Source organism: uncultured Paraglaciecola sp. (genome assembly GCF_937123705.1).
Lineage (GTDB): Bacteria > Pseudomonadota > Gammaproteobacteria > Enterobacterales > Alteromonadaceae > Paraglaciecola.
This window is the reverse complement of sequence record NZ_CAKZKO010000037.1, coordinates 1-57,671: the sequence shown is the minus strand read 5'-3', so window position 1 is coordinate 57,671 and position 57,671 is coordinate 1. Positions and strand designations below refer to the sequence as shown.

The 57,671-nt window shown below is 42.7% G+C and carries 52 protein-coding genes and 1 tRNA gene (1 of these 53 running past the window's edge); 48 read left to right on the top strand and 5 right to left on the bottom strand.

Going from position 1 to position 57,671, the window contains the following annotated elements:
• A protein-coding gene (locus Q0688_RS05320; protein ID WP_299073918.1) for an insulinase family protein crosses the window boundary here: on the top strand, positions 1–1,323 show its final stretch. 1,560 nt of this gene lie to the left of the window's left edge; the window shows 1,323 of its 2,883 coding nt (coding positions 1,561–2,883); its start codon lies off the left edge, out of view; it ends in the stop codon at positions 1,321–1,323.
• Between the two features lie 85 nt (positions 1,324–1,408).
• Here the strand turns inward: Q0688_RS05320 and suhB are convergent, their stop codons facing one another.
• Positions 1,409–2,182, bottom strand: coding sequence for an inositol-1-monophosphatase (gene suhB, locus Q0688_RS05315; RefSeq protein WP_299073916.1), 774 nt, complete (start codon positions 2,180–2,182; stop codon positions 1,409–1,411).
• Positions 2,183–2,371: 189 nt separating this feature from the next.
• On the opposite strand from suhB, the gene trmJ reads away from it, so the two are divergent.
• The 10 genes from trmJ to Q0688_RS05265 all read left to right on the top strand — a co-directional run bounded on the left by trmJ (position 2,372) and on the right by Q0688_RS05265 (position 9,941).
• The gene (gene trmJ / locus Q0688_RS05310; RefSeq protein ID WP_299073914.1) at positions 2,372–3,112 is read left to right on the top strand and encodes a tRNA (cytosine(32)/uridine(32)-2'-O)-methyltransferase TrmJ; all 741 of its coding nucleotides are present in this window, start codon (positions 2,372–2,374) and stop codon (positions 3,110–3,112) included.
• A gap of 28 nt (positions 3,113–3,140) precedes the next feature.
• Positions 3,141–3,950: a serine O-acetyltransferase gene (gene cysE, locus Q0688_RS05305; RefSeq protein WP_299073913.1), complete on the top strand. Its 810-nt coding sequence runs from the start codon at positions 3,141–3,143 to the stop codon at positions 3,948–3,950.
• Between the two features lie 100 nt (positions 3,951–4,050).
• Positions 4,051–4,539 (top strand): Fe-S cluster assembly transcriptional regulator IscR, encoded by a 489-nt coding sequence (gene iscR / locus Q0688_RS05300; protein ID WP_299073911.1) that lies wholly within the window; start codon positions 4,051–4,053, stop codon positions 4,537–4,539.
• Between the two features lie 12 nt (positions 4,540–4,551).
• Complete coding sequence (locus Q0688_RS05295; RefSeq protein WP_299073909.1) at positions 4,552–5,775, top strand: IscS subfamily cysteine desulfurase; 1,224 nt, start codon at positions 4,552–4,554, stop codon at positions 5,773–5,775.
• Positions 5,776–5,843: 68 nt separating this feature from the next.
• Positions 5,844–6,224 carry a Fe-S cluster assembly scaffold IscU gene (iscU, locus tag Q0688_RS05290; protein WP_299073907.1) on the top strand — a complete coding sequence of 127 codons (381 nt, stop codon included), beginning with the start codon at positions 5,844–5,846 and terminating at the stop codon, positions 6,222–6,224.
• 26 nt (positions 6,225–6,250) lie between these two features.
• The gene (gene iscA, locus Q0688_RS05285) at positions 6,251–6,574 is read left to right on the top strand and encodes an iron-sulfur cluster assembly protein IscA (RefSeq protein ID WP_299073905.1); all 324 of its coding nucleotides are present in this window, start codon (positions 6,251–6,253) and stop codon (positions 6,572–6,574) included.
• 57 nt (positions 6,575–6,631) lie between these two features.
• On the top strand, positions 6,632–7,159 hold the full coding sequence (hscB, locus tag Q0688_RS05280) for a co-chaperone HscB (protein ID WP_299073903.1): 528 nt from the start codon (positions 6,632–6,634) through the stop codon (positions 7,157–7,159).
• 37 nt (positions 7,160–7,196) lie between these two features.
• Positions 7,197–9,059 carry a Fe-S protein assembly chaperone HscA gene (hscA, locus tag Q0688_RS05275; protein ID WP_299073901.1) on the top strand — a complete coding sequence of 621 codons (1,863 nt, stop codon included), beginning with the start codon at positions 7,197–7,199 and terminating at the stop codon, positions 9,057–9,059.
• A 34-nt stretch (positions 9,060–9,093) separates the two neighbouring features.
• The gene (gene fdx / locus Q0688_RS05270; RefSeq protein ID WP_299073899.1) at positions 9,094–9,432 is read left to right on the top strand and encodes an ISC system 2Fe-2S type ferredoxin; all 339 of its coding nucleotides are present in this window, start codon (positions 9,094–9,096) and stop codon (positions 9,430–9,432) included.
• Positions 9,433–9,641: 209 nt separating this feature from the next.
• A complete protein-coding gene (locus Q0688_RS05265; RefSeq protein ID WP_299073897.1) occupies positions 9,642–9,941 on the top strand; it encodes a YebG family protein in 300 nt (99 codons plus the stop codon).
• A gap of 93 nt (positions 9,942–10,034) precedes the next feature.
• Here the strand turns inward: Q0688_RS05265 and glnD are convergent, their stop codons facing one another.
• Entirely contained in the window at positions 10,035–12,650 is a 2,616-nt protein-coding gene (glnD, locus tag Q0688_RS05260; protein ID WP_299074213.1) for a [protein-PII] uridylyltransferase, read from the bottom strand.
• A 137-nt stretch (positions 12,651–12,787) separates the two neighbouring features.
• A complete protein-coding gene (map, locus tag Q0688_RS05255; RefSeq protein ID WP_299073895.1) occupies positions 12,788–13,579 on the bottom strand; it encodes a type I methionyl aminopeptidase in 792 nt (263 codons plus the stop codon).
• 378 nt (positions 13,580–13,957) lie between these two features.
• On the opposite strand from map, the gene rpsB reads away from it, so the two are divergent.
• The 18 genes from rpsB to tilS all read left to right on the top strand — a co-directional run bounded on the left by rpsB (position 13,958) and on the right by tilS (position 34,916).
• Positions 13,958–14,689 (top strand): 30S ribosomal protein S2, encoded by a 732-nt coding sequence (rpsB, locus tag Q0688_RS05250; RefSeq protein ID WP_299073893.1) that lies wholly within the window; start codon positions 13,958–13,960, stop codon positions 14,687–14,689.
• Positions 14,690–14,831: 142 nt separating this feature from the next.
• The gene (gene tsf, locus Q0688_RS05245) at positions 14,832–15,704 is read left to right on the top strand and encodes a translation elongation factor Ts (protein ID WP_299073891.1); all 873 of its coding nucleotides are present in this window, start codon (positions 14,832–14,834) and stop codon (positions 15,702–15,704) included.
• Between the two features lie 209 nt (positions 15,705–15,913).
• Positions 15,914–16,654 carry a UMP kinase gene (gene pyrH / locus Q0688_RS05240; protein WP_299073889.1) on the top strand — a complete coding sequence of 247 codons (741 nt, stop codon included), beginning with the start codon at positions 15,914–15,916 and terminating at the stop codon, positions 16,652–16,654.
• 26 nt (positions 16,655–16,680) lie between these two features.
• Positions 16,681–17,238 carry a ribosome recycling factor gene (frr, locus tag Q0688_RS05235; RefSeq protein ID WP_299073887.1) on the top strand — a complete coding sequence of 186 codons (558 nt, stop codon included), beginning with the start codon at positions 16,681–16,683 and terminating at the stop codon, positions 17,236–17,238.
• Between the two features lie 18 nt (positions 17,239–17,256).
• Complete coding sequence (uppS, locus tag Q0688_RS05230) at positions 17,257–17,997, top strand: polyprenyl diphosphate synthase (protein WP_299073885.1); 741 nt, start codon at positions 17,257–17,259, stop codon at positions 17,995–17,997.
• A gap of 40 nt (positions 17,998–18,037) precedes the next feature.
• A complete protein-coding gene (locus Q0688_RS05225) occupies positions 18,038–18,901 on the top strand; it encodes a phosphatidate cytidylyltransferase (RefSeq protein WP_299073883.1) in 864 nt (287 codons plus the stop codon).
• Entirely contained in the window at positions 18,901–20,109 is a 1,209-nt protein-coding gene (gene ispC, locus Q0688_RS05220; protein WP_299073881.1) for a 1-deoxy-D-xylulose-5-phosphate reductoisomerase, read from the top strand. Before Q0688_RS05225 ends, ispC begins: the two co-directional genes overlap by 1 nt.
• Complete coding sequence (rseP, locus tag Q0688_RS05215) at positions 20,103–21,455, top strand: sigma E protease regulator RseP (RefSeq protein ID WP_299074211.1); 1,353 nt, start codon at positions 20,103–20,105, stop codon at positions 21,453–21,455. Before ispC ends, rseP begins: the two co-directional genes overlap by 7 nt.
• A gap of 63 nt (positions 21,456–21,518) precedes the next feature.
• A complete protein-coding gene (gene bamA / locus Q0688_RS05210; RefSeq protein ID WP_299073880.1) occupies positions 21,519–23,996 on the top strand; it encodes an outer membrane protein assembly factor BamA in 2,478 nt (825 codons plus the stop codon).
• 49 nt (positions 23,997–24,045) lie between these two features.
• A complete protein-coding gene (locus Q0688_RS05205) occupies positions 24,046–24,561 on the top strand; it encodes an OmpH family outer membrane protein (protein ID WP_299073879.1) in 516 nt (171 codons plus the stop codon).
• A gap of 27 nt (positions 24,562–24,588) precedes the next feature.
• The gene (lpxD, locus tag Q0688_RS05200; protein ID WP_299073877.1) at positions 24,589–25,617 is read left to right on the top strand and encodes a UDP-3-O-(3-hydroxymyristoyl)glucosamine N-acyltransferase; all 1,029 of its coding nucleotides are present in this window, start codon (positions 24,589–24,591) and stop codon (positions 25,615–25,617) included.
• A 38-nt stretch (positions 25,618–25,655) separates the two neighbouring features.
• Positions 25,656–26,102, top strand: a complete 447-nt coding sequence (fabZ, locus tag Q0688_RS05195; RefSeq protein WP_299073875.1) for a 3-hydroxyacyl-ACP dehydratase FabZ — start codon at positions 25,656–25,658, stop codon at positions 26,100–26,102.
• Positions 26,103–26,105: 3 nt separating this feature from the next.
• On the top strand, positions 26,106–26,873 hold the full coding sequence (gene lpxA / locus Q0688_RS05190) for an acyl-ACP--UDP-N-acetylglucosamine O-acyltransferase (protein ID WP_299073873.1): 768 nt from the start codon (positions 26,106–26,108) through the stop codon (positions 26,871–26,873).
• 3 nt (positions 26,874–26,876) lie between these two features.
• Complete coding sequence (gene lpxB / locus Q0688_RS05185; RefSeq protein WP_299073872.1) at positions 26,877–28,037, top strand: lipid-A-disaccharide synthase; 1,161 nt, start codon at positions 26,877–26,879, stop codon at positions 28,035–28,037.
• Entirely contained in the window at positions 28,034–28,627 is a 594-nt protein-coding gene (gene rnhB / locus Q0688_RS05180) for a ribonuclease HII (protein ID WP_299073870.1), read from the top strand. The genes lpxB and rnhB overlap by 4 nt, the downstream gene beginning before the upstream one ends.
• Entirely contained in the window at positions 28,628–32,113 is a 3,486-nt protein-coding gene (gene dnaE / locus Q0688_RS05175; protein ID WP_299073868.1) for a DNA polymerase III subunit alpha, read from the top strand.
• Between the two features lie 56 nt (positions 32,114–32,169).
• Entirely contained in the window at positions 32,170–33,126 is a 957-nt protein-coding gene (gene accA, locus Q0688_RS05170; RefSeq protein WP_299073866.1) for an acetyl-CoA carboxylase carboxyl transferase subunit alpha, read from the top strand.
• A gap of 413 nt (positions 33,127–33,539) precedes the next feature.
• Complete coding sequence (gene tilS, locus Q0688_RS05165) at positions 33,540–34,916, top strand: tRNA lysidine(34) synthetase TilS (RefSeq protein ID WP_299073864.1); 1,377 nt, start codon at positions 33,540–33,542, stop codon at positions 34,914–34,916.
• Here tilS and Q0688_RS05160 read toward each other — a convergent pair.
• Entirely contained in the window at positions 34,894–35,427 is a 534-nt protein-coding gene (locus Q0688_RS05160; protein ID WP_299073863.1) for a DUF6265 family protein, read from the bottom strand. The genes tilS and Q0688_RS05160 overlap by 23 nt on opposite strands.
• Before the next feature lie 186 nt (positions 35,428–35,613).
• Here Q0688_RS05160 and Q0688_RS05155 point away from each other — a divergent pair, with 186 nt between their 5' ends.
• The 6 genes from Q0688_RS05155 (at position 35,614) to Q0688_RS05130 (ending at position 45,399) form a co-directional block, all read left to right on the top strand.
• Positions 35,614–38,850, top strand: coding sequence for an Ig-like domain-containing protein (locus Q0688_RS05155; protein ID WP_299073862.1), 3,237 nt, complete (start codon positions 35,614–35,616; stop codon positions 38,848–38,850).
• Positions 38,851–39,198: 348 nt separating this feature from the next.
• On the top strand, positions 39,199–40,635 hold the full coding sequence (gene eat / locus Q0688_RS05150) for an ethanolamine permease (RefSeq protein WP_299073861.1): 1,437 nt from the start codon (positions 39,199–39,201) through the stop codon (positions 40,633–40,635).
• Between the two features lie 65 nt (positions 40,636–40,700).
• Entirely contained in the window at positions 40,701–42,071 is a 1,371-nt protein-coding gene (locus Q0688_RS05145; protein ID WP_299073859.1) for a glutamine synthetase, read from the top strand.
• 13 nt (positions 42,072–42,084) lie between these two features.
• Entirely contained in the window at positions 42,085–43,476 is a 1,392-nt protein-coding gene (locus Q0688_RS05140; RefSeq protein ID WP_299073857.1) for an aldehyde dehydrogenase family protein, read from the top strand.
• A 42-nt stretch (positions 43,477–43,518) separates the two neighbouring features.
• Entirely contained in the window at positions 43,519–44,688 is a 1,170-nt protein-coding gene (locus Q0688_RS05135; protein WP_299073855.1) for an iron-containing alcohol dehydrogenase, read from the top strand.
• A 3-nt stretch (positions 44,689–44,691) separates the two neighbouring features.
• A complete protein-coding gene (locus Q0688_RS05130) occupies positions 44,692–45,399 on the top strand; it encodes a GMP synthase (RefSeq protein ID WP_299073853.1) in 708 nt (235 codons plus the stop codon).
• Positions 45,400–45,797: 398 nt separating this feature from the next.
• Here Q0688_RS05130 and Q0688_RS05125 read toward each other — a convergent pair whose 3' ends face one another.
• The gene (locus Q0688_RS05125; RefSeq protein ID WP_299073851.1) at positions 45,798–47,021 is read right to left on the bottom strand and encodes a CaiB/BaiF CoA-transferase family protein; all 1,224 of its coding nucleotides are present in this window, start codon (positions 47,019–47,021) and stop codon (positions 45,798–45,800) included.
• 153 nt (positions 47,022–47,174) lie between these two features.
• Between Q0688_RS05125 and aspS the strand changes: the two genes are divergently transcribed.
• From aspS to Q0688_RS05060, 13 genes are all read left to right on the top strand, one after another.
• Entirely contained in the window at positions 47,175–48,941 is a 1,767-nt protein-coding gene (gene aspS, locus Q0688_RS05120; RefSeq protein WP_299073849.1) for an aspartate--tRNA ligase, read from the top strand.
• Between the two features lie 12 nt (positions 48,942–48,953).
• On the top strand, positions 48,954–49,403 hold the full coding sequence (gene nudB, locus Q0688_RS05115) for a dihydroneopterin triphosphate diphosphatase (RefSeq protein ID WP_299073847.1): 450 nt from the start codon (positions 48,954–48,956) through the stop codon (positions 49,401–49,403).
• Between the two features lie 51 nt (positions 49,404–49,454).
• Positions 49,455–49,976 (top strand): crossover junction endodeoxyribonuclease RuvC, encoded by a 522-nt coding sequence (gene ruvC / locus Q0688_RS05110; RefSeq protein WP_299073845.1) that lies wholly within the window; start codon positions 49,455–49,457, stop codon positions 49,974–49,976.
• A gap of 31 nt (positions 49,977–50,007) precedes the next feature.
• Positions 50,008–50,631, top strand: coding sequence for a Holliday junction branch migration protein RuvA (gene ruvA, locus Q0688_RS05105; protein WP_299073843.1), 624 nt, complete (start codon positions 50,008–50,010; stop codon positions 50,629–50,631).
• Positions 50,632–50,738: 107 nt separating this feature from the next.
• A complete protein-coding gene (gene ruvB / locus Q0688_RS05100; protein WP_299073841.1) occupies positions 50,739–51,746 on the top strand; it encodes a Holliday junction branch migration DNA helicase RuvB in 1,008 nt (335 codons plus the stop codon).
• Positions 51,747–52,338: 592 nt separating this feature from the next.
• The gene (ybgC, locus tag Q0688_RS05095) at positions 52,339–52,743 is read left to right on the top strand and encodes a tol-pal system-associated acyl-CoA thioesterase (protein WP_299073839.1); all 405 of its coding nucleotides are present in this window, start codon (positions 52,339–52,341) and stop codon (positions 52,741–52,743) included.
• On the top strand, positions 52,733–53,443 hold the full coding sequence (gene tolQ / locus Q0688_RS05090) for a protein TolQ (protein WP_299073837.1): 711 nt from the start codon (positions 52,733–52,735) through the stop codon (positions 53,441–53,443). The genes ybgC and tolQ overlap by 11 nt, the downstream gene beginning before the upstream one ends.
• An 11-nt stretch (positions 53,444–53,454) precedes the next feature.
• Positions 53,455–53,877, top strand: a complete 423-nt coding sequence (tolR, locus tag Q0688_RS05085) for a protein TolR (protein WP_299073835.1) — start codon at positions 53,455–53,457, stop codon at positions 53,875–53,877.
• Positions 53,878–53,885: 8 nt separating this feature from the next.
• Positions 53,886–54,728, top strand: a complete 843-nt coding sequence (tolA, locus tag Q0688_RS05080) for a cell envelope integrity protein TolA (RefSeq protein ID WP_299073833.1) — start codon at positions 53,886–53,888, stop codon at positions 54,726–54,728.
• Positions 54,728–56,098 carry a Tol-Pal system beta propeller repeat protein TolB gene (gene tolB, locus Q0688_RS05075; protein WP_299073831.1) on the top strand — a complete coding sequence of 457 codons (1,371 nt, stop codon included), beginning with the start codon at positions 54,728–54,730 and terminating at the stop codon, positions 56,096–56,098. The genes tolA and tolB overlap by 1 nt, the downstream gene beginning before the upstream one ends.
• A 41-nt stretch (positions 56,099–56,139) precedes the next feature.
• Positions 56,140–56,703, top strand: a complete 564-nt coding sequence (gene pal, locus Q0688_RS05070) for a peptidoglycan-associated lipoprotein Pal (protein WP_299073829.1) — start codon at positions 56,140–56,142, stop codon at positions 56,701–56,703.
• A 12-nt stretch (positions 56,704–56,715) separates the two neighbouring features.
• Complete coding sequence (ybgF, locus tag Q0688_RS05065) at positions 56,716–57,462, top strand: tol-pal system protein YbgF (protein ID WP_299073827.1); 747 nt, start codon at positions 56,716–56,718, stop codon at positions 57,460–57,462.
• A 134-nt stretch (positions 57,463–57,596) separates the two neighbouring features.
• Positions 57,597–57,669, top strand: a tRNA-Lys gene (locus Q0688_RS05060).
• Positions 57,670–57,671 lie beyond the last annotated feature (2 nt).

Below are 57,671 nucleotides of genomic sequence, written 5' to 3'. Positions count from 1 at the left end.
CGCTTTAACATAATTGAGCCTGTTTATACCCAAAAACCCGAACTGCTCGTCAACGAGAAAGGCTTTAACGTGCACCTGGGGCATTCTGCGTTATTTAAACAACCTAAAGGCATCATTATTCTCGAGCTAAACAGTAAATTGCCCAAAGCCAGCGCCAAACATCAAATTATAGCTGAGCTGTTAGGCCGCGCTATCGGTCAACAATTCATTGAACTACAAACAGAAGCCAATGTGGCTGGAATGAGCCTTAATCTCAGCATATCGAATGGCTTAGTGTTAACCATAAGTGGCTTTACAGACAAACAACAAGAGTTATTAGCAGCTGCCTATAAACTAATCGAAAACTTTACCATTGATGACAATGAGCTCAACAGTCTAAAACTAAGCTTACGCTCGTCAATCAAAGACAGAGCTCGCCAAGATTTATCGTCGCAATTGTGGCAGAAACTAAATCAAGTGATCTACTTAGATGAATATAGCGCGCCAGCATTGTTGGAAGAGATTGCCTCAACTACAGCCGAACAAGTAATGCAATTTCGTCAGCAATTACTAGAACAAAATAATCTAAGAGTTTTGGCATTTGGCAATTATTCCGCCGAACAAGCAAAAGATTTGGCCGGCTTAGTCAAAGGGAGCGCTTCTAATGCGTATCCTGCTGCTGATCTATATCACTCCGCCATAATCCCCGCCGCGCCACAGCAATTTTATATCTGGCAACAAGACAGCAAAATGCATGATGTAGGTCTGATTGATGCTTACCTAGTGCCGTCGACTTGGGAAGATCTTGGCACAGCTCGGTTATTATCCAAACTTATTCATCCGGCATTATTGACTCAAATTAGAACCGATGAACAACTGGCATACAATGTTAGCTTTGGAGGCGAAACATTAGAACATCATATGTTGCTGGCCTTCGAAATTCAGTCTCCCGCTAAGGATTTGTCTGAAATACATAAGCGTATTGCGTTGTTTCGAAAAGAGTTTGCTCAAAAATTAACGCTGATCACCGCGAAAGAATTTGCCAGTTTAAAGCAGGGCATATTGGTTTCTTTGATGCAAAAACCTAGCAACTTATCAGAAGAAGTAGTTAATTTTATTGAAGATTGGGGTTATCAAAGGTGGAGTTTTACCAGTAAACAGGAGTTGATTGCGGCAATTGAAAAAAGCACATTGCAAGATGTGATTAACCTGTACCAGCGCCTACAAAGTAATGGGCACTTCACTAGAGTGTTAATCCAAATGCGCGGTACAAAATTTGCTGATAAGGCATTTATCGAACCAAAAGGCGCAATAAAGATTACCGATGTTGACAACTTTCATTAGAAATCTAGCCTATAGGATGAATTGGTATTAATCGCTAGATACAAAAAAGGCGAGCCGATGCTCGCCTTAAAAAGTGCAAGTCAATTTATTTTAAATGCTTCACTAATGCCTGAACCACTTTAGCACTACCGGCAACAATCTCACCTTTATGCATAGGGTCGTTACCGCCAGAAAAGTCTGTGACCAGTCCACCTGATTCTCTTACAAGTAATTCACCCGCTGCGATATCCCAAGGTTTAATACCACGCTCCCAATAACCGTCATAACGGCCTGCGGCAACGTATGCTAAATCTAATGCAGCAGAACCGCTACGACGAATGTCGCCAGCTTGCATAAAGACTTTATTAAAACTTTGTTGATACTGAGACAAGTTATCTTTGTTTTTAAACGGGAAAGAGGTAGCTAGGATAGTTTGGCCGAGTTCTTTGGCTTTACTGGCGCGGATCCGAAAACCATTAAGTTGTGCGCCGGCACCTTTGCTGGCAGTGAACAACTCACCACGAATAGGGTCGAAAACAACGCCTTGATCTAAACGGCCTTTGTGCATAAGGGCAATAGATACGGCAAAGTGGGGGATGCCTTTGATAAAATTGGTGGTGCCATCAAGCGGGTCGATTATCCATTTAAAATCGTTGTCGCCTTCAACTATACCGCCTTCTTCACCTACAAAACTGTGTTCAGGGTAAGACTGTTTTATCTTGTAAATTATCGCCTGTTCGGCTTCCTTATCGACACTTGTGACGTAATCGTTGTCGCCTTTTGCTTCAATTTGCATGTCGGTTTGATTTTCAAACCCTTTAGCAATGATGTTGCCGGCCGAGCGCGCAGCACGGATCGCTATATTCAGCATAGGATGCATAGTTAACCACCAATTTTAAAAGAACATTAAAGATAGCCCAGAAAATTCATATTGTATTTTGCTGAACAAAAAATCGCCGCGCAGTTTACCAAAGCAGTGGAATTAAGCAATCAGAATATTTCAAGCAACGGATTGTATGCTATTATCCGCGCCCTAAAATTACTCAGCTAAATAAAAGATACCGCTAACATGTTAGAAAATATTCGCGTTGTATTGGTTAATACCTCTCACACAGGCAATATCGGCTCTGCCGCAAGAGCAATGAAAACCATGGGCTTGAGCCAGTTGGTTTTGGTTGATCCGGTTTCAGCACCCGATGGTAAATCCAGCGCCTTAGCAGCCGGGGCAGGGGATGTATTAGCCAATGCCAAAACCGTGAGTACTCTGGCAGAAGCAGTAGCAGATTGTGGTTTAGTGATTGGCACCAGCGCCCGTTCCCGTACCTTATCTTGGCCAATGTTAGAGCCCAGAGGATGCGGTGAAAAGTTGATTAGTGAAGTGCCTAATTATCCTGTTGCTTTGGTATTTGGCCGCGAGAATAATGGCTTGAGCAATGATGAATTACAGCAATGCCATTTTCATGTATGTATTCCAGCCAATCCAGATTATAGCTCTTTAAACCTTGCCGCTGCGGTGCAAACCTTATGTTATGAAGTGCGGATGGCCTATCTAAACTTAACTCGCGGTCAGTTTCCAGAAAACCAACCTGAAGATACTGAGTACCCTTTATCCGAAGATCTCGAAGGTTTTTATCGTCATTTGGAACAAACCCTTCTAAAAACGAATTTCATCATTGCTAAACATCCCGGTATGGTAATGACTAAATTACGCCGTTTATTTAATCGCGCGCGCCCTGAAGCCGCAGAGCTAAATATATTGCGGGGTATTTTAGGCTCCATTGAAAAAGTTATTAAAAATAAACAGTCATAAACTAAACAACCTCAGTTTGAGATAAATCATGTTCAGCAGAATGAAAGAAGATATCCAAAGCGTATTTCATCGTGACCCCGCCGCACGTAATACCTTTGAAGTACTGACTAATTATCCTGGTTTACACGCTATTTGGTGCCATAGGTTGAGCCATAGATTATGGAACGCCAATTGGAAATGGTTGGCGCGCTCTATATCCACGTTTTCTCGTTGGCTCACGGGTATAGAAATTCACCCTGGAGCAAAACTAGGCCGCCGCTTTTTTATCGATCACGGCATGGGCGTGGTGATTGGCGAAACCGCAGAAATTGGCAATGATGTGACCTTGTATCACGGTGTGACGTTAGGCGGTACCAGTTGGAATGCCGGTAAACGTCACCCCACTTTGGCAGATGATGTAGTAGTAGGGGCGGGCGCCAAAGTGTTAGGACCCATTACTATGCACAAAGGTGCCAAGATTGGCTCTAACTCTGTGGTGGTACGTGATGTACCCGAAAATGCCACGGTAATTGGTATTCCTGGGCGTATTGTTACTTCGCAAAACAAGCCTGCGGCACCCACTAACGGCGAACGTGAAAAAATCGCTAAAAAATATGGTTTTGATGCCTATGCTGTGGCCACAGATAACCCAGATCCAATCGCCCACGCTATAGGCGTGATGGTGGATCATGTGCATCTTGTAGATACCAAAGTGGAAGAAATGTGCCAAGCCATTAATAAAATGGGCGGCGATGTGTGCGGTAAATCTCTCCCCACTTTGGACTTAGAAGATTTTGCAGATGATGAGCTAGTTAAAGACATTAAAAATGCCACTGATACCTTTGATCCTCAAATTTAAAAAGCACCATTAATACTTGAGTAAAACACTAGGTTAAATACTTGACTAAAATAGTCGGGTATGGGAAAATTTGCCTAAGTTTGGTGTTGGATTAATTACTATGAAATTGACTTCTAAAGGTCGTTACGCAGTGACCGCTATGTTGGATGTGTCGTTACACTCGCAACGTGGACCTGTGTCTTTAGCCGATATATCCGAACGCCAAGAAATTTCTTTGTCTTACCTTGAACAATTATTCTCGCGGTTACGCAGAGAAAAGTTAGTAGAAAGTGTTCGAGGCCCAGGTGGTGGATATAAACTAGGGCGCAAAGCCGGTGAGATTTCTATCGGTGAAGTGATTCGAGCAGTTAATGAATCCGTTGACGCCACTAAGTGTCAAGGTCAAGGCGGTTGCCAAGGTGGTGAGCGTTGCCTTACTCATAATTTATGGGAAGGGTTAAGTGACAGAATTAGTGTCTTTTTAAATGGCATTACTTTAGGTGAGCTTATGCAGCAACAGGATGTGCAACAAGTGGCCGAAAGACAAGATAAACATAAACAACATAATCACATAGCGGCAAACGATATCGCTATCAGTTTGCAGTTATAAGCGGAGTAAAAAATGAGCGAATTACAGCTTCCGATCTATCTGGATTATTCAGCAACTACACCAGTAGATCCTCGTGTCGCCGCCAAAATGGCCGACTGCTTAACCACAGAAGGGGTATTCGGTAATCCGGCATCTCGTTCACATAAATTTGGTTGGGTAGCAGAAGAAGCAGTGGATATTGCTCGTAATCAAATTGCCGATTTGATTAATGCCGACCCAAGAGAAATTGTGTTTACCTCTGGTGCAACCGAATCTGATAACCTTGCCATTAAAGGCGCGGCTAATTTTTATGGTAAAAAAGGCAAGCACCTTATTACCTTAAAAACAGAGCATAAAGCGGTACTAGATACTATGCGCCAGCTTGAGCGTGAAGGCTTTGAAGTCACCTATCTCGATCCAGAGTCGAATGGTTTACTTGATTTAGATAAGCTTGTTGCCGCTATTCGTCCTGACACAATTTTAGTCAGCATCATGCATGTGAATAACGAGATTGGTGTCATTCAAGATATTGCCGCTATTGGTGAAATTTGCCGCGAACGTAAAATTTTGTTCCATGTAGATGCCGCCCAAAGTACCGGTAAGGTACCTATCGATTTACAAAGCCTGAAAGTCGATTTGATGTCGTTTTCGGCTCATAAAACCTATGGCCCTAAAGGCATAGGTGCCTTGTATGTACGTCGTAAACCTCGTATTCGCCTAGAAGCACAAATGCATGGCGGTGGACACGAACGTGGCATGCGTTCTGGCACTATGGCGACCCACCAAATTGTAGGTATGGGCGAAGCATTCCGGATAGCCAAACAAGAAATGGCCGCCGAAAACGAACGCTTAATGATGCTTAGAAACAAACTGTGGGACGGCATTAAAGATATGGAAGCCGTGTATTTAAACGGTGATATGGACAGCCGCATAGCCGGTAATCTCAATGTAAGTTTTGCTTATGTTGAAGGTGAGTCTTTGATTATGGCGTTAAAAGACATGGCGGTATCCTCGGGTTCTGCCTGTACTTCTGCCAGTCTTGAACCTTCTTATGTATTGCGTGCTTTAGGCTTGAACGACGAACTAGCTCATAGCTCAATTCGTTTTACTATGGGGCGCTTTACCACAGAAGCAGAAATTGATTATGTCATTGGCGTTATCCGTAACGCCATTGAAAAACTGCGTGATATGTCGCCACTTTGGGATATGTACAAAGAAGGCATAGATTTAAGCACAGTAGAGTGGGCTCACCACTAAAACACTAGTTAAATAAAAATGTGTTGCCGAAATAATAACGGCGACACATAACCTAAAGGTAAAAGATCATGGCTTATAGCGAAAAAGTAATCGACCACTACGAAAACCCACGTAATGTAGGTGGGTTTGATAAAAACGACCCTAGTATTGCAACAGGTATGGTTGGCGCACCCGCTTGTGGTGACGTGATGAAGTTGCAACTAAAAATAGACGACAACGGCATAATCGAAGACGCAAAGTTTAAAACTTATGGTTGTGGCTCTGCTATTGCTTCAAGCTCATTGGTAACAGAATGGGTAAAAGGCAAATCTATTGATGAAGCGACGGCTATCAGCAATATGGATATCGCCGAAGAGTTGGCTTTACCACCGGTTAAAATTCACTGCTCTATTTTGGCTGAAGACGCCATTAAAGCCGCAGTGGATGATTATAAAAGCCGTCAAGCTTAAATTAATATTTGAAGTAGGAGTAACCAGTGGCTATTACCGTATCTGACACCGCAGCATTACGCGCTAAAACCTTTCTCGAAAATAGAGGATCAGGCTTAGGGTTGCGTTTAGGTGTTAAAACCACTGGCTGCTCGGGACTCGCCTATGTGCTTGAGTTTGTTGATGATGTGAATGCTGACGATCAGTTATTCGAAGACAAAGGTGTAAAAATCATTATCGACGGTAAAAGTTTGGTGTATTTAGATGGTACTCATTTGGATTTCGTTAAAGACGGTCTAAATGAAGGCTTTGAATTTACCAATCCTAATGCCAACGGTGAGTGTGGTTGTGGCGAAAGTTTCAACGTATAAAGTTAACTTTTGTTAAACTATACCACCCATATTTTTCAGTAAGCTTTGTAAAACCTGATGAATTATTTCGAACTATTTAATATTCCCGTGTCATTCGACGTCGATTTATCTGTGTTGCCGCACACATATCAGCAATTACAGCGCCTAACGCACCCAGACAAATTTGCCAGTGGCAGCGAGCAACAAAAGCTGCTGGCGATGCAAAAAAACACCCAAGTCAACGATGCTTATATCACTCTCAAGTCGCCTTTATCCAGAGCTGAATATTTATTGAGTTTGCGGGGAGTTGAATTACAACACGAACAACAAACCATTAAAGATACCGCCTTTTTGATGCAACAAATGCAATGGCGTGAAGAACTCGAAGAAGTCACCGAGCAAGCCGACCCACTAAGTGCCTTAGGATCTTTAGAAGACGACATTAAACAAACCATTAAAACCGATTTATCAGCCCTTAGAAGCTTACTCGAAATGGCAGACTCGGATGCTGAAAAACAAGCCGCCGATATGATCCGTCAGCTTAAGTTTTTATATAAAATGATATCTGAAATTGAGCAAAAAGAAGAACAATTAAGTGATTTCTAATCCCACTCACTGCAACTTAAAAGAAACGAACTAGACCATGGCATTATTGCAAATATCCGAACCGGGCCAAAGCGCGGCGCCTCATCAACGTAAATTGGCTGTAGGTATCGACTTAGGTACCACTAACTCGCTAGTGGCATCGGTAAGAAGTGGCGAAGCCTTGACTTTACCCGATGCCCAAGGTGAACATTTATTGCCTTCTGTGGTGAGGTATTTGCCAGATTCACATGTAGTAGGTCAAGCAGCAAAACAACAGGCGAGTAGCGATCCTATCAACACTATTGTGTCTGTTAAGCGATTTTTAGGGCGTTCGGTGCAAGATATTCAGACTGCATATCCAAATCTTCCTTATGACTTCACTGACTCTGCATCACCCGTGATGCAAGTAGCATCTGGCGAGGTGAATCCGGTACAAGTTTCAGCGCATATATTAAAGCAACTTAAAGTGCGCGCCGAACAAACATTAGGTGATGAATTACAAGGGGCAGTAGTGACTGTTCCAGCCTATTTTGATGATGCACAGCGTCAAGGTACAAAAGATGCAGCAGCATTAGCGGGATTAAAGATTTTACGCTTACTTAACGAACCCACAGCGGCGGCGGTGGCCTATGGTTTGGACTCAGGTCAGGAAGGCATTATTGCCGTGTATGACTTAGGTGGCGGCACTTTTGATATTTCGATTTTGCGCCTAAGCAAAGGGGTATTTGAAGTGCTGGCAACGGGCGGCGATTCAGCCCTAGGCGGGGATGATTTTGACGCTTTGTTAGTCGAGTATATTCGTGAGCAATCTGGACTTACCGGGCAACTATCAAAAAGCCTACACCGCGAGTTACTCGACAAAGCCAAACAAGCTAAAGAATCTTTAAGTAGTGATTCAGTGCACAGTGTGCAATTTGAGGACGATACCAGCAAATCCCATGAGGTGATGCTAAGTATCGATGTCTTTGAAACTTTGATTGCCCCTTTGGTTAAAACCACATTAAGAGCCTGCCGCAGGGCGATAAAAGACGCTGAACTTGAAAAACAACAGGTTATCGAAGTGGTAATGGTAGGGGGTTCCACTCGCGTGCCTTTGGTTTGCCAGCAAGTAGGTGAGTTTTTTGGACGCACCCCATTAACCTCAATCGACCCAGATAAAGTGGTATCCCTTGGTGCGGCTATTCAAGCGGATATTTTAGTAGGCAATAAACCCGATAGCGATATGTTGTTACTAGACGTATTACCTCTATCCTTAGGCATAGAAACCATGGGCGGCCTGACTGAAAAAGTGATTAATCGTAACACCACTATTCCCGCGGCAAAAGCCCAAGAATTTACCACCTTCAAAGACGGGCAAACCGCGATGATGGTGCATGTGGTGCAAGGCGAGCGTGAGTTGGTTAAAGATTGTCGTTCCCTGGCCAAGTTTACCCTAAAAGGTATTCCACCCATGGCGGCAGGTGCGGCGCATATACGCGTGACTTTTCAGGTAGATGCCGATGGTTTGCTAAACGTAACGGCTATGGAAAAATCCACAGGAGTGCAAGCCGAAATTCAAGTAAAGCCTTCTTATGGATTAGAAGATAACCAAATTGCCGAAATGCTCAAAGCCTCGATGGACAATGCCCAGCAAGACATGCAATCGCGTATGCTCAAAGAGCAACAAGTTGAAGCCGCCAGAGTGCAAGAAAACTTAACCGCAGCCTTGCAAGCAGACGGTGCAGCGTTACTGAGTTTACAAGAAATACAAATCATTGAAGCTGGATTGACACAACTAGAGTCTTTAGCTAAAGGCACCGACAAAGATGCCATTAAAGACGCCATCAAACAGGTTGATAAGTTAAGTGAAGTGTTTGCCCAAAAACGCATGGATCAATCAATCAAAAGCGCGTTTTCTGGTCAATCAGTCGACAAAATATAAATTAAATAATTTTACTGAATATTAGGATCTCACTATGCCACAAGTCATTTTTTTACCCCACGAAGAGTTATGCCCAGATGGTGCAGTATTAGAAGGTGAAAAAGGCACTTCAGTGCTAAACCTTGCATTAAAAAACGGCATCGGTATCGAACATGCCTGTGAAAAGGTATGCGCCTGCACCACTTGCCATATTATTGTACGCGAAGGCTTTGATTCGTTAGAAGAAGGTGATGAGCTAGAAGAAGATATGCTCGACAAAGCATGGGGCCTAGAGCCAGAGTCCCGCCTTGGCTGCCAAGCGATAATTAAAGATGAAGACCTAGTGGTAGAAATCCCTAAATACACTGTGAATATGGTGAGTGAAGGGCACTAGCGCTGAATTACCCGTAGTGTTTTGTTTTAAAAAACCAGCCAAGTGCTGGTTTTTTCATGTCTAATAGCAATTATTAGGATGAATTGGTATTACAACCAATACTTACCTAGAATGGTAAAAGCTTTTTATTACAAAACACAATTTAACTGTTTTTACATACAGTGTTTGTGTTAATCTAACGCTTAAGGTTAAACACAAGAGAGTAAATTATGGCCGTCATTACACGTTATGTAGTTGAACATAAAGGGGTGGAAAAGTTTGTGAGTGCAGATAAAAAAGCAGCTGATCAATACGATAAAATGCTCGATGTAGCGGATAACCTTAGCGAATACATTGAAGGTAAGGGCTTTAAACTTGATGTGTCTGTGTTGGAAGAGTTGTCGATTATGCTGTCCAAAAATAAGGACTCGTTAGCTAAATTATTGAAGGGTGTTACTGCGGATAGTCTCTTAACGGAAGAAAAAGCGGATGTTGTGGATATTGAAGCGAAGAAGGCTAAAAAGGTTTAGTGTATTCCCACATCTTTCTAGTGGTTACCCCCGAAGTGTTTTAATCCGGGGGAGCCATCGTTTTTGTGGCTGTATCGAATAGAGTCTATTTCCCTAATCTAGCGCTTCGCTTAATAGTTTCTTTAATTGCACTTGTTCGGCTTGGGTAAGGGGCTGATCAAATTTGTTGTTTATAATAAATAAATCTTCCGCTCGCTCCCCAATAGTAGATATTTTAGCTTGGTGCAATTTAAAATTAAGAGCGATAAATTGCTCACTGATATTCGCCAGTAACCCTGGGGCGTCTAAAGCTTCAAGTTCAACCAAGGTAACATTGGTTTGGGTGGGATAAAATCTTACCTTAGTTTTTACATCCAATTGCTTCATTTGCCTAGACATTTTACGCCTGTTGACGTGTTTTTCGCCGGGCTTATTTAGCTGAGTTTCAACGGCCTCGCGTAAACTGTTTAAGCGGGATTCTGAGGTGATCCTATCGCCGTTAGGTTCCAAAATAATAAAGCTTTCAAACATATAGTCATCATGGGTTCGCATGATTTGGGCGTCATGAATTGAACAATTTCTGCTATCGAGCACTGATGCGATTTGGGCAAACATCATATTTTGGTCTTTGCCATATACTATCAGTTCAGCACCTGCTCTAGACGTATCAGCGCTAGTCCCTACTAGTAAAAAATCATCCGTCATGGGATGCGCAGCCAAAATCAAATTAGCATGCCAGGCAATTTGTTTTGGTTTGAATCTAGCAAAATAATCATCCGTTAAACGCTTCCAAAACTGTGACACTTGAGTTTGGTTCATACCATTTTCAACTAAGAAGGCCATGGCTTTGTCTTGGTGCTCGCTTACTCGGTCTTGCAAGGCAACTTTGCATTCTAGGCCATTATCTAAGGCTTTTTGAGTTAATAAATATAACTCTCTGAGTAAAGTGGCTTTCCAGTCGTTCCACAGGTTGTCATTTGTTGCCCTGATATCAGCGAGCGTTAAAACATACAAATGGTTTAGATTATTATGGGTACGTACTGCTTGAGCAAATTCATTGATAACCATTGGATCATAAATGTCTCGTCTTTGTGCAACGACCGACATAAGCAAGTGACTTTCAACCAGCCATCTAATCAACTCTGTATCTATGGCGTTGATCCCGTGCCGATGGCAAAACTCTTCAACATCAACAGCACCTAGTTTTGAGTGATCGCCTTTACGGCCTTTGCCTATGTCGTGATATATAGCCGCGATAAATAGTAGTTCAGGTTTATCAAGATTCTTGACTATGTTTCCACTACGAGGAAATTTTTTGTTATCTGGCTGCGAATACTGATGAAGATTTTTAACCAGTCGGTGAGTGTGTTCGTCGACGGTATAGGCATGGAATAGATCAAACTGCATCATGCCAACTATATGATCCCATTGGGGAATGTAAGCCTGCAAGATTCCGTGTTTATGCATAATATCCCAGCTTAATGCAAAGAAGTTACTGTGCTGTGTGAGCTGAATAAATAGCGTTCGACATTCCTCTCGCTCAACATAGTATTGCTTGCGGAACGCTCGTCTAGCAACACGTAGTTGACGTAAACAACTTGAGTGTAGATCTATTACTTCGGGGGTGTCTGCAATTAACAATAAAAATCGTAAAATAGCCTCGGGAGAATTAAATACATGATCATTTGTAGGTGCTAGAAACCCATCGAGTAACTCAAAGTCTTGATTAATTTGTAGCTGTTGTTTGACCTTTAAACTTAGTATGTCTTGACTAAAGCGCTGCAATAACATTTTGTTGAGTTCGCTAATGCGTCGCACTGTTCTGAAGAAAAATTTCATCATTTTTTCTACAGAAGCTTTACCATCATCGCCATAACCAAGTCGCGCAGCCACATCGGGCTGATAGTCAAATAGCAAACGATTTTCACTGCGACCAGCGACTAAATGCAATGCAAACCTTATCCCCCAAAGTTTCTCTCGACATTCAATCAACTCGTTAAATTCCTGTTGATTGAAGTATCCATGCTCCAGTAAATCTATGCCGTCTGCGGTATTAAAGTGCTTTTTTGCTACCCACCCAATAGATTGAATATCTCGCAAGCAACCTGGGCTTTCTTTGACGTTGGGTTCTAGGTTATAGGAAGTATCTTTGAACTTACGATGACGTTGAATTTGCTCTTGGTACTTGGCGAGGAAAAAGTCTTTACTGCTCCAGTATCCCCTTGAACTAAGTTTATCTTGCAGTTCATCGAAGGTCGCCTGACAACCGTCTAGTAATCGTGCTTCTACTAAGTTTGTGGCAATAGTGACGTCTTGCTTCGCCAATTGAAAGGTTTCTTTGACAGTACGTACTGACTGGCCTACATCCAGACCTATATCCCACAATAAGGTAATAAATTGGCTAATGGGCTCTTGTTGTTTTTTGGTGAGAGGTTTTTTACTAAGTAGCAATAAGTCAATATCTGAGTGAGGTTGGAGTTGTCCTCGTCCATAGCCTCCTACTGCTACAAGTGCTAAATTCGGCTCTTGATGCAAACTTAATAGTTGCCAAATATGCCGAAGCAAAGCATCCACAAAGGTGGCTCTACTCAGTACCAATTCAGTGACTTCTTCGGTGCCGAATTCACTATCTAACCATTCGTAGCTGTTCGCCACTATCGTTTTGTAGGCGCCAATATTGTTAGTACTGGTGATCCGTTTTATTTGGTTAAGAAGACTTTGTAAGGACAATGAAATAACCTCTATTAACGGAATGTTTGAACCACTGAGAGCCATAATCTGGCGTACATTACCAATGTTTCTGGCAAGCTAAGATTATCTAAGTTTCTAACCTTAGATAAGTCGACAATAGCTTGCCTTAAATTTACTTAGTGACTAATAATGCGGTCGATCTCTTCGTCATCTCGTAAGGTTAATATTTCAACCCCATTAGCCGTTACCAATAAAGTGTGTTCCCATTGGGCGCTGAGACTTCTGTCTTTAGTGACTACAGTCCATTTATCCGGCAATACTTTTGAGTAACGTTTACCTGCATTTACCATAGGCTCTATGGTAAAACACATGCCTTCCTCTAGCGTTTCACCTGTATTAGGCTTGCCATAGTGCACCACTTGAGGCTCTTCATGGAAACTAGCACCTATGCCATGCCCACAATACTCTCGTACAATGGAATAATTGTGGCTCTCAGCATATTGTTGAATAACATAACCAATATCTCCTAAGCGGGCGCCCGGCTTTACCATTTTTATGGCTTTATACAAGGACTGTTGTGTCACTTTAATCAGTCGTTCAGTTAAAATAGAGGGTTTGCCAACGACAAACATTTTTGAGGTGTCCCCGTGATAACCATCTTTAATAACAGTTACATCAATATTGACAGAGTCACCCTCTTTAAGTTTTTTATCAGCAGGGATCCCATGGCAAATAACGTGATTAACCGAGGTGCAAATAGACTTCGGAAAAGGTGGGTGACCATAATTTAGAGGAGCAGGGATGCATTTTTGCTCGTTAACAATATAATCGTGACAAATTTGATTAAGGTGATTGGTCGTCACCCCTTTTTTCACATGTTTACCTATCATCTGTAATACATCTGCTGCAAGGCGTCCAGCGATGCGCATTTTTTCGATTTCGGCGGGAGTTTTTATGATGGCAGACAATGCTTTATTCCTATTTAGATTTTTAAAGGGCAGTGACCCTAAACATGACATATATATTAACTTTTCACATTTATATTGTATAGCGTAGAAAGCACTAACCTATTCTTAGAATCAATTAACCCGAGTTCGCGTTAATTGATTCAAGGGGCAATTTTTAAGAGGTTAAACTTGTATATTTGGATACCTCATGCTATAAAGCGCACCGTTGAAATTAATGGGGGTGAAAACCCAAGTTAATTATCGCGAAGTAGCTAAGAAATTAGCATTAATATCACACATACATCGACACATTTTTCGGGGTGTCTGCAAAGAGCTAATCTGAGCGGATCGAGAACTGGGATGTATGGAGGCCTAACCCCATATTGAGGAATCTTTATAATGGCAAATGTATCTATGCGCGACATGCTTCAGGCAGGCGTACACTTTGGACACCAAACTCGTTACTGGAACCCAAAAATGAAGCCTTTCATTTTCGGCGCACGTAACAAAGTTCATATCATCAATCTTGAAAAAACTGTGCCTATGTTCAACGAAGCACTTAACTTTGTTGGCAGTGTAGCTTCTAAAAAAGGTAAAATCCTTTTTGTTGGTACTAAACGTGCAGCAAGTGATGCAGTGAAAGAAGCCGCAGACAAATGTGACCAATTTTATGTTAACAAACGCTGGTTAGGCGGGATGTTAACTAACTGGAAAACAGTTCGTCAGTCAATCAAACGTTTAAAAGAGCTTGAGCAACAAAGCCAAGACGGTACGTTCGAAAAATTAACCAAAAAAGAAGTGTTAATGCTTACCCGTGAAATGACTAAGCTAGAAACTAGCCTAGGTGGTATCAAAAACATGGGTGGTTTACCAGACGTATTGTTTGTTGTTGATGCTGACCACGAGCACATTGCAATCACTGAAGCACGCAACTTGGGTATCCCAGTTGTTTCAGTAGTTGATACTAACTCAAACCCAGATGGCGTTGATTACATCGTACCTGGAAATGATGATGCTATCCGTGCCGTTCAACTATATTTGAACGCTGCAGCTGATGCCGTGATTAATGGACGTGATCAAAACCTAGAAGCGCAAGCTGAAAAAGGTGAGTTTGTAGAAGCGGCTGAGTAATCAGATAAGCAGCAACAAGCACTAAACAGGTAACGAGATCCTTGTTATCTATGATGAATAAATCAAACAGGGGCTTTCGCCCCTGTTTTTAAATGTTTAATTTCAAATAGTTTGATCAAATTATTTTGATGAGGAAACGAAAATGGCAGTGACTGCAGCCCTAGTTAAAGAATTGCGCGAGCGTACAGCCGCCGGCATGCTTGATTGTAAAAAAGCCTTGGTAGAAACCGATGGTGATATCGAGCTAGCAATTGAGAATATGCGTAAAAATGGTCAAGCGAAAGCAGCCAAAAAAGCTGGCCGTATCGCCGCTGAAGGTGTGATTTTGACTAAAGTTGCTAATGGTGTAGCAACTATGATGGAAGTAAACAGTGAAACTGATTTCGTTGCACGTGACGATGGATTCATTAAATTTGGCCAGCAGTTAATCGAAGTAGCCTCTGCTAACAAGATTAATGATATGGATACACTGAATAACACTGAAATCGATGGCGTTAAAATCAGCGATTTACGTGATACCTTAGTGGCCAAAATTGGTGAGAACATCAGCCCCCGTCGTGTAATCAGCATCGAAGGTGATAACCTTGGCGCATATGTACACAGCGCTCGTATCGGCGTTGTTGCTATTTTACAAGGCGGCGATGAAGAGTTGGCGAAAGACATTGCTATGCATGTTGCTGCGTCTAGCCCACAATATGTGAAGCCTGAAGATGTACCTGCAGAAGTTGTTGCCAAAGAAAAAGAAATTCAGTTGGATATCGCTATTCAATCTGGTAAGCCTGCTGAAATCGCTGAGAAAATGGTTTCTGGTCGTATGAAGAAATTCACGGGCGAAGTAAGCTTAACAGGTCAACCTTTTGTAAAAGACCCTTCAATGCTAGTTGCTGATTTACTTAAATCAAAAGGTGCCGATGTTATTAACTTCGTGCGTTTTGAAGTAGGTGAAGGCATCGAGAAGAAAGAAGAAGATTTTGCTGCTGAAGTAGCTGCTCAAATGGCAGCAGCTAAAAAGTAAGCAAGTTACAGATTTTGATATCTGCCAACAATTTTAATTGCAGTGGAAACATGCATTTTGACGTTGTTTGGGTATAATACTGGCACCTCAAATTGAGGTGCTTTTTTATATATGCTTCTGCTGTTTTTAATTAGTGAGTTTGAGATGGCAGAAGCATATATAAACGTAAATCACCAGTAGCCTTTATCACCTTAAGGAAATATCAATCTATGAGTATTGCACCAAAGTCCGCTTATCGAAGAATATTGTTAAAGCTAAGTGGTGAAGCCCTAATGGGAGACGAGGGATTTGGAATTGATCCGAAAGTGTTAGAACGCATGGCCCAAGAGATTAAAGAAATTGTCGAATTGGGTGTTGAAGTCGGATTGGTGATAGGTGGTGGTAATCTGTTTCGTGGGGAAGGCTTGGCAAAGGCAGGTATGAACCGCGTGGTGGGCGATCACATGGGCATGTTAGCCACAGTGATGAATGGTCTTGCGATGCGCGATGCCTTACATCGAGCGTTTGTAAACGCTCGTTTAATGTCAGCTATTCCACTAAATGGTGTGTGTGACGCCTACAACTGGGCTGAAGCCATTAGTTTATTAAAGTCTGGGCGGGTGGTGATTTTTTCTGCCGGTACAGGTAACCCATTTTTTACAACCGACTCCGCCGCATGTTTAAGAGGCATTGAAATCGAGGCTGATGCCGTATTAAAAGGCACTAAGGTCGACGGTGTGTATGATGAAGACCCAGTTAAGAATCCAGAAGCAAGACTGTACAAAGAATTGTCATATTCAGAAGTGTTAGAGAAAGAGCTAAAAGTCATGGATTTAGCCGCCTTTACCCTTGCTCGTGATCATAATGTGCCTATTCGTGTTTTTAATATGAACAAACCTGGCAGTATGAAAGCGGTAGTCATGGGTGAAGATGAAGGTACCTTAATCTGTCATACCCAAGAAATAAAATAAATAAAATAGAAATAGGAAACTATTACATGATTGACGAAATTAACGATGATGCGCGTCAGCGTATGGAAAAAAGCATTACATCATTAAAAGGGCAACTTTCCAAAATTCGCACCGGTCGCGCCCATCCAAGCCTTTTGGATAGTATTGTGGTGCCTTATTACGGTACAGATACACCGCTAAAACAATTAGCTAATATTATCGCCGAAGATGCCCGTACTTTAGCACTAACTGTGTTTGATAAAAGCTCTGCCAAAGCTGTTGAAAAAGCCATAATGCAATCGGATTTAGGGCTTAACCCTATGAGCGCAGGGGCTGTGATGCGTATACCTATGCCAGCATTGACCGAAGAACGACGTAAAGATCTAATCCGTGTGGTACGCGCCGAAGCTGAGCAAGGCAAGGTGGCGATTCGAAATATTCGACGTGATGCGAATAGTGATATTAAAGAGCTATTGAAAGAAAAAGAAATCAGCGAAGATGATAGCCGCCGTGGTGAAGACGATATACAGAAATTAACCGATACTTTTGTTAAAGAAGTAGATGAGATCTTAGTTGCGAAAGAAAAAGACTTAATGGAAGTGTAATTGAGTTAGATTTGATTAATGAATTTATCTGAACAGCTAGTTGCAACAAGCATGCCTCAACATGTGGCCATTATTATGGATGGTAATGGTCGCTGGGCCAAGAAGAAAGGCAAAATCCGCACTTTTGGCCATAGAGCGGGGGTTAAAGCAGTCAAAGCCTCGGTGTCCTTTGCGCTAAAAAATGGGGTGAAAGCCCTAACACTATTTGCGTTTAGCAGTGAGAATTGGAATCGACCCGCTGAAGAAGTGGGCGTTCTAATGGAGCTTTTTAACATGGTGCTTGGCAGCGAAGTTAAAAAACTGCATAAGAATAACGTCAGACTCAAGATCATTGGTGATACCAGTCGATTTGATAAAAAATTGGTGAACAGAATTCGTGAAGCCGAAGCCCTGACTGCAACTAACGATAGTTTAGTGTTAAATATTGCTGCTAACTACGGTGGACGCTGGGACATTGTTAACGCAACCAAAAGCCTTATTGCCCAAGTACAAAGTGGGCAACTGGATATGGCAGATATTGATGAAGAAGTCTTTACTCAGAATACCTGTACTGCGGATTTTCCTGCGGTAGATTTATTGATACGCACAGGTGGGGAGTATCGCATCAGTAACTTCTTATTGTGGCAAATAGCTTATGCTGAATTATATTTTATCGAAGAGTTTTGGCCTGATTTTGATGAGGCTTGTTTTCAACTGGCTGTAAGTGCTTTTAATGAACGTCAAAGGCGTTTTGGCAAAACCTCAGAGCAGGTAAGTTAATCATGCTATACATCATCAATAATAAACATCAGAGGCGAACGTGTTAAAACAACGTATTATCACCGCGCTTATTCTTGCTCCTTTGGCACTCTTTGCCATTTTGTATTTGCCACTAATGAGTTTTCAAATTGTCATTGCTTTAGTGGTTGGACTGGGAGCGTGGGAATGGTCCAGCATGTCTGGTATGACGCGAACCTTTAGCAAAATTTCTTATGCTGTGCTTGTTACCGCAAGTTGCGTGATTTTATCCATTGTGTTGCCCGCTGACTTAATTTGGTATCAAGGGCAACTAAACAGTCATTATACTAATATTCTCAGTGTTGCATCTATTTGGTGGGTGATATCGCTAGGAATGATTATTGCCTACCCTAAATACAGCTCAATTTGGTACACCAGTAAAATACTTAGGGGAATTTTCGGTTTCTTAACCCTTATTCCCACATGGGTGGCCGTGGTTTCATTGCGTACCAGCTTGTATGACGTTGATCCCTATTATGGAGCGTCCCTTATTTTTTACGTGTTAGGTATTGTTTGGGCGGCAGACGTAGGCGCATTTTTTGTTGGTGTTAAGTTTGGTAAACATAAGTTACGTCCCGAGGTATCTCCTGGCAAAACGTTAGAAGGGCTTATGGGAGGCGTGATGGCATCGTCTGCAATCATTGCTTTTGCTGCATTGCATTATCAAGTAGATCCTTCGCGTATTTGGTTGCACATTCTTGTGGGTGCCATTACCGTCGGTGTATCAGCTTTAGGTGATTTAAATGAAAGTATGTTTAAACGCTGTGCTGGTATCAAAGATAGTGGCAAGCTATTGCCTGGGCACGGTGGTGTAATGGATAGAATCGATAGCCTAACGGCCGCCTTTCCGGTTTTTGCATTTTGCTACGTGACATGGATGGCCTAATGCAAAAAATTAGTATTTTGGGCGCCACAGGTTCAATAGGTAAAAACACAATAGAAGTGCTGAGCCTGCATCCTGATCTGTATAGTGTTTATGCGATAACGGCGCACAGTAATATTGAGTTGTTATTGCGTCAAGCCAAGACATGCTCTCCTGAATATGTGGTTATTTCCGATCCACAGCTATTTTCTCAAGCCAAAAAGTTATTCTCGGAACATGGACTAAAATGTGAAGTTTTAGCCGGCCCCGATGCGCTAGAACAAGTGGCCAGCGCCACTGAGGTTGATGTGGTAATGGCGGCTATTGTTGGTGCCGCTGGATTATTGCCCACCTTAGCAGCGGTAACAGCAGGTAAAAAAGTATTATTAGCTAATAAAGAATCTCTGGTTATGTCTGGCGATTTATTTATTCAAGCCGCAAACCAGCATAATGCCCAAGTATTGCCCATCGACAGTGAGCACAACGCTATTTTTCAGTGCCTCCCTAGCGACTTTAAGTACGGCGATTTACCCGCTTCTGGGATCAGTAAGATTTTGTTAACGGGGTCCGGTGGGCCGTTTTTGAGCTCTACACTAAGTGAGTTGCACCAAGTCACGCCACAACAAGCATGCGCTCATCCTAATTGGGATATGGGCCGTAAAATATCTATTGATTCTGCAACTATGATGAACAAAGGTTTAGAGTTTATAGAGGCAAAGTGGTTATTTGGATTAAACACCTCAGATATTCAAGTTGTGTTGCACCCACAAAGTATTATTCACTCTATGGTGCAATATCGTGATGGCTCTGTGCTGGCGCAAATGGGCAATCCTGATATGCGTACACCAATCGCCCACGCGTTGGCTTTCCCAAAACGTCTTGAGTCGGGTGTGGCACCTTTAGATTTTAAGCAATTGGCCAACTTTACCTTTTCTGAGCCTGAGCCCCAGCGTTATCCTAATTTATATCTTGCCATCCAAGCAAGTGACGCCGGGCAATATGCGACCACAACGCTTAACGCTGCTAACGAAGTGGCAGTCGAGGCATTTTTACAAGGTCACATTGGCTTTACACAAATTGCAGAAGTAAACCAAGAGTGCTTACAGCAAACATCATCTCACACCTTAGTTTCAGTTGAAGAGGTACTTCAAAGTGATCAGTCTGCTCGTAAACTTGCGTCGCATATTATTGCTGAGTTGAATCTAAATGCAATGAAGAAGGTAGGATCGTGAGTTTTCTCATTAGTGTGGTTTCCTTTATTGTTGCTTTGGGAATTTTAGTGGCAGTACATGAGTGGGGACATTTTTGGGTCGCCCGTAGATGCGGCGTGAAAGTCGAACGGTTCTCAGTCGGTTTTGGTAAAGCGCTTTGGCGAAAAACAGACAAACTCGGTACAGAATACGTCATCTCAGCGATCCCTCTTGGTGGTTATGTCCGCATGCTTGATGAGCGAGTCGATGAAGTCGCCGAGCAAGACTTACCTTATGCTTTCAATCGTCAGCATGTATTAAAACGAATAGCGATTATTGCTGCGGGGCCAATTGTCAATTTTTTGTTTGCTATTTTTGCGTTGTTTATTATGTACCTAATAGGTTTACAAACCGTAAAACCTGTTGTGGGCAGTATTGAGCCAGACAGTATCTTAAGCCAAAGTAACATCCCCGCTAATGCCGTTTTAACACAAATTGGTGATCGTAAAGTTGTGGATTGGGAAGATGTTGCCTACGAATTGATGTCGTTTATTGGCCATGATGAGATGCTTGTTAAGTGGACAGACAATGACAACCATTTTGAAAAATCGGCCACAGTTGATTTGAGGGAGTGGTCATTCGATCCAGATAAAACCACGGTTCTTGCTAGTTTAGGGCTGAGTCCATTTCGCCCTAAAGTGCTAAATGTGTTGGGCCATGTTGAAAATGGATCGGCAGCGCAGCGTATAGGTTTTCAGGCGAATGACAAAATTGTCAGTCTTGATGGAACTAGTATGGAAAATTGGGAACAAATAGTGGGTTATGTTTCCTCTAGGCCCAACCAAGCGGTGGAAGTTGAGGTTCTTAGAAATGACCAAGTTGTGACGTTAAACGGCACTATCGGTAGTAAAACTGAAGCACAAACCACTAAGGGATATATGGGCTTTACACCCACACTTGAACCTTGGCCCGAGGGAATGATGTTTGTGCATCAATATGGTTTAGGCGCTGCCTTTTCTAAGGGAATAGACAAAACATGGCGCTTAATGACACTAAGCATTGAGATGTTAGGAAAACTGATAACAGGTGATGTTTCGGTTAAAAATTTGAGTGGACCTATCGCCATTGCTCAAGGAGCGGGTACAAGTGCCAGCATGGGATTAGTGTATTTTTTAGGCTTTTTGGCGCTAATTAGCGTTAATTTGGGAATAATTAACCTTTTACCTCTACCAGTGCTTGATGGTGGGCACTTACTCTATTATTTTATAGAGCTTTTTAGCGGTAAGCCTGTCCCAGAGTCAGTACAAGAAGTTGGTTTTAAGATTGGTGGCGTGTTGCTGCTGTTATTAATGAGCATCGCAATTGTTAATGATATTGCGCGTTTATAATTTTTATCGGCCATATGGTCAGGCACAGCAATTAGATTGTGCGTTTAGGAAGAATATTAATAAATGAAGTTTAAACAGTTAGTTGTTGCCGGATTAATATTATCCATTGCTAGCTTCGCCAAAGCAGCCCCGAGTTCTGAGTTTGTTGTTAAAGATATTAGAATTGAAGGTTTGCAGCGTGTTGCCTTAGGTGCGGCGTTGACCTATTTGCCTGTTACTGTGGGCGATGAAATGAATGCTTTTCGGATCTCTCAACTTATTAGATCTATGTATTCATCTACCCATTTCGAAAACATTCAAATATTGCGTGATGGTAATACCTTATTGGTACGTGTGACGGAAAGACCCACTATTAGCAATATTGAATTTGAAGACAATGACGATATCAAAGATGAGCAACTGCAAGACAGTCTAAATGACGCAAACTTGATAGTCGGCGAACCACTAGATAAAACTGTTCTAACGTCCATAGAAAATGGTTTAAAGGACTTTTTCTACAGTATCGGTAAATACAACGCCGATGTAACCGCGATTATTACTCCTCTTCCGCGAAATCGAGTTGACCTAAAACTGCTTTTTGAAGAGGGCGATTCAGCTAAGATCCAACAAATTAACGTAGTGGGCAACGACACCTTCAGTGATCCTGAACTGCTTGACCTTGTAGAGTTAAAGTTCAACACCCCATGGTGGGACTTTTTGTCAGAGACCCGCTATCAGAAGCAAACCTTAACCGGTGATATGGAAACTATTACTAGCTATTACAAAGACCGTGGATACTTGCGTTTTAATATTGATTCCACACAAGTCACTATGACACCAGATAAAACCGGTATTTATGTCACATTAAATGTCGATGAAGGAGAGAAGTACAGCATTTCCGAGGTTGAACTTATTGGTGATTTATTAGGGTTTGAAGATTACATTAAATTGGTTCTTCCATTACGAGCCGGTGAGTTGTACAACCAAGCTCAAGTAACCTATACCGAAGAATTTATCAGTAATTATCTAGGCCGCTCTGGCTATGCCTACCCAACGGTTACAACTATTCCCGATATTAATGAAGAAGACAAAACCGTTAAGCTAGTGTTGTCAGTTGACCCTGGTAAACGTATTTATGTGCGCCGCATTAACTTTAAGGGCAATATTGGCACCGCAGATGAAGTGCTACGTCAATCAGTATCGCAAATGGAAGGTTCTTGGTTGTCTAACGCTACCTTAGAGTCATCAAAAAATAGTTTGTCGCGCTTAACTTATATGGAAAATGTTGACTTTGAAACGGTGCGATTGCCTGGCGAAGAAGATAAAGTTGATGTGAACTTTACCGTTAAAGAACAGCCATCTGGAGCGTTTAATGCCGGTATAGGTTACGGAGATCGTACTAAATTAAGCCTCAACGCGGGCATTCAGCAAGATAATTTCTTAGGTACGGGCAAGCGTATAGCATTTAATGTCAGCACGGTTTCTTATCAAAAGAGTGTCCAGTTGTCTTACACCGATCCCTACTTTACTATTGATGGTATTAGCTTAGGGGGTTCAATCTCTTACAGTGAATTTGACGGTAGTTCCGCTAACCTTATTCAATACGACAGTAAACAGTTTTCAGTGGGAGCTAATGTTGGTTACCCCATTAATCAATTTAACCGCATTAATTTTGGTCTAACTTTTAGTTCGGTTGAGCTATATCAGCGCCAACCTTATGTGCAAACCACCCGCTTTAACAATCAGTTTGTGGATCCAAATGATCCCGATGCGGCTATTAATTATGATAGCTTTTTGGCATCAGTAGCTTGGTCACGTAGCACCTTAAATCGCGGGGTATTTCCTACCGCTGGATCGTCTCAACGGGCATCATTTAGTGTGACTACCCCTAACTCCGATGTGAATTATTTTAAAACTGAGATTGATGGAAAATGGTATTTCCCAATATCGCGCAATCAACGTTGGTCCTTCTTAGCAAGGTTGAAAATGGGATATGGTAATGGTTATGGTGACGTAGACGGTATCGACCAAATATTACCCTTTACCCAACATTTCACAGCAGGTGGATCAGATTCACTTAGGGGCTTTGAAAATAATACGGTCGGACCTCGTGGCGTGCAAGTGACGCCAGCAAGAGTGGTAACTGATCCTAATGGTCATGTGATTTTGGGTGACAATTCCAACGATACCATTTCTATTTCCACTCGTTCGCTTGGTGGTAATGCCATGATTTTGGGTGGCGTTGAGTTAATCGTGCCTACCCCTTTTGTTGAAGCAGATTTTGATAGTTCAGTACGTACCAGCTTATTTATTGATGTGGGTAATGTGTGGGACACTGAGTTTGATTACGATCGCTATAATTCTTTAGAAGTGAATAATATCTATAACAATGATGGATTAATTGATTATAGTGACCCCACACTCTATAGAGCATCAGGTGGAGTTTCTGTACAATGGCTATCGCCTATGGGGCCGATGGTGTTTAGTTTCTCGAAGCCAATACAAAAAAGAGAAGGTGATGATTCTAAATTCTTCACCTTTAATATTGGTCAAACATTTTAATTTTTTGGTTGCTAATCCAACCACGGACAATAAGAAGTAGGAGTTCCTTTTGAAAAAGTTTACAAAAAGTTTAATTGCAGGTGCATTGTTAACAACAGCTATGGCAAGTTCAGCTGTGTTTGCAGAACAGAAAATTGGTGCTGTAAATGTGCAAGGCATTTTTCAGGCTATGCCTCAGGCTGCTAGTATTCAGGAAACAGTCGCGGCAGAATTTAAAGATAAGACTGAAGAAGTCAGTCGTTTAGAAAAAGACATCAAGTATTACCTTGAAAAAAATCAGCGTGATGCGGCAACGATGAGTGCAAAGCAAAAAACAGAGCTAGAAGGCAAAATTATTGCATTACGTGAAGAATACACTAGCAAAGCTCAGCCTCTGCAAAAAGAGATTCAACAGCGCTTACAATTAGAGCAAAATAAATTGTTAGGTTTGATCAAGCAAGGCATCGACGCTGTAGCGGCAAAAGAAAAGTACGACGTGATATTGAATGCTAACGCCGTTGCTTATATCGCGCCTGATAGCGACATATCTAAACTTGTTTTAGAACAAGTTGAAAAAATTAAGTAGATCACCTAGTTCCTTAAGGAAGGTATTTTGAGTCACGCCATTAGCCTTATACAATTGGCCCAAAGCATAGGTGCAACCCTGCACCTAGCCGAGGGTGATACTCAAGATACGCCTATTTGTGGCTTGTCTACTTTAGTGAAAGCTGGCGAAGGTCAGGTTTCATTTTTATCTAATAGTAAATATCGTAACCAACTACAAGATTCACAGGCGCAAGCTGTAATATTGCATCCAGATGAATTATCCCATTGTAAAGGTACCGCTTTAGTTATGGCCAATCCTTATGTTGGGTTTGCGAAAGCGGCACAGTTACTAGACACCACTCCCGAACCAGCTCATGAAATTTCGCCTCATGCGGTGATTGATAATAGCGTTTCTCTCGGAGAAAACGTAAAAGTTGGCGCTCATGCTGTGATTGAAGCAGGTGCAAAACTTGCCGACAATGTGGTGGTGGGAGCGGGCTGTTTTATCGGCAAAAATGCGCAACTTGGTGCTAATACTAGGTTGTGGGCTAATGTGACAATTTATCATGAAGTGATAATTGGCAGCGATTGTTTAATCCAAGCGAATACTGTGATCGGCAGCGATGGCTTTGGTTACGCAAATGAAAACGGCCAATGGATAAAAATTCCTCAGCTTGGCAGCGTAGTTATTGGCAATAGAGTTGAAATAGGCGCGAGCACCACAATTGATCGTGGCGCACTCGACAACACTATTTTGGCCGATGGCGTGATTATCGATAATCAATGCCAAATTGCTCACAACGTTGAAATGGGCGAGAATACCGCTATGGCCGCGTGTTCTGTTATTGCTGGCAGCACTGTTATTGGTAAGAATTGCAGTATGGCCGGATTAGTCGGTATTAACGGCCACATAAATGTTTGTGATAATGTTGTTTTTACCGGTATGAGTATGGTGACTAAAAGTATTTCAGAGCCAGGAGTGTATTCATCTGGTATACCTGCTTCAGCCAATAAAGAATGGCGTAAGAATATGGTTGCATTGCGAAATATTACAAGCCTTAATCAGCGTGTTAAAACATTAGAAAAAGGCCAGTAACAGTTCTACTGTAGTCTGGTTACTTTAGGAGAACAGCTTTGGCGAATCAATTAAACACGCTAGAAATAGAAGATATCATGGAGTTGCTTCCGCATCGTTATCCATTCTTACTGGTGGATAGAGTGACCGATTATACGCTTAATGAGTCTATATCAGCGTATAAAAATATCACCTTTAATGAGCCATGTTTTACGGGCCATTTCCCCGGTAAGCCTATTTTTCCTGGCGTGATGATCCTTGAAGCCCTGGCACAGGTAGCTGGTGTCTTAGGTTTTAAAACAGCAGGCAATTCAGACGATTTGTATCTGTACGCTGGCATCGACAAGGCGCGCTTTAAATTGCCAGTAGTGCCAGGTGATCGTATGGATATGCAAGTCAAATTGATCAAAGAAAAAAGAGGGATTTGGAAGTTTCATGGTATTGCCAGTGTTGACGGTAAAGAAGCCTGTGAAGCAGAATTTATGTGCGCTATGAGGAAACTGTAACAGGTGATCCATTCTACAGCCATTATCCACCCCTCTGCCAAACTGGGTAACAATGTTTCAGTCGGTGCATTTTGCCTGATTGGCGCTGATGTTAGCATTGGTGATAACACCGTGCTTGAGTCTCATGTGGTCGTTAAAGGCAAAACTACCATAGGCAAAAGCAATCATTTCTATCAGTTTGCTTCTGTAGGTGAAGATTGTCAGGACAAAAAATATGCCGGTGAGCCAACTGAACTCATTATTGGCGACCACAATATCATTCGTGAGTCTGTCACTATTCATCGCGGCACAGTGCAAGATCAAAGTGTCACTAGAATTGGCTCTAATAATTTATTGATGTGCTATGTGCATGTTGCTCACGACTGTGTCATTGGCGACAACAGTATATTGGCAACAGGTGCAACCTTAGCGGGGCACGTGCATATTGGCGATTGGGTCATTATGGGAGGCGTGACCGCGGCTCATCAATTTTGTCATATTGGCGATCACAGTTTCATTGGAGGTGGGGCAATAATTCTTGCCGATGTACCGCCATTTGTGATGTTAGGAAATGACAATAAACCACGGGGTATTAACGCCGAGGGTTTAAAGCGTAGAGGTTTTGATAGCGATACTATTTTACAAATTAAGCGCGCCTACAAAATTTTATATCGTCAAGGACACAGAGCGGAAGAAGCCGTGACTCGAATGCTAGCCATGCCAGAGAATTTACAGGAAATCAAAGGTTTAGCCGATTTTGTAGCCAACTCTTCACGAGGCATAGTTCGCTAAATCATGAGCGAAAAAGCACTTAGGATAGGCATAGTTGCCGGTGAAGCCTCTGGTGATATTCTCGCTGCTGGCCTTATTAAACAACTTAAACATCACTTCCCCCATGCCATCTTTGAGGGCATAGCTGGGCCAAAAATGCAGGCTCAAGGCTGCCAAAGTCTATTCGATATGGAAGAATTGTCGGTTATGGGCTTGGTTGAAGTCCTATCCCGCATTCGCAGATTGATCTTCGTACGTAAGTCGATGTTTCAACATTTTATGGCTAATCCCCCTGATGTATTTATTGGTGTTGACGCACCAGACTTTAATTTAGGCTTAGCGTTAAAGCTTAAAAAACAAGGCATTAAAACCGTGCAGTATGTTAGCCCTACCGTATGGGCTTGGCGCGAAAAGCGCATCTTTAAAATAGCCAAAGCCACCGATTTGGTATTAAGTATTTTTCCTTTTGAGAAACGGGTGTACGACAAACATCAGATTCCTTGTGAATTTGTTGGGCATACCATGGCCGATGATATTGCGATTAAGCCTGACCAACAAAAAGCGCGCGACGGCCTTAAGCTGAGAAACAGCGAAACGGTATTGGCGGTATTACCAGGTAGCAGAAAACGCGAAGTTGATACCTTGCTCGACGTGTTTATACAGGCTTGTCTGTTGTTGAAACCTTTTGTACCCGAGCTGAAAATACTCATCCCAGTGGTTAACCGCGAGCGTAAAAGGCAAGTTGATGAGTATTTGCAAACCCACTCGCCCGAACTATCTATTCAGGTAGTGATTGGCCATGCTAGAGAGGCAATGATCGCCTCAGATGCGGTGTTACTCGCATCTGGCACCGCCACCTTAGAAGCCATGTTATGTAAGAAAAATATGGTGACTGCTTATCAGTTAAGTGGCATAACCTATCAAATGATGAAATGGTTATATAAAGCTAAGTATTTCGCTTTGCCAAATGTCCTCGCAAACCAAAAATTAATTCCTGAGTTATTGCAAAATGATGTTACAGCCCAGAGTATCAGCGAGTTATTATTACCTATGCTAAAAGAGCCAAACAGCGATGAACAGCAGCAACTCATTGCCAAATTTACAGAACTTCACTTATCCCTTAAGAAAGACGCCGACCTACAATCCGCTTTGGCTGTGGAAAAATTGATTGAGTCGCAACAATGACACATTTAATTGCTGGCGTGGATGAAGTAGGGCGCGGACCTTTGGTCGGGGATGTGGTCACCGCTGCCGTCATCCTCAATCCGCAACATAATATTGCTGGGCTAGCCGACTCTAAAAAGTTGTCCGAAAAAAAGCGTCATCTCTTGGCCGCCGATATCAAACAATATGCCTTAGCATGGTCAATAGGCCGCGCCAGCCCACAAGAAATTGATGAACTGAATATATTACATGCCACCATGCTGGCTATGAAACGAGCAGTGCAAGGGCTATCGATACAGCCTACTTATGTGAAGGTGGACGGTAATCGCTGCCCAAATTGGGACTATTCAAGCGAAGCTATTGTGAAAGGCGACGGACTGATTGCCGAGATATCCGCCGCGTCCATTATTGCCAAAGTGACCCGAGATCAAGAAATGATAGCTTTAGATCAGCAATATCCTGAATACGGTTTTGCGAAACATAAAGGTTATCCCACTGCCTTGCATCTTGCTAAACTTGCCGAACTTGGGCCGCTTCCACAATATCGCATGAGTTTTAAACCAGTGCAGCAATCTCTTGCAATGCGCGATGGCCAATTAGCAGGCGCTTAAATGACTGAACAATTATCACAATCTCCCAGTAACTTTGTGCATTTGCGGGTGCATAGCGACTACTCTATGCTGGATGGCTTAAATAAGGTCAAACCGCTTATTGCTCATGTTAAAGCGTTGAATATGCCAGCGGTTGCCGTAACCGACCAAATGAATATGTGTGGCTTAGTGAAGTTTTACAGTCAAGCCCACGATAACGGCATAAAACCTATTATTGGCGTGGATTTTTGGGTGCAAAGCCCCGAACTTGAAGGGACTTTATCACGTTTAACTTTACTGGCAATGGACAACAAAGGTTATAAAAACATCACCCTTTTAGTCTCCAAAGCCTATTTACGTGGCAGTATCAAAGACCGAGCTGTGATTGATCGAAGCTGGCTGGTGGATCACAATCAAGGTGTGTTGGTGATATCTGGCGGAAAAGCAGGTGATCTGGGCTTGTTTTTAACCAAAGGAAATATGGAAATTGCCCAACAAGTTACACAGTTTTATCAACAACATTTTCCTGAGCGATTTTATCTAGAGCTAACGCGTACCGGTAGGATTGGGGAAGAGGACTATATCCACCGAGCCGTAGAATGGGCCCAGCAATACGACTTGCCAGTGGTGGCGACCAACGAAGTGTGTTTTGTAGATAAACAATACTTTGATGCCCACGAAATTCGCGTGGCTATTCACGACGGTTACACACTCAACGATCCCCGTAGGCCTAAAGAATACTCAGAGCAACAATATCTACGTAGCGCCGAAGAAATGACTGAGCTTTTCGCGGACATTCCAGAAGCTATTCAAAATACCCTAGAAATAGCCAAACGCTGTAATGCTACAGTTCAACTTGGTACCTATTTTTTACCCGACTTTCCAACTGAAGGTATGGATATTAAAGACTTTTTAGTCAAGGTATCCAAGGAAGGCCTAGAAAGACGTTTAGCTTTTTTGTTTCCCGATGAACAAGTACGTATTGAAAAGCGCCCAGAGTACGATGAACGCCTAGATATAGAGCTTAAAGTTATCAACCAAATGGGGTTTCCAGGCTACTTTTTGATTGTGATGGAGTTTATTCAATGGAGTAAAGACAATAATATTCCAGTAGGGCCAGGCCGTGGCTCGGGTGCGGGGTCATTGGTGGCTTATGCACTGGATATCACAGATCTTGATCCCCTTGAATACGATTTATTATTCGAACGCTTTTTGAACCCAGAACGGGTTTCCATGCCAGATTTTGATGTGGATTTTTGCATGGACAGACGTGACGAAGTGATCGATCACGTGGCAGAAATGTACGGCCGAGATGCTGTATCCCAGATTATTACCTTTGGCACCATGGCGGCCAAAGCCGTGGTACGAGACGTAGGCAGGGTACTAGATCATCCATACGGTTTTGTGGATAGAATTTCCAAACTTATTCCAGCCACGCCTGGCATGACCCTAGAAAAAGCCTTTGTTGAAGAGCCTCGTTTACCAGAGTTGTACGATCAAGACGAAGACGTTAAAGAATTAATAGACATGTGTCGTATTCTTGAAGGCGTTACTCGTAATGCAGGAAAACATGCTGGTGGCGTGGTTATAGCCCCAACAGTGATAACTGATTTTGCACCTCTGTATTGCGATGACGAAGGGTTAAACCCCGTTACCCAATTTGATAAAAACGACGTTGAAACTGCAGGTTTAGTGAAGTTTGATTTCTTGGGGTTACGAACTCTAACCATCATTCAATGGGCAATTGATATGATCAAACAAGGCAAAGGTATCGATATTGATATCGCTGCCATCTCATTGACGGATCAAAATTGCTTTAAAGTATTGCAAAAATCCGAGACCACAGCTGTGTTCCAGCTAGAGTCTCGTGGCATGAAAGAGCTCATCAGTCGTCTGAAACCAGATTGCTTTGAAGACATAATTGCACTGGTTGCATTGTTTAGACCAGGCCCGTTGCAATCGGGCATGGTAGATAATTTTATCGACCGTAAACATGGTCGCGAAGAAGTCTCCTATCCCGACGCCGAATACCAACACGAGTGTCTAAAAGAGATCCTACAACCCACATACGGCATCATCTTGTATCAAGAACAAGTGATGCAAATAGCCCAGGAAATGTCGGGCTATAGCTTAGGTGGCGCCGATTTATTACGCCGAGCTATGGGGAAGAAAAAAGCCGAAGAGATGGAAAAGCAAAGGGGATCCTTTGAAGATGGCGCAAAAGGCAATGGCATTGATCCTCAACTAGCAGGCAAAATTTTTGATCTAGTAGAAAAGTTTGCGGGTTATGGTTTTAACAAATCTCACTCTGCCGCTTATGCTTTAGTGTCGTATCAAACTTTATGGTTAAAAACCCATTACCCCGCCGAGTTTATGGCGGCGGTTATGTCGGCTGATATGGACAACTCTGATAAAATTGTCACTTTGGTTGACGAATGTAACCGCATGGGGCTGACCATTTTGTCCCCAGATGTGAATGCCGGAAATCACAAGTTCACTGTGGATGAACAAGGCCGAATTGTATATGGTATTGGAGCGATAAAAGGGGTAGGAGAAGGCCCTATTGAGGCTATTATTGAGGCGCGAGAAGCAACAGGTAAATTTAGCGATTTATTTGATTTTTGTTCCAAAGTTGACCTTAAACGCATTAATAAACGTATTTTAGAGAAATTAGTGTTAGCGGGTGCGCTAGATAACTTAGGCCCGCATCGCGCCTCTTTGATGGCTTCTTTACCGGATGCCTTGGCTGCCGCTGGACAACACGCGAAAGATAAGACATCGGGGCAATCCGATATGTTCGGCTTATTAAACACCGAGCCCGAACAAGTACAACAGGCTTTTGCCGATGTAACTCCATGGCCAGAAAAAGTCTGGTTAGATGGAGAAAAAAGTACCCTAGGACTGTACCTAACTGGGCATCCAATTAATCAGTATCTAAATGAAATTAAGCATTATGCCCCATGCCGGCTAGTGGATATAAAACCCACCACCCGAGATCAAGTGGCCTATGCCGTGGGATTAGTGTTAAGTGTAAGAGTCATGACCAATAAGCGAGGTCGCCGCTGGGCGTTGGTCACATTAGACGATAAAAGTGCCAGAGTGGATATCAGGTTTTTTCCTGATATGCTTGAAGAGTACGAAGAATTGTTAAAAGAAGACAAAATATTAGTCATAAGTGGACAGGTCAGATTTGATGAATTCTCTGGTGGCAATACAATGTCGGCCCGCGATGCCATGGACTTAGTTCAAGCCCGCGAAAAGAATGCCAAAGGGCTACAAGTACATTTAGAATCAAGCTGGTGTAACGCTACAACAGTAGCTAAACTGCAAACAATTTTACAGCCTTATCAAGGTGGAAGTTGTCCGGTTCAGATACAATACGTACATCCAGACGCTAAAGTTGCGTTAACTTTGGGTGCAAAGTGGTATGTAACTCCGCAAGATGAGTTATTATATGACTTACAACAGCTTTTAGGAAAACCACAGGTTGACTTGGAATTTCATTAACAGCTTGATAGAAGCAATAAAATGAAAAGCTGTAAACAATTATTATTAGGTGTGCAATGAGTGTAAATTTTTTAGAATTCGAAGAGCCCATCGCTAAATTGGAAGCTAAGATTGAAGAGTTGCGACTCGTCAATCAAGGGGGCGAATTTGACGTTAATATCGAAGAAGAAATCACTAAGCTTCGTGAAAAAAGTGCCGAACTAAGCCGCAAAACGTTTGCTGATTTAGGTGCATGGCAAGTATCGCAAATTGCTCGTCATCCTATGCGCCCCTATACTTATGATTATGTAGAGCGTATTTGTACCGAATTTGATGAATTGGCTGGTGATCGTGCTTTTGCAGACGACAAAGCCATAGTAGGTGGTTTAGCCAATATAGACGGGCAACCCGTGATGATCATCGGTCATCAAAAAGGCCGAGACACCAAAGAAAAAATCAAACGTAATTTTGGCATGCCTAAACCCGAAGGTTATCGCAAGGCATTACGCCTAATGGAAATGGCTGAGCGTTTTAACCTGCCTATAATCACTTTTATCGATACCCCAGGGGCCTATCCTGGCGTAGGCGCAGAAGAGCGGGGCCAAAGTGAGGCCATTGCTCGTAACCTTAAGGTCATGTCGGGCCTCAAAGTTCCTATTATTTGTACCGTTATTGGTGAAGGTGGCTCTGGTGGTGCATTGGCAATTGGTGTAGGCGACAGAGTTAACATGCTGCAATACAGCACCTACTCAGTGATTTCACCGGAAGGTTGCGCCTCTATTTTATGGAAAAGCGCCGAAAAAGCACCCCTAGCAGCCGAAGCCATGGGCGTGAGCGCAGGTCAAATTAAAGAGCTTGGATTGATCAATCAAATCATCGACGAACCCTTAGGTGGCGCCCACCGAGATTACGACGGCATGGCCGCTAACTTAAAAGCCACAATTAAACAACAATTGGCGCAGCTTTCGAGTTTATCTAAAGAAGAGTTGTTAGCTGAGCGTTACGAACGATTAATGTCATTTGGCTATTGTTAAACAACCAAAGGGTATTTCTACAGCCACACCTTAAGTCTCGGCCATTGAGGAATGCATTAACACGGCATTCCTGGCTGCCTTTATCGATGCACCGCAACTTTCCCAACACGTCATTTCCGAGTGCTTTATCAGAAATTCCCAACGTTCCTAGCACGTTATCCCCGCGTGCCCCAACTCGTCATTCCCGAATGCCCCAACAGGTCATTCCCGCGTGCCCCAATACGTCATTCCCGTATGCCCCAATACGTCATTCCCGTATGCTTTTATCGGGAATCGCTTTTGCTTTTAGGGTAAAGTATCACCCCTTACTAACAACCTGCAGAAATGCCAGATTAAGTTAAACATTCCCAACTGCCCCAACACGTCATTCCAGAGGGCTTTTATCGGGAGCCTCGTTTTATTATTGGAGACTTATGTCACTGCTTAGTGAACTACAACAACATCTATCTAAATCACCATTAAAGGATGCAGCAGATATTGTTGTGGCATACAGTGGAGGTGTTGATTCTCACGTGTTGCTACATGCTCTTCATCACCTAAAACAAAGCCAAAACTTCGATTTCCAGATCCACGCTATTCATATCCACCATGGCTTAAGTCAACACGCAGATAAATGGCAGGACCACTGCCGCCAAGTTTGCGCAACTTTAGGTGTAAGCTTTCAAACCGCAAAGGTGGTTGTACAAGCAGCCCCTAGGCAAAGCCTCGAAGCACAAGCCAGAGCAGCCCGATATCAGAACTTAGTGGCGTTAGCGCCAGCCGATAGCCAAGTGTTGTTGGGGCAGCATCAAGACGACCAACTCGAAACATTCTTATTGCAATTAAAACGCGGCGCAGGACCTAAAGGATTATCAGCCATGAACCGCACATGGTTAGTGACTAGCCCCTTACAAGCAAACCAACAAGTCGGATTTTACCGACCCCTGCTCGATGTATCACAGCAGGCCATTTTGGATTATGCACATCAACATGAGTTAAAGTGGTGTGAAGATGAATCCAATCAAGATACCGACTTTGAACGCAATTTTTTGCGCCATAAAGTACTGCCTACTTTGCAACAACGCTGGCCAGAGATTTCTCAAGCAGTGGCCAGAAGTGCCGCGCTTTGCGCCGAACAACAAAGTCTATTGGATGCAAGCAGCGCCGAAAAATTGCAATTAATAAAAGCCTCAGAAAATAGTTTGCAAATAGCCGCGCTAAAACAACTCAGTCAACCTTGGCTACATCAACTAGTACGTTATTGGTTGTCTGAATTAAATATTCAAAGCCCATCGTTAACAGTGCTAAATAAACTCAGCCCAGAAGTATTAAATGCGGCACAAGACGCCACACCTATATTGCAGTGGAATGGCTGGCAGTTTAGACGTTTTGACCAACAGTTATTTGTCATTAAAACGCCACCTGAAAAAGTCATCTTCAATACAATTTGGCAACAACAGAAAAGCATCACATTGCCGAATAATATGGGGTATCTTGTGTTTTCTAGTGACGGGAATATAGACAAAAAAACTCAGCTAACAATCAAGCCAAATTTAGGCCCTATTGCCGTTAAAATGGGAGGTTACTCATTGAGATTTACCCCCCAAGGTAGCGACCACTCTAAACCCATCAAACAATGGTTTAAACAATGGAAAATCGCCCCTTGGATACGAGAGACGGCATTGCTAATCCTCCAAAATGACCAAGTATTAGGGGTATACGTGAATGGATACTGGCATGTTGCACAACCTCTTGAGCCAATAACTAACCACGAAGAGGTTTGGCATATTACTGTGAGCGATGGCGCTTAAACACAAACTTGGTTTCCTGTTTTTTACCCTCCTCACCAATCATCACAAACACATGCATTTCATTTGGGCCAATCAGTTTAAAGGTATAACCTTCAAAATAAGCCGTTTTATCGGCTAGTCTCACCAATTTAAAATCCACGCTCTGGTCTTTCTCCTCCCAACCTTTTAAGTCTTGTGCAAAATGTTTAAGCCTAATAATCAAACTATCTTGATGCTCAGCTATGGTCATCAACTCATAAAACTTTATTTGCTTATTCTCGACAAACTTAAACGATCCCATCATCGAACCCGCCAAAGGCTCAGACCACATCTCCTCAAACTGGCCACCCCAAATTTCACCTCGCCAATAACCCGCTATCCAACTCACATCTTCAATTGAAGCGGGGGGCGAGTTTTGCCCCGTTTCTAATTGCCGAGTTTCAGACCCTAAGCTAGCGCTTTGTGCAAGAACACCACAAAAGTAAAACGTGCTAAACAACAAAAATAAGTAACGAAAACAAAGTCGAATCATAAAATCACCTCAAAATATGGTTAGCTTAACTATATAACGAATAACCTAGGCAATGTTCGACAATAAACTTCAAAATATTATTCCAATTTAATCACGTCAAAAGATGTTGATTAAACTTCCACTTTATTCGAAATTTTGAAATCATTATAAAAGTTTCAATAGAACAGTAAAGGAAGATAGTCTGGGATGAAATTAGTAACAGCGGTACTTTTTATATTCTGCTCATTTAGTATACAAGCTATGCAGATTTTCGTTGAGACACCTACGGGGAACACCATAACATTAGACGTAGAGCCTGCTGATACCATTGATAATATAAGACAGAAAATTCAAGATAAAGAAGGGATCCCTGCGGATCAACAAATTCTGCTGTTTGGTGGCAAGGAATTAGAAGATGGCAGAACACTATCTGATTATAATGTTTCAAATAAGTCGACTATTACCTTAATCCTAGCGCCAAGGCCTAATGTTGCTCCGATTATTTCAGGCTCCCCTTTAACCAGCGTTTTAGAGGGGGCTAGTTATAGTTTTACACCAACAGTGTTTGATGCTGATGCTGGTGATACAACAACCTTTAGCATAACGAACAAGCCAAGCTGGGCAAGCTTTAGTACTGCAACCGGAGCACTAACAGGCACGCCATCAAAAACTGATGCAGGTGAATATTCTGGTATTGTAATTAGCGTGACAGATAGTGCGAGAGCCAGTGCAAGTTTAACGGCCTTTACAATTTCGGTCATTAATACGAACCAAACGCCTGTCGCTAATGATCAAACACTGACACTTGATGAAGATAGCATGCTAACCGTTACCTTAACTGGTACAGACGCTGATAACGATGAGTTGACCTATGTCATTTCAACACCGCCAGCACAAGGCACTTTAGTTCAATCTTCTGGCAATTCTTGGATTTATACACCCGCACCTAACGTTAATGGCACCGATAGTTTTACATATAAAATTCATGATGGTTCAGATCATTCAGATCCTGCCACGATATCGCTAACGATTAATCCTATAAATGATGAGCCTATTGCCCAAAATGATAGTTTTATACTTGATTATCGTGAAGACGGCCGTTATGCACTTGATGTGCTAGTAAATGATAGTGATGTCGAAAATGATGAACTAGTCATTATGAATGCCAACAGTTCGTTTGGTGACACGACTATTGAGTCAGGCGAATTATTCTTTCAATTACAGGGCGCTTTTGAAGGTGAAATTGAATTGCAATATGTGATTAGTGATGGCGAAACAAGCAATGAAAACAGTAAAGCCGTAGCTATGATTAGGTTTGATAATTATAGCAATAACTTATTGCCAGTCATTAATCTGCCTAGTGATATAGATGTTAATGCTACTGCCTTAATTACTAAAGTTGATTTAGGTGTTGCTACCGCTTTTGATAGCCAAGGGGAAGTTGTGCCTGTTGTTCTTGTAGATGGTAATACAAGGTTCAGTCCTGGAAATCATCTGTTGTACTGGCAAGCACAAGACAGTGAAGGCTTTAGCCGTGTAGCGACTCAACGTGTAGCCGTTCATCCATTAATTAACTTAGCTAAAGATCAACAAGGCAATGAAGGAAAGCGCTATAAAGTAGCGGTTCATTTAAATGGAATATCCCCAATCTACCCGGTTATCGTTGCTTATTCTGTCACAGGAAGTGCAGACAGTGATGATCATAACCTCGTATCTGGAGAGTTGATTATTGAGTCGGGATTAATGGGGTATATTGAGTTTGATATCTTTGAAGATACATCAGTAGAAATGGATGAAACGTTGATAATTGAACTTGATGGCTCTGTTAATACCGGTGAAAACTCACGGTTTACCTTTACGATTACTGAAAATAATATTGCCCCACACGTCAGCCTGATGGTTTCTCAAAATAGTGAACAACGTACATTAATTGATAAAAAATTAGGTGATGTAGTCATTACCAGTGCGGTCTACGATGCCAATAGTCAAGATAGCCATAGCTACACGTGGGAAAATGAAAGCAACTCATTAGTTGACATCGATAGCAATGAGGCCAGCTTTACTTTTGACCCAACTGACTTAATGCTAGGACAACAAAAACTCTCACTTACAATTACGGATGACGGTAATAACCCATTGAGTATCGAGGTCTTTACTTACCTTCAGATAGTAGACCAGCTACCAGAGTTAACTGAAGTGGATTCAGATGGTGATTTAATACCAGATAATGTTGAAGGTTATGGTGATGATGACAACGATGGTATGGCTAATTACTTAGATAATAACAGCCCTTGTAATCTGAAATCTACAGAGGTTGATGAGTACCTACAATTTCTTGTCGAAACTGAGTCGGGTACGTGCTTACGCAAGGGGGTTAATTCAGTAAGCCATAGCGCTGGATCATTACTGCTAGATAGTTCAGCGGTGACACCGGACGAAGAGGCAACCATCATTGGGGGAATATTCGATTTTATTATAAGTGATCTGCCGCTTGCAGGACAAAGTGTGAGTGTGGTGTTACCCCAGCGTTTGCCGATCCCTGAAAATGCACTTTATCGTAAGTTACGGTCAGATACAGCTTGGGGGGAATTTATTGTAGACACCAATAATTATTTGTCGTCCGCCGCAGGTGAAATGGGTTATTGCCCAGCGCCCAATGATAAAAATTGGACTGTAGGATTAACTGCAGGACATTGGTGCGTGCAGTTAACGATCGAAGATGGCGGACCTAATGATGATGATGGGATGCCGAATAATCAAATTGTCGACCCAGGAGGTGTCGCTATCTGGAGTAACAACAATCCTTTACCCAAAGTTATGCCAGAGGAAGTGGTGATAGCGCAAAACAAATTGTTAATGATAGACGTGTTAGCAAATGATTCTGGTACCGGTAACTTAAACATAACTAGCGCTAATGTTGATTTTGGTCATGTAACCATTGTTGATCAACAGTTGTATTATCAACCAGAACCATACTTCTTTGGTCTAGCTACTGTTATTTATGGTGTGAATGATGGTGATAGTGGCACAGGTTATGGAGAGGTATCTATTAACGTAGTTGAAAACACAGCACCAGTTGTAGTTAATGATAAAGTTACTACTAGTAATAAAATGCCAATAGCGATTGACGTATTGCTTAATGATAGCGATCTCGACAATGATGAACTTATCTTAGTTAATACTAGTGCTGAGCAAGGAAGTGTTACTATTTATGATAATTTGTTGATTTATATGCCTATTATTGAATTTGAGGGAGTTGATACCGTTACTTACACAGTAAACGATGGTAATGGAGGAGAAAGTCAAGGAGAAGTCACTATCATTGTCATGCAAAGAACTAACGCAGGCAGTTTCGGGGGAGTTTTGTTGTTGGTGGTTAGCCTGGTACTGTTTAATAGAAGGCGAAATATCTTAGCCGAGGCAAATGCTAGGTTTCATTCATGAAGAAAAAATCTAAAGGATAGTGTTTAAAAACCGCTATCCTTTGATTTTGTTCAATATATTTCAAAGCAACTCAATGAATAATATACATTCACAGCAAACACATTCATACAAAATTAACTTATTCTCTCGCAGCTTAAAACCACTAAATGAGTGGTTTGATTTTCACTTGATCTTGTTGCTTTAGTTCTGCTATTTAGATAATGGAATGATTAGCTGGGATTATGTATTTGCTGTCTACAAATATTAATCATATTATGCACTTAGATTGAATTTTGAGATCTTCAACTCGCTTCGTTCAATAGTAGATCCGCATAATAATAAACATAAGCAATCATAAGGGAAAATAGCATGTCTCATTCCAAATCAAACGTTGAGTACGATCAGGTGTCGTCGGATTATCTGGATAAACGGCAGTTAAAGAAAGGCGCGGCGGGTTGGATTTTGTTAGCTAGCCTTGGGGTGTCATATGTTATTTCCGGTGATTTTTCAGGCTGGAACTTCGGATTAGAGCAGGGCGGTTGGGGCGGTATGTTAATCGCCACTGTGTTAATTGCGGTGATGTATACCTTTATGATTTTTGGATTGGCTGAATTATCCTCTTCACTTCCTACTGCGGGTGGTGGTTATAGTTTTGCGCGCCGGGCTTTGGGGCCTTGGGGTGGTTTTTTAACCGGCACGGCTATTCTCTTAGAGTATTCAATTGCGCCTGCGGCCATTGCGGTGTTTATTGGTGGTTATGTCAATGAGTTATTTGGTCTGAATGGGCCTATGGTTTATGCCACCTGTTATTTTGTGTTTGTGGGTTTTCATTTATTTGGTGCCGGCGAAGCCTTAAAAATCATGATGGTGATAACGGGCATTGCTTGTATTGCTTTGTTGGTGTTTACCTTGGGTTTAATTCCGCACTTTGACTACAACAATTTATTCGATATTGCGGTTAATCAGCAGGCCAGTGGTGCCAGTACGTTTTTGCCAGAGGGCTACATTGGTATTTGGAGCGCTATTCCTTTTGCTATTTGGTTGTTTCTCGCGGTAGAGGGTGTGCCTTTAGCGGCAGAGGAAACCGAAAACCCTGCCAAAGATATGCCTAAGGGGATTATCACGGCTATGGTGGTTCTATTGATTTTTGCGTTCTGCGTGTTGTTTTTAGCGCCGGGTGTGGCAGGTTCAGAGTTGATGAAAAATCACGGCGCGCCTTTGGTTGGGGCATTACAAGTGGCTTATGGTGAAAATTCTGGTGTGGCTACATTTGTAAATGTGGTGGGCTTATTTGGTTTAATCGCTAGTTTCTTTTCTATTATTTTTGCCTATTCTCGTCAGGTGTTTGCCTTATCTAGAGCTGGGTATTTACCACGCTTTTTGTCGATTACTAGTAGCCGAAAAGTACCGACTATGGCGCTAATTATTCCAGGTGTGATTGGCTTTTTGTTGTCGCTAACGGGTCAAGGGGATCTTATGATCACTATGGCGGTGTTTGGCGCCACTATTTCCTATGCTTTGATGATGTTGTCGCACATTATTTTGCGTAAAAAAGAGCCCAACTTAGCCCGTCCTTATCGTACTCCAGGTGGCACCCTAACCACAGGTATTGCTTTAGTTTTAGCCATCATTGCCTTTGCTAGTACCTTTGTTGTGAGCTTAGATGCTGCATTATGGGCAGGGGTGTTTTATGCGGTGCTGGTGGCTTATTTTGTGTTCTACAGTCGTCATCATCTGGTGGCTAAATCGCCTGATGAAGAGTTTGCGGCCATCAACTCTGCCGAATCAGAGTTAAATCAATCATAAACAACAAGGAGGGATAATTCCTTGTTGACGCTACCAATCGTTCTTCTATTTCCAAGGATAAAATAATGTTAGATCCACGAGCTGTAAAAAACATTGCTGATGCTAAAGCCATAATCGAAGAGCGCAATTTAACGCATATTAAAGTAGGTATTTTTGATAGCGACGGCATCATGCGTGGTAAATACATGAGTAAAGAGAAGTTTTTTTCTTCTCTGGACAGTGGTTTTGCCTTTTGTGATGTAGTGATGGGCTGGGATTCAAACGACGAATTGTATGACAACGCCACTTACACCGGTTGGCATACTGGGTATCCCGACGCACCGGTACGCATCATTCCTAGCAGTTGTCGTTCTTTGCCTTTTGAAGGTGATATGTTGTTATTTATCGCCGAATTTGCAGGGGACGCCGAACAAATCTGTCCTAGAGGCACCTTACAAAGGGTGCTAAAAAAAGCGGAGAATATGGGCTTTAACGCTACTGCGGCCTTCGAATATGAATTCTTTATGTTTAACGAAACACCCGAATCGGTGCGGGACAAAGGTTTTAAAAACCTTAAACCCATCACGCCTGGTATGTTCGGTTATTCGGTGATCAGAAACTCAGTTCACGGTGAGTTATATCGCGATATTCTAGCCTTGTGTGAAGATATGGATATGCCCATCGAAGGCATTCATACCGAAACTGGCCCGGGCGTAGTTGAAGCCGCACTGGCTTACGACAACGCCAGTGACGCCGCCGACAAAGCCGCGCTGTTTAAAACCTTTATCAAAGTATGGGCCCAGCGCAACGACATGATGGCGACCTTTATGGCCAAATGGTCAGGTGATTTACCGGGTCAAAGTGGTCATATTCATTTATCACTGACAAATTTAGATGGTTCATCGGCCTTTTTTGACGACACTAAAACGCACAATATGAGTGATACCCAGCGGCATTTTCTGGCGGGGCAACAACGATTAATGCCAGAGTTTTTGTCGATGATAGCGCCCACGGTCAACAGCTTTAGCCGCATGGTGCCTGGGCTTTGGGCTCCTTTGCAAGCCACTTGGGGGGTTGAAAATCGCACCACAGCTTTACGGGTTATTCCTGGCTCGGCTAAATCCCAACGAGTGGAGTATCGATTAGGCGCAGCCGATGCCAACCCTTATATTGCTCTTGCCGCTGCATTGGCTTCTGGATTATATGGTATCGAACATAAACTCGAGCCTTTGGCCCAAGTAAAAGGCAACGCCTACGAGCAACAGCATCCGGCAGAGTTATCCTTGCCAGCGACTTTATTTGAAGCTGCAGGTCGATTAAAACAATCAACCGCAGCAAAACAGATGTTTGGCGAAGCCTTTGTTGAACACTTTGCCGCATCGCGAGAATGGGAAGAGCGTGAATACCGCAAACATGTTTCCGATTGGGAATTATCACGTTATTTTGAAATTATTTAAGAGTTAATAAATTATGAACAACAAACAACATACCATCTCACCCATTGATGGTTCGATATATGTAGAGCGCGACTTAGCCGAGCAAACTCAAATTGAACAAACGGTGAACACCGCCGTGGCCGCACAGCAACAATGGCGGCAAACTTCAATCACTGAGCGTAGTAACATTTGCTTGGCTATGCTGGCAGCCTTTAAACAAAGCAGCGATGAAATTGCCGAGCAAATCACGTGGATGATGGGGCGACCTATCCAATATGCTAAAGGTGAAATTGCCGGCATGGTTGAACGAGCAGAGCATATGATTGCCATTGCCGATGAATCACTTGCGCCAATTGAGTTGCCAGCAGTGGCTGGTTTTAATCGCTTTATTCAGCGTGAAGCTTTAGGGGTCGCTTTTGTGGTAGCCCCTTGGAATTACCCGTATTTAACCGCTATTAATAGCATTATTCCGGCGATCATGGCGGGAAATGCGGTGATATTAAAGCATTCTGCGCAAACCCCTTTATGCGCCGAGCAGTTAGCTAAAGCCTTTAGTGCGGCGGGTTTACCTGAAGGGGTGTTTCAGTTTTTACATATGAGTCATAGCGATACTGAGAACTTGATTAAAAATCCACTGGTTAATTATGTGGCTTTTACAGGCTCGGTAGCCGGTGGTGCTATGGTCGAAAATGCCGCAAGTGGACGTTTTATTGGTGTGGGACTTGAGCTGGGCGGTAAAGACCCAGCCTATGTTCGAGCCGATGCCGATATTGATTTGGCCGTCGAAACCTGCATCGATGGGGCGTTTTTTAATTCAGGGCAATCTTGTTGTGGCATAGAACGTATTTATGTTGCAGCACATCTTTATGATGAGTTTGTTACTAAAGCAACCGCCTTGGTGAATAGCTACAAATTAGGGCGCTCAGACGACCCAAGCACAACCTTAGGCCCAGTAGTGCGAACCTCTGCCGCTGATTTTGTACGAGGGCAGGTTGACGATGCCGTAGCAAAAGGTGCAGTAGCTCATATCAAGGAAGCGGATTTTCCACTTAGCCAAAAAGGTACGCCTTATTTAGCGCCGCAATTATTGACTAATGTGGATCACTCCATGAAGGTCATGACAGAAGAGAGTTTTGGTCCGGTAGTGGGCATTATGAAAGTAGACAGCGATGAACAAGCCATTGCCTTAATGAATGATTCTGAGTTTGGTTTAACTGCTACAGTATTTAGTCGAGATCCCGAAACTGCGTTAAATATTGGACAGCAACTCGATACTGGTACTTTCTTTTTAAATCGTTGTGATTACCTCGACCCAGCGTTGGCATGGACCGGGGTTAAAAATTCAGGACGGGGTTGTACTTTGTCTACCTTAGGTTACCAAGGGGTAACGCGCCCTAAATCTTTCCACTTAAAAATGCCTAGCTAAGCCTTAAGCAAAAAATAAAGCACAAGAATTAAGAGTACTGACATGAATTTAGACACATTTAACGCTAATTGGAATTATCCCACCAACATTCGCAACGGCATAGGCAGAATTAGTGAATTAGCAGAGGCCTGTAAAGAGTTAGGTATGCAAGCCCCGCTGTTGGTCACCGACCCTGGCCTTGCAGACTTACCTATGACGCAACATGCGGTCAAAATTTGCCAACAAGCAGGATTAACATGCGCCATTTATTCACAGATTAAAGCCAACCCTACCAGCGAGAACGTAGCCGCTGGCGTGGCTGCCTTTCAACAAGGTCGACATGATGGGGTGATTGCTTTTGGTGGTGGTTCGGCCTTAGATGCCGCTAAAGCCGTGGCTTTGATGGTAGGTCAAGATCGTCCGCTATGGGATTTTGAAGATGTGGGCGATAACTGGACTCGGGTCAACACCCAAGGCATGGCACCTGTAGTCGCCGTGCCTACTACTTCGGGCACGGGTTCCGAAGTAGGGCGTGCGTCGGTGATAACCGACCAAGCGCAGCATTTAAAACGCCTGATATTTCATCCCAAGATGTTGCCATCCATAGTGATACTCGACCCTGAACTTACAGTGGGTTTACCCCCTAAACTTACCGCGGCCACAGGTATGGATGCGTTGTCTCATGCGCTCGAAGCCTATTGTGCCAACTATTATCATCCCATGGCAGAAGGTGTTGCCTTAGAGGCCATTCGCCTGATTAAAAATCATTTACCAAAGGCTGTGGCTAATGGCAGCGATTTAGAGGCCAGAGCGCAGGTGATGGTTAGTTCAACTATGGGGGCCACGGCTTTTCAGCGTGGTTTGGGCGGTATGCATGCATTGGCACATTCCCTTGGGGCCTTGTATGACAGTCATCATGGACTACTCAACGCCGTGTTAATGCCTTATGTGCTCAAAGCCAATTGCAGTGCAATTGAGCCGCGGATCGAACGTTTAGCCCGTTACCTTGAACTTAACGACAGCAGTTTTGATGGTTTTTTGCAGTGGATTTTGGCTTTAAGAGCAGAGCTTGGCATTCCCCATAGCCTGAGCGAAATAGGCATTGATAGCTTACAAATCGAGAAAATAGGCCAGATGGCAGTAGAAGATGGTGCAGCAGGAGGCAATCCTATTGAGTTAAGCGCGCAGCAATACTCAGCCTTGTGTTTAGCAGCGATCGAAGGTGAGTTATAAGCAATGAAACTAGGCATTTTAATTTGCGATCACGTACAGCCCCAGCTGCAAGGGGAATTTGGCGATTACCCCGATATGTTCACTGGGTTATTGCAACAGATTGATTATCAGCTGGAAATTGTTTATATCTCGGCCATAAACCGCGAACTGCCTGAGGATATTTATACCTGTGATGCCTACATGACCAGCGGCAGTCGCCATGGTGCGAATGACGAGCAACTATGGATCCGCGAATTAGAAGCCTTTATTAGTAAGCTTTATGCTGCCGGTATTGGTTTTGTGGGTATTTGTTTTGGCCATCAGCTTATCGCCACGGCGTTAGGTGGGCGGGTTGAAAAATCACCAAAAGGTTGGGGCATTGGTATTGCTGGTAGCCAAATTGTAGCCAAACAAAGCTGGATGATAACCAGCAAAAACGAGATCAATTTAGTGGTCAGCCACCAAGATCAAATATGTGAACTGCCGCCGCAATCACAAGTGCTTATGAGTAGTGATTTTTGCCCTTACAGCATGATACAAGTCGGCGAGCATTTTATAGGATTACAAGGGCACCCAGAATTTAGTCGCCAATATTCTTATGCCCTAATGGACTCCCGCAGAGATCGCATCAGCGCAGAGGTCATTGAGGCTGGCAGCGCCACGCTCACCCATGAAGCCGATGATGTATTAGTGATGCGCTGGTTAGTTAATTTTTTAAAGCAGATTCGTTGACTTAAAGTCGCTAGGTCCCCGCCTTCGCGAGGACGACCTATGTAGCTAAAACCGGTTATTGTCGTTCCCGAATGTCGTTATCGGAAACCAGTGCCTTGCTGTCTATAATGTCGCCCCAAACAAATTAGTTCTTAGCAACCCAAAAGTCGCTGGGTCCCCGCTTTCGCGAGGACGACCTATGTAGCTAAAACCGGTTATTGTCGTTCCCGAACGCTGTTATCGGGAACCCAGTGCCTTGCTGTCAAAAATGCCGCCCCAAATAAATGAGTTAATAATAACCCAAAAGTCACTGGGTCCCCGCTTTCGCGAGGACGACCTATGCAGCTAAAACCGGTTATTGTCGTTCCCGAATGTCGTTATATGGAATCCAGTGCCTTTAAATACAGTGTAACTTGTCATCAAATAGTTTTTGATTGTCGTAGTTGAGTGATTAAATTTGAGTCATACCCCAAGACTTCTGCCAACACATTGTCAGTATGTTCTCCTAAATTCGGCGGTGCTTGATTATAGGCTATAGGTGTACGCGAATAATTGATGGGGTTGGCCACCATAGGTACTTGGCCGTTTTTAGGGTGAGTGAGGGTGTTTTGCATCTTGCGATGTTGTATTTGTGGGTTGTCAAATACTTGAGCTATGTCGTTTATAGGGCCGCAAGGTACGCCTTTTTGCTCTAAAGCTTGCAACCAAAAATCACTGGTTTTTGCTTTGATGATATTTGCTAAATGGGCCACAACCACCTCTCGATTGCGCACTCTGGCTTGATTGGTGGCGTATAGAGGGTTGTGTATTAACTCAGAACAGTTTGCCACTTGGCAAAAATCGGCAAATTGTGAGTCGTTACCTATGGTTAAAATAATGTGTCCGTCGGCGCTTTCAAAGCTTTGGTAAGGCACAATATTAGGGTGGGCATTGCCCAGACGTTTTGGGGTTTCTTGGCCGACTAAATAATTCATACTTTGATTGGCTAAACAGGCCACTTGTACATCGAGTAACGCTAAGTCGATATGTTGGCCGAGCCCTGATTTTTCACGCTCAATTATTGCCCCTTGAATGGCGGTAGTGGCGTACATGCCCGTAAGTATGTCGGTTAAGGCCACGCCCACTTTCTGCGGCCCACCGCCTGGTAGATGGTCTGGTTCGCCTGTTACGCTCATTAGGCCACCCATGCCTTGCAATAAAAAGTCGTAACCGGCTCGTTGGGCATAAGGGCCATTTTGCCCAAATCCTGTAATTGAACAATAAATTAACTTGGGGTTGATGGCCGACAAGCTGGCAAAGTCTAGTTGGTATTTTTGTAAACCCCCTACTTTGAAGTTTTCTATTAACACATCGCAACTTTTTACAAGTTGATGAATAATTGCTTGCCCTTCTTTTTGGCGAATATCCACGGTAATGGATTGTTTACCGCGATTGGCAGACAAAAAATACGCTGAGTTTGTTGGGTTTGCATCCTGTTGACTGGTTAAATAGGGAGGGCCCCAGTGACGGGTGTCGTCGCCTGCAATGGGTTTTTCAACTTTTATCACTTCTGCGCCTAGGTCTGCCAGCATCTGCCCAGCCCAAGGTCCGGCTAAAATGCGGCTCAGTTCAAGTACGCGAATATGGGAAAGGGGTGTTGACATAAATTGCTCTGAGATTATTATTTTTATCCATCATACAGATTGAAGTGCCTCATAGGCCAAAAAATCTGTTGAGCAGTTGTTTTGAGCTGGTTTGGGTATATACTACGCGGCCTTATTTTTCATCAGTGTTTACGTTTTTAGAGGTCGTTTTTCATGCGCACAGACTATTGTGGCAATATCAATTCATCTTATATCGGACAAACCGTTACTTTATGTGGCTGGGTTAATAGGCGTCGTGATTTAGGTGGGGTTATTTTTCTCGATGTGCGCGACCGTGAAGGCGTTGTACAAGTGGTATTCGACCCTGATTTAGTCGAAGCCTTTGATATTGCAAACAGTGTACGTAACGAATTTTGTATTCAATTAACAGGCTTAGTGCGCGCACGTCCTGAAGGCCAAGTGAATAAAGATATGTCCACTGGCGAAATCGAGATGTTAGGTAAATCTTTGACTATCTTAAATAAAGCCGCGCCTTTACCACTTGATTGGAATCAAGAAAACTCTGAAGAACAACGTCTAAAATACCGTTACCTTGACCTACGTCGCCCTTTAATGAGCGACCGTTTGAAGTTTCGAGCTAAAGTCACCAGTAGCGTGCGCTCTTATTTAGAAAACGATGGGTTTTTGGATATCGAAACCCCAATTTTGACCAAAGCCACACCCGAAGGTGCCCGGGATTATTTAGTACCGAGTCGTACTCATAAAGGTCAATTTTTTGCTCTGCCGCAATCACCACAATTGTTTAAGCAGTTGTTGATGATGTCGGGTATGGATAAATACTATCAAATCGTAAAATGTTTCCGTGATGAAGACTTACGTGCCGATCGCCAGCCTGAATTTACGCAAATTGATATTGAAACCACCTTTCTTGATGCCAATGGTGTTATGGCTATTACCGAAGGTTTAGTGCGAGATTTATTCCAAAAAATGTTGGGAGTCGATTTAGGTGAATTCCCAAGCATGACCTATGCCGACGCCATGCGCCGTTTTGGTAGCGATAAGCCTGACTTACGTAACCCACTAGAGCTAACCGACGTGGCCGATTTATTAAAAGACGTTGAGTTTAAAGTGTTCTCAGGTCCTGCTAACGATGCCAAAGGCAGGGTAGCGGTTATTCGGGTACCGGGCGGGGCAACACTGTCACGTAAACAAATCGACGACTATGGCAAGTATGTGGGTATTTACGGCGCTAAAGGTTTAGCGTGGATGAAAGTGAATGATCTAGACGCAGGCATGGAAGGTTTGCAGTCGCCTATTTTAAAATTCTTAAATGAAGATGTCGCTAAGGGCATCATTGCACGAAGCGGCGCTCAAAGTGGCGACATTCTTTTATTTGGTGCCGATAGCAATACTGTTGTCACTGAAGCTTTAGGTGCTCTTAGACTTAAACTGGGTGAAGATTTAGAGCTATTGCAAGGTCAGTGGAAACCACTTTGGGTAGTAGACTTCCCAATGTTTGAAGAAGTAGACGGACAGTTTCATGCCTTGCATCACCCCTTTACTGCACCTAGAGATATGACACCAGATGAACTAGCCGCAAATCCGGCTGGCGCTTTGTCGAATGCCTACGATATGGTATTAAACGGCTGCGAATTAGGCGGTGGTTCGGTGCGTATTCACCAACAAGATATGCAAGCTAAAGTGTTTACTTTATTAGGCATAAGCGATGAAGAAGCTGAAATGAAATTTGGTTTCCTACTCGAAGCCCTTAAATTTGGTGCGCCGCCACACGCTGGTTTAGCCTTTGGTTTAGACCGTTTAGTGATGTTAATGACAGGCGCAACCTCGATTCGTGATGTGATGGCTTTCCCTAAAACCACCACTGCGGCTTGTCCTTTAACGAATGCCCCGGGTGAAGCAAACCCAGAGCAGCTTAAAGAGCTGTCAGTTAAAACTGTGATTGAAAAGAAAGCGGACTGATTTAGCCTTTTAATGCCATCTAAGTATCGTATTCCCAAGTCTGCCTTAACGGTTGTGTATAACGCGTTAGGGCAGGTGTTGGTAATGCAGCGCAATGATGATCCCATGTTTTGGCAATCCGTTACAGGCACATTAGAGCCCAGCGAAACACCCATTCAAACAGCAAAGCGCGAAGTGCTTGAAGAAACTGGCATAGATATTAAGCAGCATGGCTATAAGTTGCTAGATTGCCAAAAAATCAACACTTATGAAATTCGCGACCGCTGGAAACACCGTTATCCTCCAAACACCCGTTTTAATACCGAGCATGTTTTCGCTCTTGAAGTCTCCAGCCAACAGCAAATAAAGTTGACAGAGCATTCAGCTTATTTATGGTTAGATAAATCTTCTGCTATGCAAAAAGTATGGTCAGACACTAATCGCGAGGCCATTGCTTTATATGTACCCGATGCCAGAGCATAGTTTTACAAGGTGTTGTCACCAAACTGCCTTGATAAATGGTGATTTAAGGTAATGGCGATTATTTTAGGGATCGATCCTGGTTCACGCATAACCGGTTATGGCGTGATCAAAAAAGTCGGGCAAAAATCCGAGTATATTGGCAGTGGGTGTATTCGGGTGCAAGGTGATGAATTAGCCGCACGTTTAAAGCAAATTTTTGATGGTGTAAGTGAGATTATTCAACAATTTAAGCCCACTGAGTTTGCCATCGAACAAGTGTTTATGGCTAAAAACCCCGATTCAGCCTTAAAGTTAGGCCAAGCTCGGGGCGCTGCTATTGTTGCCGCCACTACCTTTGATTTGCCCGTTGCCGAATATTCCGCCAGACAAATTAAACAAGCAGTAGTAGGTAAAGGCAGTGCCGATAAGTCCCAAGTGCAACATATGGTGAGCTATTTATTAAGTTTAGCTGCCAAACCTCAAGCCGATGCTGCTGATGCTCTGGCTGTGGCTTTATGTCACAACCATACTCAACAAAGTCTCATTAAAATGTCGGGTCAAGCCACTAAAACGGTGCGCGGTCGCTTGCGTTAATACGTTGTATGAGCACATTCAAGGAAACAAAATGATAGGTAATATTCGTGGCATATTGGTTGAGAAACAGCCACCAGAAGTTTTGATTGAAGCAGGAGGCGTGGGGTACGAAGTACAAGTGCCCATGACCAGCTTTTATCAATTGCCCGAAATTGGTGAAGAAGCCAATCTATGTATTCATTTTGTGGTGCGAGAAGATGCACAATTATTGTTTGGTTTTGCCAATAAACAAGAGCGGGCAGTCTTTAGGGAGCTTATAAAAGCCAGTGGTGTGGGGCCAAAGCTAGCCCTCACCATATTGTCAGGTATGAACGCTCAACAGTTTATGCAATGTGTGAGTATGGAAGATGTAACAGGGCTTACAAAGCTTCCCGGTGTTGGTAAAAAGACGGCCGAACGCCTAGTAATTGAAATGCGCGATAGACTCAGTAAGTTGGCTAAAGAGCAAGGTTATGGCGAAACTGTGCATCTTAGCCCTGACTTGCCTGTTGAAAATACCTTTGTGCAACGTACCGACGCTAAAGAAGAGGCACTAAGTGCCTTGCTTGCCTTAGGCTATAAAGCCGCCCAAGCCAGTAAGGTAATTAATGCTGTGTATAAAGACGATATCAACAGTGAAACTCTTATTCGCGAAGCCTTAAGGGCCATGGCATAGCACCACAAAGCCTAAAAAAACGAATTGCTGTCAGTCTTTTACAGACGCCTTTCAATATTTTTGTTACTGTATAAAAAAACACTATTAATAATGATTTATAAAACAACATGATTGAAGCTGATCGTATAATCAAACCCACCGCTAGCCATGAAGATGAAGCTGTTGATCGCGCCATTCGACCCAAAATGTTGGCCGATTATACGGGGCAAGATCACGTGTGCTCGCAAATGGACATTTTTATAGAGGCGGCGCGAAAGCGTAACGATGCTCTCGATCACTTATTAATTTTTGGGCCGCCGGGGTTAGGTAAAACCACCTTAGCGAATATTGTGGCTAATGAGATGGGTGTGAACATTAAAACCACCTCGGGACCGGTATTAGAAAAGGCAGGCGATCTTGCCGCGCTGTTAACTAATCTTGAAGAAAACGATGTGTTGTTTATTGATGAAATTCATCGTTTGAGCCCAGTGGTAGAAGAGATCCTGTATCCAGCCATGGAAGATTATCAACTGGACATTATGATAGGTGAAGGCCCAGCCGCGCGCTCTATCAAATTAGAATTACCACCTTTTACACTTATTGGAGCGACGACAAGAGCAGGCTCGTTAACCTCACCGCTGCGAGATCGCTTTGGCATAGTGCAGCGTCTTGAGTTTTATAAGATCAAAGATCTCACCAAAATTGTTGAACGCTCAGCCAGTTACTTAAACTTAAGCTTACAACAAGAAGGCGCCCTAGAAGTAGCAAGACGTTCTCGTGGCACCCCGCGTATTAGTAATCGTTTATTGCGCCGAGTTCGAGACTTTGCAGAAGTCAAAGCCGACGGCAATATCACCCTTGATGTGGCAAGCCAAGCCTTGGATATTTTGGACGTGGATAAAGAAGGCCTAGATTATATGGATCGCAAGTTACTGCTAGCCATTATCGATACTTTTATGGGAGGCCCTGTGGGTTTAGACAACTTGGCAGCCGCTATAGGTGAAGAAAGAGAAACCATAGAAGATGTGATTGAACCTTTTTTGATCCAGCAAGGATTTTTACAACGCACCCCTAGAGGGCGTATAGCTTCACAACGAGCTTTTTTACACTTTGGTAAAGATTATTCAGTAGATTAATTTTTAGGCTGGGTTGGTAGCGTGAATTTTAGACAAAAAAAAACCCACATATAAGATGTGGGCCAAACAACTAGTGTCAAGGGAAATAAATCCAGGGAACAGGTCTATAAACAAGGCACAACATTTTTTACAGAAAATGAAAATAATAATGTGCGTTCAAAAACTGCGTGCATTGTAGATGCATGCAGCAAATTTTCAATTGAAATAAATTCCCTTAATGATTAGAAAAACTAATGCGTTATTTATGTAAAAAAATTTAAAAGTAATTTTAACATCGCATTTACTTTTTAAGGTGTTGAAAATTAAGGTTATTATAAGTAGGGTGCTTTTTTGTTCTATTACTATTTGTATTGCTTTAGTTATTTTTTGCTTGCTGCGTAAGGTGAATAACTATTCATGCTTTATGGCAACTAAGGTTTCATTTAATATTGTTAGAACATATGCCCAGCGCCGCTTTAAACAGGTGTTTTTATATTTTTAGTTTTTGAGTGTCGAATGATTGATAGCATAACAATTCATAGATGTGGTATTTTTTTATTGAGTTGAGATGTAAAATTCAGTTTGTTTTTAGGCTTATTTCCGTATTTTTACTATGAAACAACATAAACACAAGGTGAGAGTGTATTACGAAGACACAGATGCGGGTGGTATAGTTTATTATGCTAACTATCTTAAATTCTTTGAGCGCGCCAGAACAGAGTGGTTAAGACAAATGGGTACAGAACAACACACCCTTTTGGAACGTTCTGTGGGTTTTGTCGTCAAACGGGTTGAAATGGATAATCATGGGCCGGCTCGTTTCAATGAATTGTTGTGTATTGAGTCTGAAATAGTAGAATTGAAACGTGCTAGTTTAGTCTTCAAACAATTAATAAAAAGTCCAAATGGACAGTGTTTAGTTAGCGCATTAATTAGGGTTGCTTGTGTCAATTTATCCAATATGAAGCCACAAGCTATTCCAAAGCAAATATTAGGGGAATTTTCACGTGTCATCTGAGTTATCTTTTGTTGATCTCATTCTAGAAGCCAGTTTGCTGGTGCAACTAGTGATGTTGTTGTTACTTGCTGCATCGGTTGCCTCATGGGCATTTATTTTCGAACGTAACCGTGCGTTACGTTTTGCTCGTTCAGAAATGAAAAAGTTTGAAGATAAATTTTGGTCTGGTGTCGACTTGAACCGCTTTTATCAAGAATTAGCGGCGCGCCAGTCTTTAGAAGGTATGGCCAGTATGTTTTGCGCTGGTTTTAAAGAATTTGTACGCTCACGAAAAAACACTAGTACACCAGCAGTGGCCATTATGGAAGGTACATCAAGAGCGATGCGGGTGGCATTGTCCCGTGAAATTGACCGCTTAGAAAATCGCTTACCTTTTTTAGCAACCACGGGTTCAATTAGCCCTTACATTGGTTTATTCGGTACTGTGTGGGGGATCATGAATTCGTTTATTGCCTTAGGTGGACAACAACAAGCCACATTAGCAATGGTCGCACCGGGTATCGCTGAAGCACTAATAGCCACGGCAATGGGACTATTTGCCGCTATTCCTGCCGTTATTGCCTACAACAGATTTAGTCATCAAGTTGAAAAACTAGAAAATAGCTACGGCAATTTTATGGAAGAGTTTTCCAGCATCCTACACAGGCAAGCATTGGCATCGGGTGCAGAACCTTCACAATCAACCCAGCCTACTGCATAGGTTGATTGATTATGTATGTTAGAAAGCGCAGACGCCCAGTTTCAGAAATTAACGTGGTGCCTTATATAGACGTAATGTTAGTGTTGCTGATTATTTTTATGGTGACGGCGCCACTTATTACCCAAGGTGTTAAAGTTGATTTACCCAAAGCTGAGGCCCAGCCCTTAGAAGAAGAGTTAAAACCGCCATTAATTGCCACCGTTGACGCTAAAGGTCAGTATTATTTAAATGTGGGAAATAGCCAAAAAGAGCCCATGACAGCTGTATATTTGGCGACCTTAGTGGCTAAAATTCTGCAAAGGGAACCTGAAAAGCCTGTGGTTGTTAAAGGTGATGGGGCAGTGGCATATAGTGAAGTCGTGCAATTGATGGTGTTATTGCAAAAAGCAGGGGCACCTTCTGTTGGCTTAATGACTACACCGCCTGAAGGCTAAACATCTAGATGTCTAAGTTACGTATAGCGTTTTTTGTTTCTGGGTTTCTACATGTAATGGTGATAGCTGGCTTGTTAATAAGTGGGCATTTTTCTATGCCCAAAACGACACCTGAACCATTAAACGTTCAACCTATAATTGAAGCGATAGTGGTTGATGCCAAGGCACTGCAAGAACAATTACAGAAAGTCGAGGATGCTAAAAAGGCCAAGATTTTAAAAGAACAAAAGCGGCTGCAAGCGATTGAGAAAAGAGCGGCCGATGCAGCAAAAAAACGTAAACAGCAACAATTGAATAAGAAAAGAGCTGAACAAGCGGCAGTGGCGGCGCGGGCTAAAAAAAAGCGCGAAAAGGCCAAGCAATTAGAAAATGAACGTAAACGCAAAAAGTTAGAAAAAAGAAAAGCCGAAGAACAAGCCAAAAAAGCAAAACAGCAACGAGAGCGAGAGCAAGCAAAAAAAGAAGCGGATAGAAAGCGACAAGCAGCGAAACAAAAAGCCGCACAAGAAAAAATGCTCGAGGAGCAACTTCAGGTTGAGCAGGCCGCTAGGCAACAGAGAAGAAACAAACAAGTATTGAGTGAAGTGCAAAAATACCAAGCTTTGATTAAACAAACTATTCAGAGAAACTTGATTGTTGATGATGCAATGAAAGGAAAGTCTTGTCGTTTACATATTCGATTGGCATCTAATGGGTTAGTCACCCAAGTCAAAGAGTTGGGTGGGAATACCATTCTCTGTCGAGCGGCTAAAGCTGCAGTATTTAAATCTGACACTTTGCCTGTATCTAAAGAATACGATGTATACCAAGAATTACGTGAAATTAATTTAACCGTAGAGCCAGAATTATAATGTCTAAAACACTATCTATAACGAAACAATTATTGTTTGCAATTTTTATCTTCAGCGTCAGTTTTCACAGTTTTGCAACTTTGGAAATTGTTATTAGCGAGGGCGTCGATACCTCTAGGCCAATAGGTGTGGTGCCATTTAAATGGGTTGGTGAGGGGGTTATGCCAGAGAAAATCACCACTGTGATTGCCGCCGACTTACGTCGCAGCGGTAAATTTAACCCAGTGAATGTCAGCGCAATGCCGCAATATCCTACTTCTGATAAAGAAATGGATTACAGCGCATGGGCGTCGAAAGGCGTTGAGGCGGTGCTTGTGGGACAAGTTGAATTGTCGGGGATTGATAGGTATACAGTGTCTTACCAGTTAATCGATGTATTGCGAGGCCAAATTACCGGTGGGCAGTCACAAGTATTAAGTGCGGGTAAGTTGATTGCGAGTAGTGATCATGTATTAGCTGCAAGCAGAATGACGATTTCGGGGAATGACTTTAGACGTCATGCTCATCGAATTAGTGATGTGGTATATGAAAAGTTAACGGGTGAGCGTGGCGCATTTTTAACCCGTATCGCCTATGTAATAGTGCGTGATAACGAGCAACATAACTTACCTTTTCAATTGATAGTCGCTGACTATGATGGTGCCAACGAAACCACTTTGTTGCGTTCATTGGAGCCCTTAATGTCACCATCCTGGTCTCCCGACGGAACCAAATTGGCTTACGTAAGTTTTGAAAACAAGCGACCACAAATATTTATTCAAGATATTTACACCATGAAAAGAACCCAAATGACCAGTTTTTCCGGTATCAATGGTTCTCCAAAATTCTCTCCTGACGGTAAAAGCCTTGCATTGGTGTTATCAAAAGACGGTAATCCTGAACTGTATGTGATGAATATTGCCAGTAAACGACTACGCAGAGTAACCAAAAATAGGGCTATTGATACTGAGCCAAGCTGGACACCAGATAGTAAGAGCTTAATATTTAGTTCAGAACGGGGTGGTAAACCTCAGATTTATCGCGTAAATTTAGCTACTGGTAAGGTTCGACGCCTGACTTTTGAAGGCGAAATGAACCTAGGTGGTACAATTACTCCAGATGGTAAACAGATGGTAATGGTGAATCGTACTCGTGGTAATTACCATATATCACGGCAAGATTTAACAAATGGCAATCTACAGGTTTTAACTAAAACCTACTTAGATGAGTCACCTAGTATTGCCCCAAACGGCAGTATGATTATTTACAGTACATTGCATCGAGGAAAGCAAGTCTTATCTTTGGTGTCATTGGATGGCAGGTTTAAAGCGTTATTGCCAGCGGCCGAAGGCCAAGTGAAAGCGCCGACTTGGTCACCATTTTTACGTTAATTTTTATATTTTACTTAACTCCGATAAAAACAGGAAAAAAAATGCAACTAAATAAAATTTTAAAAGGGTTGGTTATTGCTCTTCCAGTTGTAACTATGATGGCATGTACATCAACTGACGATAGTGCAGCACAAGCGGCTGAAGAAGCGAGAGTTGCCCAAGAGCAAGCAGAAGCCGATCGTAAAGCACAAGAAGCACGCAATGCGATGGTTGAAACGGGTACAGTTGCACCTATGTTGACACCTGAAGAAGAGATGCAGCAAGAGATTGTAGCATTGGGAAATCAGTTGGTTTATTTTGATTTTGATCGTGCCAGTATTAGTTCTGAATTTTATAGCATCCTAGATCAACATGCTGCATTCCTAGTGAAAAACACAGGCCAAGCAGTCGTGATTGAAGGTCACTGTGATAGCCGTGGTACACCTGAATATAACATTGCATTGGGCGAATCTCGTGCCAAGTCTGTGCAGACCTACTTAATGAATGCGGGTGTTAGCGCATCACAAATTTCTGTTGTTTCTTATGGTGAAGAAAAGCCAGTTAACAACAATATGTCTGAAGCGGCCTATGCTGAAAACCGTCGCGGTGTTTTGGTTTACCAATAATAGAAGCATAATATGATAAAACGCACCTTAGCGATCAGTTTGCTAGGACTATATGGAGCCGCAGTTATTGCGGCTCCTGCGCCTGTGTCAGATGTGACAACAGGTAGTAGCGAACAGCGTATTTCTGAGCTTGAAAGAAAGTTTTCGACCCGAACAGAAGCTCAGCATCGTCAACAAGAACAACTGGATATCATGCAAAACGAAGTGAATGAACTTCGTGGCGCCATAGAAGTTCAAAATTACCAGTTAGAGAAAATCCTGCAACGTCAAAGAGAGCTGTATCTTGAAATAGATAAGCGAATAGCAGCGGTTAAAGCGCAGCCCTCAAATGCACCAACTACAGCCATCAATACGGCCTCTACGCAAGTAGATGTGCCAGTATCTGCTAATGAAAATGAAGCTTATGACAAAGCAGTAAATTTGATACTTAAAGATAGACTTTATGATCAAGCCATTCCTGAATTTCAAGCTTTCTTACAAAACTACCCCGACTCTAGTTATGTGCCTAATGCTCATTATTGGTTGGGACAGTTATTATTTAATAAGCAAGATTGGGAAGGGGCAGGAGGTCAGTTTCAGTCGTTGATTTCGAATTATCCTGAATCAAGCAAAAGAGCGGATGCAACGTTAAAATTGGGTGTAACAGAAATGGAGCGTTCCAATACTGCTCGTGCGAAACAACTTTGGGAGCAGGTTATTCGTGATTTCCCAAATTCTTCGTCGGCTAAATTGGCACAAAAGCGACTCAAAGAGCTTTAAAATAGACTCGGCTGTTCGGTTTTTCAGCAAACAGTTGAGAATATTGAATTATTCATGTCATTTGGGTTGCACATAGATTTCAATTGAGTATTATATGCCGCCCTCGCAGTGAGGCGGAAAGAAAAATTGAAAATGGGTCGTTAGCTCAGTTGGTAGAGCAGTTGACTTTTAATCAATTGGTCGCTGGTTCGAATCCAGCACGACCCACC

What these genes read in the sequence shown, in the direction of transcription:
- ybgF (WP_299073827.1), top strand. Translation starts at nt 56,716, where the DNA reads ATGATAAAACGCACCTTAGCGATCAGTTTGCTAGGACTATATGGAGCC.
- Q0688_RS05295 (WP_299073909.1), top strand. Translation starts at nt 4,552, where the DNA reads ATGAGCGAATTACAGCTTCCGATCTATCTGGATTATTCAGCAACTACA.
- aspS (WP_299073849.1), top strand. Translation starts at nt 47,175, where the DNA reads ATGCGCACAGACTATTGTGGCAATATCAATTCATCTTATATCGGACAA.
- lpxB (WP_299073872.1), top strand. Translation starts at nt 26,877, where the DNA reads ATGAGCGAAAAAGCACTTAGGATAGGCATAGTTGCCGGTGAAGCCTCT.
- rnhB (WP_299073870.1), top strand. Translation starts at nt 28,034, where the DNA reads ATGACACATTTAATTGCTGGCGTGGATGAAGTAGGGCGCGGACCTTTG.
- ybgC (WP_299073839.1), top strand. Translation starts at nt 52,339, where the DNA reads ATGAAACAACATAAACACAAGGTGAGAGTGTATTACGAAGACACAGAT.
- ruvB (WP_299073841.1), top strand. Translation starts at nt 50,739, where the DNA reads ATGATTGAAGCTGATCGTATAATCAAACCCACCGCTAGCCATGAAGAT.
- bamA (WP_299073880.1), top strand. Translation starts at nt 21,519, where the DNA reads ATGAAGTTTAAACAGTTAGTTGTTGCCGGATTAATATTATCCATTGCT.
- cysE (WP_299073913.1), top strand. Translation starts at nt 3,141, where the DNA reads ATGTTCAGCAGAATGAAAGAAGATATCCAAAGCGTATTTCATCGTGAC.
- tolB (WP_299073831.1), top strand. Translation starts at nt 54,728, where the DNA reads ATGTCTAAAACACTATCTATAACGAAACAATTATTGTTTGCAATTTTT.
- Q0688_RS05145 (WP_299073859.1), top strand. Translation starts at nt 40,701, where the DNA reads ATGTTAGATCCACGAGCTGTAAAAAACATTGCTGATGCTAAAGCCATA.
- Q0688_RS05140 (WP_299073857.1), top strand. Translation starts at nt 42,085, where the DNA reads ATGAACAACAAACAACATACCATCTCACCCATTGATGGTTCGATATAT.
- tolA (WP_299073833.1), top strand. Translation starts at nt 53,886, where the DNA reads ATGTCTAAGTTACGTATAGCGTTTTTTGTTTCTGGGTTTCTACATGTA.
- dnaE (WP_299073868.1), top strand. Translation starts at nt 28,628, where the DNA reads ATGACTGAACAATTATCACAATCTCCCAGTAACTTTGTGCATTTGCGG.
- Q0688_RS05160 (WP_299073863.1), bottom strand. Translation starts at nt 35,427, where the DNA reads ATGATTCGACTTTGTTTTCGTTACTTATTTTTGTTGTTTAGCACGTTT.
- Q0688_RS05155 (WP_299073862.1), top strand. Translation starts at nt 35,614, where the DNA reads ATGAAATTAGTAACAGCGGTACTTTTTATATTCTGCTCATTTAGTATA.
- tolR (WP_299073835.1), top strand. Translation starts at nt 53,455, where the DNA reads ATGTATGTTAGAAAGCGCAGACGCCCAGTTTCAGAAATTAACGTGGTG.
- tsf (WP_299073891.1), top strand. Translation starts at nt 14,832, where the DNA reads ATGGCAGTGACTGCAGCCCTAGTTAAAGAATTGCGCGAGCGTACAGCC.
- hscA (WP_299073901.1), top strand. Translation starts at nt 7,197, where the DNA reads ATGGCATTATTGCAAATATCCGAACCGGGCCAAAGCGCGGCGCCTCAT.
- uppS (WP_299073885.1), top strand. Translation starts at nt 17,257, where the DNA reads ATGAATTTATCTGAACAGCTAGTTGCAACAAGCATGCCTCAACATGTG.
- iscU (WP_299073907.1), top strand. Translation starts at nt 5,844, where the DNA reads ATGGCTTATAGCGAAAAAGTAATCGACCACTACGAAAACCCACGTAAT.
- suhB (WP_299073916.1), bottom strand. Translation starts at nt 2,182, where the DNA reads ATGCATCCTATGCTGAATATAGCGATCCGTGCTGCGCGCTCGGCCGGC.
- Q0688_RS05125 (WP_299073851.1), bottom strand. Translation starts at nt 47,021, where the DNA reads ATGTCAACACCCCTTTCCCATATTCGCGTACTTGAACTGAGCCGCATT.
- rpsB (WP_299073893.1), top strand. Translation starts at nt 13,958, where the DNA reads ATGGCAAATGTATCTATGCGCGACATGCTTCAGGCAGGCGTACACTTT.
- iscR (WP_299073911.1), top strand. Translation starts at nt 4,051, where the DNA reads ATGAAATTGACTTCTAAAGGTCGTTACGCAGTGACCGCTATGTTGGAT.
- ruvA (WP_299073843.1), top strand. Translation starts at nt 50,008, where the DNA reads ATGATAGGTAATATTCGTGGCATATTGGTTGAGAAACAGCCACCAGAA.
- ruvC (WP_299073845.1), top strand. Translation starts at nt 49,455, where the DNA reads ATGGCGATTATTTTAGGGATCGATCCTGGTTCACGCATAACCGGTTAT.
- ispC (WP_299073881.1), top strand. Translation starts at nt 18,901, where the DNA reads ATGCAAAAAATTAGTATTTTGGGCGCCACAGGTTCAATAGGTAAAAAC.
- eat (WP_299073861.1), top strand. Translation starts at nt 39,199, where the DNA reads ATGTCTCATTCCAAATCAAACGTTGAGTACGATCAGGTGTCGTCGGAT.
- Q0688_RS05135 (WP_299073855.1), top strand. Translation starts at nt 43,519, where the DNA reads ATGAATTTAGACACATTTAACGCTAATTGGAATTATCCCACCAACATT.
- accA (WP_299073866.1), top strand. Translation starts at nt 32,170, where the DNA reads ATGAGTGTAAATTTTTTAGAATTCGAAGAGCCCATCGCTAAATTGGAA.
- frr (WP_299073887.1), top strand. Translation starts at nt 16,681, where the DNA reads ATGATTGACGAAATTAACGATGATGCGCGTCAGCGTATGGAAAAAAGC.
- Q0688_RS05130 (WP_299073853.1), top strand. Translation starts at nt 44,692, where the DNA reads ATGAAACTAGGCATTTTAATTTGCGATCACGTACAGCCCCAGCTGCAA.
- Q0688_RS05265 (WP_299073897.1), top strand. Translation starts at nt 9,642, where the DNA reads ATGGCCGTCATTACACGTTATGTAGTTGAACATAAAGGGGTGGAAAAG.
- nudB (WP_299073847.1), top strand. Translation starts at nt 48,954, where the DNA reads ATGCCATCTAAGTATCGTATTCCCAAGTCTGCCTTAACGGTTGTGTAT.
- pal (WP_299073829.1), top strand. Translation starts at nt 56,140, where the DNA reads ATGCAACTAAATAAAATTTTAAAAGGGTTGGTTATTGCTCTTCCAGTT.
- hscB (WP_299073903.1), top strand. Translation starts at nt 6,632, where the DNA reads ATGAATTATTTCGAACTATTTAATATTCCCGTGTCATTCGACGTCGAT.
- tilS (WP_299073864.1), top strand. Translation starts at nt 33,540, where the DNA reads ATGTCACTGCTTAGTGAACTACAACAACATCTATCTAAATCACCATTA.
- trmJ (WP_299073914.1), top strand. Translation starts at nt 2,372, where the DNA reads ATGTTAGAAAATATTCGCGTTGTATTGGTTAATACCTCTCACACAGGC.
- fdx (WP_299073899.1), top strand. Translation starts at nt 9,094, where the DNA reads ATGCCACAAGTCATTTTTTTACCCCACGAAGAGTTATGCCCAGATGGT.
- pyrH (WP_299073889.1), top strand. Translation starts at nt 15,914, where the DNA reads ATGAGTATTGCACCAAAGTCCGCTTATCGAAGAATATTGTTAAAGCTA.